Origin of the sequence: Streptomyces camponoticapitis (assembly GCF_014646115.1) — a bacterium.
Classification (GTDB): Bacteria; Actinomycetota; Actinomycetes; order Streptomycetales; family Streptomycetaceae; genus Streptomyces; species Streptomyces camponoticapitis.
In genome coordinates, this window is record NZ_BMMV01000014.1 from 40,469 (window position 1) to 96,609 (window position 56,141).

Consider the following 56,141-nt stretch of genomic DNA (forward strand, 5'->3'; position numbering starts at 1 on the left):
CCCCCACGGCTCTTCTTTGTCCGCCGCCCGCCGGACCCCCGGGGGCTTCAGGGCCTCAAGGCGTCAGGGGCGGGCGGGGGCCGTCCTGGCCGGGATCGCGCGGCGGCCGGGGCTCGTCGTGCTTGATGACCTCGCCCTGGACGACCTTGCCGTCCGGGCGGCCCATCCTGGCCTGCTGAGCCTGCTGGAAGGCGTCGCCGAAGCCACCGGGACCGGCCGCGCGCATCCGGCGCTCCAGCGACCGTTCGACCCGCCGGCTCAGCATCGTGCGCACCGGCGGGATCAGCAGGACGAGGCCGACGGCGTCGGAGACCAGCCCCGGCAGCATGATCAGCAGACCGCCCAGCATCAGGAAGCCGTTGCCCGAGGTGGGTTTCGCGCTCTCGTCGGTGCTCTCGGGGGCGTCGGGGTCCTGCTGCCGGCGCTGCGCCTGCTGAAGGGTCTCGGTGAGATTGCGGAAGGCCCGGCGGCCCGCCCGCTTCACGACGACCGAGCCCAGAAGGCCCGCGCCGATCAGCAGCGCCAGCACGGTGAACCCGTTGGTCGCGCCGGCCACCACGATCAGCAGCCAGATTTCGAGCACCAGCCAGACGGCGATGCCCAGGGGGACAAATTTGCGCGCGCGGGAGCGCTGCGGAGCCGCGGGAGGCGGTGCGCCGGTCGTCATGGTTCCAGTGTGCCTGGCGGCGGCACGCCTTGTCGTACGAGGGGCGGACCGGATCAGAGAGGCTTGCGGCCGAGCACGCGGTTGGCCCGTGTCCCGACACCCCACGCGGTCACCCGCCAGAGTGCTTCCACGAGGATGTCCCGGCTCATCTTGGAGTCGCCCAGCTCCCGGTCGACGAAGGTGATCGGCACCTCCACGACATGGCAGCCGGCCTCGACGGCACGGCGCGCGAGGTCGACCTGGAAGCAGTACCCCTGCGAGGCGACCTCGTCCAGGCCGAGCCTGTCGAGCGTCTCCGTACGGAAGGCGCGGAAGCCGCCGGTGATGTCGCGCAGCGGGAGGCCGAGCAGCGCCCGTGAGTACGTGCTGCCGCCGCGGGAGATCATCTCGCGCGTCCTCGGCCAGTTCACCACCCGGCCGCCGGGCACCCAGCGCGAGCCGAGCACGAGGTCGGCGCCCTTGAGGGCGGTCAGCAGCCTGGGCAGTTCCTCGGGCTGGTGGGAGCCGTCGGCGTCCATCTCGACCAGGACGCCGTAGCCGTGCTCCATGCCCCAGTGGAATCCGGCCAGATAGGCCGCGCCAAGTCCTTCCTTGCCCTTGCGGTGCAGGACATGGACCTGGCTGTCGTCGGCGGCGAGTTCGTCCGCGATCTTCCCGGTGCCGTCGGGGCTGTTGTCGTCGGCGACGAGGATGTCGGCCTCCGGGACCGCCGCGCGCAGGCGGGTGACGGTCCGTTTGATGTTCTCCGCCTCGTTGAAGGTCGGGATGATCACCAAGGCTGCGCCGAGCGGGCCGTACTGCCTCTGACCACCGTCGTTCACAACTGCCCCTTAATCGCCGTACGCAGAAGTACCACCTTAGCGAGCACGCGGGGGGTCGCTGTCCACACGGTGGCGGGGTTCCCCACGGGAGGGGGCGCGCGGGCGGCCGGAATCCGCCCGCGCGAGCGCCGGGCGGGCGATCCGGGTCCTGCGGATCGGGTCCCGGCGTCCTTCGGGCCGACCTGGGACCCGCCGGCTGCGAGTCGACCGAGAGCCGTTGTCTACTGAACGCCGGGGCCCTACCCGGGTCGCACCCGCCGACCGGCGGAATCCTTCCCTCGCCCCCGAGGCGCGGGCGCTGAACCTGGCTCCCAGTGGCGTGCGCCGGTGCGGCACACACCCCATGGCCCAGCTGCGTTCGACGACTGCGTGGAAGTTGCCGGTCGGACGTCCTTTGGTGGACCCGGCCGAACCTACCGGCCGGTCAGTGCCTGCTGTCAATACTCCTTTGACCTGCGGCATTTACCCGTTTCAGCAGGTCAGCGGGGAAGATCCGCTGGTCGCGACAGTGGCCGGCGGGCATCTGTCGGCGGTACGGAAACACGGGTACATCACTCGTTCGGTCGCAAGAACACCGTTCGCCCGCCGACCACGGTCCGCAGACAGACGGGCAGGGCCGCGCCCGGTGTGAGATCGGGCAGACCGGGCGTCCCCGAGCGCGGGTCGGTGGACCAGCGGGAGACCCGGTCGTCGGGGGTCTGGACGATCAGTTCCGCGGTGCGCCAGACCGCGTAGTCGGCGGGTGCGCCGGGCACGAGTACGCCGGTGTCGTCCCGTCCGGCGGCGCGCCCCCCGCCGCGCGTGTGGGCGGTGAAGGCGGCGCGTACGGAGACGCGGTGGGCGGGTGTGCGGTGGAAGGCGGCGGCCCTGATGGTGCCCCACGGGTCGAGCGCGGTCACCGGGCTGTCGGAGCCGAGGGCGAGCGGGACGCCGGCGCGCAGGAGGGCGGCGTACGGGTTGAGGGTTCCGGCGCGGGTCACGCCGAGCCGATCGGCGTACATGCCCTCCGTACCGCCCCACGCCGCGTCGAACGCGGGCTGGACGGAGGCGGTGAGGCCGAGTTCGGCGAAGGCGGCGACGGTCTCGGGGGTGAGCATCTCGGCGTGCTCGACCCGGTGGCGGGCGGCCCGGATCCGGGAGAGGCCGAGCGTCTCGGCGGCGGCGCGCGTCCCGGCGACGACCGCCCCGATCGCGGCGTCTCCGATGGCGTGGAAGCCGGCCTGGAGACCGGCTTCGGTGCAGGCGGTGACATGTGCGGCGATGTCGGCCGCGTCGAGGTGCGCGGTGCCGGTGTGGGGCGCGTCCGCGTACGGCTCGTGCAGCCAGGCGGTGTGCGAACCGAGGGAGCCGTCCACGAAGAGATCGCCCGCCGCGCCGACGGCACCGAGTTCACGGATCCGCGCCGCGCCCTTGTCGTCGGCGATCGCTTCGGCCCAGTAGCCGTAAACGCGTGGGCCCGCCTCGTCCTCGGCCAGCCGGAGCAGCCCGGTGAGGTCGTCCTCGCCGGAGATGTCGGGGCCGGCGCACTCGTGGAGCGTGCCGATGCCGAGAGAGGCCGCGCGGGCGCGCGCGGCGCGCTGGGCCCCGGTGCGCTGCGCGGGGGTCACGGCGGCGTGTGCGGCGGCCCGTACGGCGTGGTGCGCGTCGCCGGTCAGCGGGGCGTCGCGGTGGAATCCGGCCAGTTCGGTGACGCCGGGCACCAGATCGAGCAGGGCGGTGGTCACCACGGCCGAATGGACGTCGACGCGCGTCAGATAGAGCGGCCTGCCGTCCGCGGCCTCGTCGAGCTCCCGACGCGTGGGCGCACGGCGCTCGGGCCACCGCGAGGCGTCCCAGCCGTGCCCGAGGAGCACCCGGTCGCCGGGGTGCGCCGTGCGGTGGGCCCGTACGAGCGTGAGGGCGTCACCGAGCGTTCCGGCGCCGGTCAGGTCGAGTCCGGTGAGGGCGAGGCCGGTCGCGGTGGTGTGGACGTGCGCGTCGGTGAACGCGGGGGTGACGAGGGCGCCTTCGAGGTCGACGGTCTCGTCGACACCGGAGGCGAAGGAGTCGGCGGCGCCTTCGGAGCCCACCCAGGCGACATGACCGCGTTCGACGACCATCGCGGTGGCGAAGGGGTCGGCGGGGCTGTGGACTTCTCCACCGCGCAGCAGCACGGTGCGGGGTTCGCTCTGGGGGGCGGCGCGATCGTTCATGGGGCCAGTCTCCCGCTTCGCGGGACCAGGACGGCAGGCAGGGGTGAAGTGGGGCACCCGGCGGGTGAGCCGAGGGGTGACAGCGGCCCAGGGCGCCCCGGAGGCGGACCGGGCCCCTCAGAAGTGCGGCGGCCGTGCTTCGTACGGGGTGGACAGGACGACCGTCGTACGGGTCGAGACCCCCGCCAGTGTGCGGATACGGGTCAGCAGGTTCTCCAGCGCCAGCGGCGTCGCCACCCGCACCTTGAGGATGTAGTTCTCCTCGCCGGCCACGCTGTGGCACGCCTCGATCTCGGGGATCGGGGCGAGCCGTTCCGCGATGTCGTCCGGCGCGCTGGGGTCGAAGGGTTTGACCGAGATGAACGCGGTCATGGGCAGGCCCACGGCTTCCGGGTCCACCACGGCGGCGTAGCCGCGTACCACTCCGCGCTGCTCCAGCCTGCGGACGCGCTGATGCACCGCCGAGGTGGACAGACCGGTGGCCTTGCCCAGGTCGGTGTAGCTCATCCGCCCGTCCTTGACGAGCAACTCCACGATCTGACGATCCAGCTCCTCCATGCGGATCAACCTATTGCCCATGGTCACTTCCGGCACAGTCGGCGGTGTACCGGATCGTCACCTGCGCCGGGCATGTGACGAACACCACAGGTATGTCACGGGGTCCGTCGAGACCTCACGGTTACCTGAGGCGCGCGACGGGAATTGCTTGCTGTGGTCGAGGCCGCACGTGGCTGTCGGCCCACCCGAGGGGGAGTGTCTCCATGCAGAGCCTGAAGCGCACCGGACGTATCGAACCGGAGCCCGTTGATCTCGTCGAGGCCGATGAGTTCGACTTCTACGACACCTTCGAGATGTTCCGGGTCGTGTGCCCGGACTGCTCCCAGCCGATCGCCCTGCTGGCCGACGAGGACAGCCTTCCCGAACACGCGCTGTGCCCCAGCCCGTGGAACCCTTTCGTGCTCACCGTCTGCGCGGGTACGGGCCGTTCGGCCACGGACGCCCGGCCGGCCGACGAGACGCTCGACGCCCAGGAGCAGGACACCGCACTGCTGCTGACGCTCCCTCAAGGACTGGACTGGCGCACGCAGCCGTTCTCCCACGCGGGTGGCCCGGGTTCACGCCCGTTCAAGGTGCCGCATCTGCGTGGCCAGGCCGCCGCCTGACGCCTCGTCGCCGCTGACGTCGTCGCCGCTGACGCCTCGTCGCCGTCCGACGCTCCCTCACATCGAGCGGACCGCTCGTCGGTCCCGCTGTCCCGTCCGCCGGTTGGCGACTCCCGACGGACGGACCAGTACGGACGGACGACGGGGTTCAGCGGGTCTCGGGCCCCGCGAGATGACGGGCGATCACCATGCGCTGGATCTGGTTGGTGCCCTCGACGATCTGGAGCACCTTCGCCTCGCGCATATAGCGCTCGGCGGGGAAATCGGCGGTGTATCCGTAGCCGCCGAGCACCTGAACGGCGTCCGTGGTCACCTGCATCGCCGCGTCCGTGCAGAACAGCTTCGCCATCGCCGCCTGGCGGGAGAACGGCAGACCCGCGTCCCGCAGCCGCGCCGCCGCGAGATACAGGGACCGCCCCGCCTCGATCCGGGTGGCCATGTCGGCGAGCATGAAGCGCAGGCCCTGGAAGTCGGCGATGGGGCGGCCGAACTGCCGTCTCCCGGTGGCGTATTCGACCGCCTCGTCCAGGGCTGCCTGGGCGACGCCCACGGCGCACGCGGCGATTCCGAGCCGGCCCGAGTCGAGCGCGGCGAGGGCGATCGCGAACCCCTGCCCCTCGTCGCCGATCCGTCGGTCGTCGCCGATCCGGACGCCGTCGAAGTGGAGTTGGGCGGTGGGCGAGCCCTTCATGCCCATCTTCTTCTCGGGTACGGCGGCGGCCAGTCCGTCGGCGTCGCCCGGCACCAGGAAGGCGGAGATGCCGCCGGCGCCCTCGCCTCCGGTGCGCGCGAGCACGGTGTAGAAGTCGGCGATGCCGCCGTGGGTGATCCAGGCCTTGGTGCCGGTGATCACCCAGTCCTCGCCGTCCCTGACGGCCTTCGTGCGCAGTGAGGCGGCGTCGGAGCCCGAGGAGGGCTCGGAGAGGCAGTACGCGCCGAGCAGGCCGCCGCCGAGCATGGCGGGGAGGTGCTTGGCCTGCTGGTCGGGGGTGCCGTACGCGGCGAGCGCGTGGCAGGCCAGGGAGTGGACGCTGACGCCGAGCCCGATGGTGAGACGGGCCGCGGCGAGCTCTTCCAGGACCTGGAGGTAGACCTCGTACGGCTGGTCGCCGCCGCCGTGCTCGGAGTCGTAGGGGAGGCCGAGCAGTCCCGATCCGGAGAGGAGGGTGAAGGTCTCCCGGGGGAAGTGGCCCGCCTCCTCCTCGTCGGCCGCCGTGGGGACGATCTCCCGCTCGACGATGTCGCGTACGAGTGCGAGCAGGTCCTTGGACTCCTCGGTGGGCAACTGACGTTCCACCGTTCGCGGGGCGCGGTCGGGCATGGCGGCGCTCTCCTCCCTGTCGGGACGGTACGGCGGCCGCGCACTGGGTGTGGCGGCGGTCACCGGTCGAGGCCCGGGGTGTCCCCCGGGCCGGAATACTGCCCAACCGATGCTGCCTTCCCGGGTTACGGGAGGGGCTGACCAGCGGCTGTGGCGCGTTGAGTATGCCCGATCGGCGGGGTGCAGTCACGGGAGGTCAGCCCCTGTGCGGGTTCCGCTTCGGTTCCGTTTGGCCGCCCTCGGATCTCGGTCGCACTCACCGGGAAGTTGGTCCGCACCATTGACCCACTGGTCTAGTCCTTCTACCGTCCGGGTGAACACACTTCACGTCCGTGCCACGTCGACGGCCCGGACCTCGATCTCCCTCCCCACGAGGAGACCTCATGCTCAGACCGCACCGTCCCCGCGCCCGTTTCCGGGCGCTCGTCGCGGCCGCCTGTACGGCCGTTCTCGGCGTGTCCCTGCTCGCCGGCGCCGGTACCGCGGCGGCGGACCAGGAGAAGGCCCCGGCGGCCCCCACAGCCGCCGGTGAGAAGGTCATCGGATACTTCGCCAACTGGGGTGTCTACGACCGGAATTACCACGTCAAGAACATCCAGACCTCCGGCTCCGCCGACAAGCTGACGCACATCAACTACGCGTTCGGCAACGTCCAGGGCGGCAAGTGCACCATCGGTGACTCCTTCGCCGACTACGAGAAGGCCTACACCGCCGACCAGAGCGTCGACGGTGTCGCCGACACCTGGGACCAGCCGCTGCGCGGCAACTTCAACCAGCTGCGCAAGCTCAAGGCGCTCCACCCTGACCTCAAGGTGATCTGGTCGTTCGGCGGCTGGTCCTGGTCGGGCGGGTTCGGAGAGGCGGCCCAGAACCCGGCCGCGTTCGCCGAGTCCTGCCACGACCTGGTCGAGGACCCGCGCTGGGCCGATGTCTTCGACGGCATCGACATCGACTGGGAGTACCCGAACGCCTGCGGTCTGACCTGTGACACCAGCGGGCCCGACGCCTTCACCAACATGGTCTCCGCGCTCCGTACGGAGTTCGGCGGGGACAGCCTCGTCACGGCGGCCATCACCGCCGACGCGTCCGAGGGCGGCAAGATCGACGCCACCGACTACGGCGCGGCCGCCCAGTACCTCGACTGGTACCTGCCGATGACGTACGACTTCTTCGGCGCGTTCGCGGCGCAGGGCCCCACGGCTCCGCACTCGCCGCTCACGTCGTACGAGGGCATCCCGCAGGAGGGCTTCAACTCCGACGCGGCGATCACCAAGCTGAAGGCCAAGGGCGTACCGGCGGAGAAGCTGCTGCTGGGCATCGGCTTCTACGGGCGCGGCTGGACCGGGGTCACCCAGTCCGAGCCGGGCGGCAGCGCGACAGGCGCGGCGGCAGGCACGTACGAGGCGGGCATCGAGGACTACAAGGTCCTGAAGAACACCTGCCCGGCCAACGGCACGGTGGCCGGTACGGCGTACGCGCACTGCGGCACCGACTGGTGGAGCTACGACACACCCGCCACCATCGGCACCAAGATGGACTACAAGAACGAGCAGGGCCTGGGAGGCACCTTCTTCTGGGAACTCAGCGGCGACACGGCCGACGGCGAGCTGATCAAGGCGATCGACTAGCACGGCCGCGGGCGCCGGACGGGCCGGTCGGGCCCGTCCGGCGCCCGCGTCGTACCGCTCAGCGCCTCAGAGACCGGTGTACGGGCGGAAGTCCGGGTCCGCCGGCGGCGCCGGGCAGTCCGGCGCGAACTCCTCGATCGTGTTGAGCGTGTGACGCAGCATCCGCACCAGCAGATCGCGCGGGATCTCCCGGGTCAGCTCCTCGCGGTGCTCCAGCCATTCGAGGGTCAGCCACTCCACGCTGCTGAGCCAGCCCAGCAGGGCGAGTCTGGCGATCGGCGGGATGTCCCGGCGGCCGTACGCGGCCTCGGCGACGGTGGAGACCAGTCCCGTACGCACGGCGTCGCGGATCGCCTGCACCTGGGTGTCGAAGCCGACGCCGCCGGTGATGATCGTGCGGTAGGCGGCCTCGTTGAACTCGGCGAACCGGAGATAGGCCTCGACGGTGCGCTGCACGCGCTGTGTGTTGGGCAGATCGCCGCCGCCCGACGCGAGCGAGACGAGATCCATCACCGAGTCCTCGATGATGGCGAGGTAGTAGCCGCGCTTGTTCTTGAAGTAGTAGTAGATCAGCCCTTTCGCGACACCCGCGTGCTCGGCGATGTCGTCCATGGACAGGGCGTCGTACGACGTGTCGGCGAACAACTTACGGCCGGTGGCGATGAGTTCGGAGCGGCGCGTCTGCGCCCGCTCGCTCTCGCCACGCTGCTGCCTGTTGTTCAAGTCCGCGCTTCCCAGTCTCGGCCGTCACAGGAGATCCGCAGTATTGCAGACCCGCTGACAAGGGCCGGGACCGGCGTCGACGACGCCCTGCCGGACCGCCGGGGCGTGTCTCCTAGCGCACGCCGACGGCCTCCAGGGCCTTGCGCTGGGCGGCGGTGGGCTCCGTGGGCCAGTAGAGGTAGCAGACGCCGCCCGTGCCCGAGGTCACGGTGCCCGCGGCGTTGTACCGCTTCGTACGGAGCCAGATGTTCTCCCACTCGCGCCGCTTGTAGACCCGGCGTACGGCGGTGTTGCTCGGTGAGGCCGGGTCGTTGGCGATCACGTCGCCGGCGGCCGTGAAGCCGATCACGGTCATCAGATGGCCGGAGGTGCCGTAGCCCGCGCCGGTCAGCTCCTTCTCCAGGAAGGACTGCGAGGTGATGACGGGGATGCCCGCGCGGATCAGCCGCTCGACGTCGGTGAGCGAGCCGAGCCGGGTGACGACGGCGTTCATGTCCTTGTAGCTGGTCGCGTAGGCCGCGTTGAACGGCCAGTTGCCGCAGCCGTCGTACTGGTAGTCGAAGGTGAACCGGGCCGCGTGGCAGACCTGCGGGTCGGCGAAGTCCGGGTTCACCCAGGCCAGGTCGGCCGCGGTGGGCTTACGGCCCCAGTACTCGATGATCATCTGCGAGGAGGTGGGGCTGCACCAGGCCTCCCCGCCGTTGTCGTACTCCGGGTACTGGCCGATGTGCGTGTTCTGCGAGTAGCGCGGCACGGTCAGCTCGCGCGTCACCCCGTGCGCGGCGGCCGGGACGGTGAAGCGGTCGGGGATGTCCGAGGCCATCGCGCCGACCCGGCGGACCGTGGGGGTGAGGGTGGTGCCCGGCTTGCGGTAGAGCGTGAGACGGAGCTGGTACGACGCCAGCCGCAGGCCGCTCGCCGGGTCGTCGATGGCGAAGGTGTCGGTCCAGACGGTGCTGCGGTCGTCCGTCTGGTCGTCGACGGACGTACGGCGGATGTCGCCGTCCCCCGACGCCCAGCGGCCCATCACGTACCAGGGGGTCGCCACGCCGTCCGAGTAGGTGCCGCGCAGCTCGGTCTGGATCCAGGTGCCCGCGGGGGTCTCCGCGTTCCAGGAGGCGATCGCCTCGGTGGCCGGGACCGTGGAGCGGTGGACGGGCGAGGTCCAGGTCGCGTACTCCCAGGTGCTGGTCGTGCCGGTGTGCGGGTCGGCGTAGTCCCTGCTGCCCGCGGGGGTGGCGACGACGAGGCCCGACCGGCTGCCGGTCAGAACCTTCGTGCCGTTGCCGGTGCCGCCGCGCCAGTCGGTGGACGAACTCCAGAAGCGGTTGTCCACGGGAGTGCCTGCGCGACGGTGGGCGGCCGACGGGCCGGGGCGGGCGGACGGTGCGGAAGGGGCGGCGGAAGCGGCCGCCACGGCGGGCGCGGCCGCGGAGAGCGCGCCCGCGCCGGCCGCGGCGAGGGCGGTGGCGAGCACCGTGCGGCGCGACGCCGAGCTGCTCGGGGAAGGAGCTGGGTTGTTCATCGGACCCCCGGGTCACTGGTCTGGTGCACGACAATCCGTCAACTATCTCGGGTCCCGGACGGCTTCTGCCAGCGATTCGCCTCGCGTCGCCCGACCAATATTGGTCTCCACCAGTGACGTGACCCGCCTCGGGGGCGCCCGCCTGCCGAGCGGCGCCGGTCCCCGGGCGCCCGCGCATAGGGTGGCCGGGTGGACGACCTCACCGAAGCCGCCATGACCCTGCGCGCGCTGCCGCCCTCCTGCGGGCCGGTACGGCTGGTCGCGGTCGACGGCCACGCCGGTTCCGGCAAGAGCACCTTCGCCACGCGGCTCGCCGCCGCGCTCGGCGGGGCGCCCGTGCTGCGACTGGACGACCTGGCCACGCACGAAGCGTTCTTCGACTGGACCGAACGGCTCGCCGAGGATGTGCTCGGACCGCTCTCGCGCGGGGCTTCCGCGCGGTACGCGCCGTACGACTGGACCCTGCGGCGCTTCCGTACGCCCCGCCCACTGCTCCCCGCGCCGGTCGTGCTGATCGAGGGGGTGGGCGCGGGCCGGGCGGCGGTACGGCCGTGGCTGGCGAGGCTGTTGTGGATGGACCGGGGCGCCGAGGAGTCCTGGCAACGGGGCCGTGAGCGCGACGGACCGGACCTCTCGGCCTTCTGGGACGCCTGGACGCGTGCCGAGACCCGCCATTTCGCGGCTGATCCGTCGCGTCCGTACGCCGATGCGCTGGTACGTGAGTGGCAGGAGGGGTACAAGTGGCTGCCCGGAACTCCTGCGACCGCACCGCAGGACCGCCCTGTCACCCACGGTGAGCAACCCTTTCCTCCGTACTGAGCAGTCGGAAATCAGCCCCGAAGGGGCCTCAACTCGGCTTGACCAAGGGGTGGGACAGGTCTTACGTTCTCAATGTGCGGCTTTTCGGAGCTGCCCAGACGCGAAGCCCCCGGTTGTTCCCCCGTGATCGGGGGCTTCGTTCTGCCCTCTTCGCCACCTCCCCGACGCCGCCTCCCACCCAGCGATCACCCTGGGTCACCGGCGCGGGCGGGCCGGCTGCGCCCTTAGTCGCGCACCCTCTGCGCAGGTACGATGCATCCCGGTGGGGTCAATTCCCGTCCACGACAAGGTGGTTCAGCACGCTCTGCCGACGGGCGCCCGCCCGGCGGGACATCACGGGGTCATGGTTGGTGGGGGGCCTGATGGACATCGGCACGCAGGGCGCGGGGGCCCCGGCCGATCTCGCGTGGGTGCGTGGTGTGGATGCCTACACGATGGGGGCGTATCCACAGGCGGAGGAGGAGTTCCGGGAGGCCGTACGGCACGATCCCGGTATGGCGGACGGCTGGCTCGGGCTGCACGCGCTGCGGGTCGACACCACGACCGCGCTGCTGCACATGTACCGCCACCGTGACCGCTTCGGGGAGCAGCGCTCCCGCCACCGCCGCACGCTCAACTCCTGGTACTGGCTCGGCTGGTGGGTGCAGCCCGTGCTGGAGAGCCGGCGCGATCTGCTGCTCGCGCACGCCTCGCACTGGCTCGACGGCCGGCATGTGCCCGAGCTGGACCGGGCGCTCGCCGGACTGCCGCCCGTGGACGCCGATGCGCATGTGCGCTTCCTGCACGCCTGCCGGGCCTATCTGGTCAAGGACTGGGACCAGTTGGTGCGCCACACCGAATCCCTCGTCAACGACCCCCTGCTGGGCATCGAGGCGGGGCTCTTCGGCGGGATGGCACGCGTCCGGCTGGAGATGTACGGACAGGCCGAACCGCTCCTCTCGACCTCGCTGATGCGCTGCCGCAGCGAGCAGCCGCAGCGCAAGGAGCTGCGCTACTGGCTGGCCCGCGCACACGAGGGGACCGGCCGCAGCGCCGCGGCGCTGCCGCTGTACCGGGCCGTGCACCGTATCGACCCCACCTTCATGGACACCGCCGCCCGGCTCGCCGCGATCACGGACTCCGACGGGTACGACGGGGCGGACGACTCGGCCGGCCTCGCGTCGGTCGCGCTGGCCGGCTTCGGCCAGGACTCGGTGGACGCGCAGGCCGACGGTGAGTATCCGGGGGGCTCCGACCCGCGGCCGGGCGTCGACGCGCAGTCCCCGTACGGGGTGGGTGTGCCGCCGGACCCGGTGGACCCGGTTGACGTGATCCGGGAGAAGGCGCGCGGACCGGCGCAGCCCGCTCCCCCGCAGTTCCCCGACCGTCCGACGGATCCGGTGCTGCTCGCCGAGGCGCTGGCCGAGCTGGAGCGGATGGTCGGTCTGGAGCCGGTCAAGCGGCAGGTCAAGGCGTTGTCCGCGCAGCTCAACATGGCGCGGTTACGGGCCGGTCAGGGGCTGCCCGTGCAGCCGCCCAAACGGCACTTCGTCTTCTCCGGCCCCTCGGGCACCGGGAAGACGACCGTCGCGCGCATCCTCGGCCGGGTCTTCTACGCGCTGGGACTACTGGGCGGGGACCATCTGGTCGAGGCCCAACGGGCCGATCTGGTGGGCGAGTTCCTGGGTCAGACGGCGGTGAAGGCGAACGAGCTGATCGACTCGGCGATCGGCGGTGTGCTCTTCGTCGACGAGGCGTACAGCCTCGCCAACTCCGGGTACAGCAAGGGCGACGCGTACGGCGACGAGGCCCTTCAGGTGCTGCTGAAGCGCGCCGAGGACAACCGGAACCATCTCGTGGTCATACTCGCCGGCTATCCGGAGGGCATGGACCGGCTGCTCGCCACCAACCCCGGGCTCTCGTCCCGCTTCACGACGCGCGTCGACTTCCCCAGCTACCGCCCCCTCGAACTCACCGCGATCGGCGAGGTGCTGGCCGCCGAGAACGACGACGTGTGGGACGAGGAGGCGCTGGACGAGTTGCGCAGCATCAGCGGCCATGTGGTCGACCAGGGCTGGATCGACGAGCTGGGCAACGGCCGCTTCCTGCGCACGCTGTACGAGAAGAGCTGCGCGTACCGCGATCTGCGGCTCTCCGGCTACAGCGGCACACCGGGCCGCGACGATCTGGCCACGCTGCGGCTGCCGGATCTGATGCAGGCGTACGGCGAGGTGCTGTCGGGCCGGGGACCGGTGAACCGGGGCCCCCAGGACCCCCCGGGGCTGTAGGAGCGCCCCGCGGGGCGCCCGGCGCGGTCCCGGTACCCAACCGGGACGTGTGCCCCGGGAACCCGGGACCTGGGCGGATCTACTGTGCGCATCTACCGTCGCGACCGGCGACGTTCCCCCGCGTTCGGGGAGGGCACCGGGGGTGACCGGAAGTAATGGGGAACACAGTGGAATTCGGCACAGTGGAATTCAGCGTGCTCGGTCCGGTGCGGGTGGTCTCGAAGGGGCGTGAGATCCCCGTCCCCGGCCGGAAACAGCGGACGATGCTCGCCGCCCTGCTGCTGGCCGGCGGGCGGCCGCTCTCCGACGACCGCCTCACGGCGGTGATGTGGGGAGGGCGCGCCCCGGCCACGGTCGGCGCGCAGCTCTGCACGTACGCCTCCCTGGCTGCGCACCCGGCTCGGGCCCGCCGCCGAACTGCGCAGGGTGGATAGCAGCTACCGGCTCGGTGTCACCGACGGGCTCGTCGACGCGGCCGAGTTCGACCGGCTCGCCCGCGCCGGGCACGAGGCGCTGCGCGCCGGCCGGCCGGGGGTGGCGGCGCCGCTGCTGCGGTCGGCCCTGGGGCTCTGGCGCGGGCCCGCTCTCGACGGCGTCACCCAGCAGCTGCGGGATGCGGAGGTCCCGCAGCTCGACGAGGCGCGGACCTCGGCCCTGGAGAGCCGGATCGAGGCCGAGCTGGCCCTCGGTGAGCACCACGGGCTCGTCCCCGAACTCACCGGCCTGGTGGCCAGGTACCCCTTGCGGGAGCGGCTGCGCGCCCAGTGGATGACGGCCCTCTACCGGTGCGAGCGGCAGGCGGAGGCGCTGGCCGCCTACCAGGAGGGCCGCCGGATCCTCGTCGAGGAGCTGGGGGTCGATCCGGGGCCCGCGCTGACCACCGCCCACCACGCCGTGCTTCAGGGGCGCCTCGGCCTGGAGGCTGTCTGACCGGACTCGGGCGGCCACTCCGGGTAGGGGAAGGACTGGAAGTCCACGTCGAGCCGGGCGGGGCCGCGCGGGAGCCAGTGCGCGGCCAGCTTCCGCACGGTCGACCTGGGCACGGGCGGGTTGACGTTCTGCTGGTCGGGATCGGCGGTGAGCTGGACCGCGCACCCGAAGGCGTTGAGCGGGGCGATCTCGGCCCAGCGCCCCGGTGAGATACCGAGGAACATCATCGCGCGGAGGGTGACGTGCCAGACGGGGTAGCCGCCGGGCGGACTGCCGGTCATCACATGGAGTTTGCCGGTGCGCGGGTCGTAGAGGACGCCCTGGCCGAACCAGCCGAAGGCCTGGGCCAGCCGGTGGTCGTGCCGGTGGTAGACGCTGTCGATCACTTCGAGCTGGACACGGGACATCACGGACAGGGGTTCCTTCAGAGGTTTCGCCCAGTCGGTGAAGTCGCGTGGATAGTCGGGCGAGTTGACCATGTCGAGCCAGGTGCGCAGCAGGGTGACGTCCCAGCCGGTGCCGAGGGCCGCGATCAGTGCCAGGAAGGCGTCCGTGAACTCCTGCGTCGGATGGTGGAGGGTGGCCTCGTCGAGCAGGTACCAGAACTCGTTCGCCCGCCGGTCGCCGAGCATCCCCGGGACCGGAGGAAGGTCCTCGCCCTCCCGGTCCGTCTTCCGGTCCGTCTTCCGGTCCGTCTTCCGGTCCGTCTTCCGGTCCGTCTTCCGGTCCGCGGTGGTGGCCCGGCCCGCCGCCGCGGCGGGGAGGGCACCCGCCGCACCCAGCGCCCCGGCCAGTCCCCCGGCCGCGGAGACGGCGAGCGCCGTCCGCAGTATCTGCCCTCGCCCACGGGCCGGCATCAGCTCATCCCCTCCGGCAGCCAGAACGACTGGAAGTCCCGGTCGAGACGCTCGATGCTCCGGGGCAGCCAGGAGGCGGCCAGCCGCGCCACGGTGGCGGGCGGCAGCGGCGGGTTGACCTTGTCCTGGGCCGGTTTGGCGACCGTCTGCAGGGCCCAGGCCCAGCCGAGGGCGCGTGCGGACAGCTCCCAGCGGCGCGGTTCGATGCCCAGCAGCATCATGGCCCGCAGGACCACGTACCAGGTGTGGTAGGCGCGCGAGGGCTCCTCCCCGACAGTGTTCATGGTGTGCACGAGGTACGGGGCGTGTCCGCGCGGGTCGAAGAGCACCCCTTCGCCGAACCAGCCGTAGGCCCTGACCAGTTCGTGGTGGCGCTGACCGTAGTAGGTGTCGGCGACGTCGAGCTGGACGCGCGAGAGCAACTCCAGCGGCTCTCTGATCGGCTCGGCGTACGCGGTGAAGTTGGCCGGGTACTCGGGCGGTTCGACGAGCTCCCACCACTTCTCGCGCAGGGTGCGTTCGAAGGGCGGGCCGGCGTAGGCGCTGATGGCCGCGTAGGCGTCCGTCACCTCCTGCCAGGCGTTGTAGTAGGTCTTCTCGTCGTAGACGTGCCAGAACTCGTTGGCCCTGCGGTCGCCCCGCATGCCGGGCACGTCGGGGAGTGCGGGGTCTCCGCGGCCGGGCGGGGCCGCGGTGGCGGACGGGGCGCCTGCCGCCACCAGCCCGAGGGCGGCCGCGCCGCCCAGTGAGCCCCGGAGGAGCAGTCGTCGGTTGACCTCTGTCGGCACAGTGGGCCGCCCTTCTCCTGAAGACACGCTTTTCCGTCGTGGTCAGGAGCGTAGGGAGGGCGGCTATACGCCTTCCGATCGTTCTTCTGTGCGTTCTTCTATACGTTCTTCCCTCAGGTCGGCCTCGGGGGGCCGGAGTTCACCGGCTCAGCCTTCGACAGGCCGGCGCGGCGCCGCCGACACCAGCCCCGTCTCGTAGGCGGCGATGACCAGTTGGGCACGGTCACGGCTGCTGAGCTTGGTCAGCAGATGGCTCACATGGGTCTTCACGGTGGCCACGCTCAGCCGCAGCCGCGCGGAGATCTCCGCGTTCGACAGCCCCCGCGCGACGAGGGTGAGGACCTCGCGCTCCCGGTCGGTGACACCCTCAAGCCGTCGCGGCGGCCGGTGGACGGGCTCGGGGCCGCGGACGAACTCGGTGATCAGCCGCCGGGTGACGGACGGTGCCAGGAGCCCTTCGCCGGCGGCGACCACCCTGATGCCGGTGAGCAGGTCGGCGGGGGGGTACGTCCTTCAGCAGGAATCCGCTGGCCCCGGCGCGCAGCGCGGCCTAGACGTACGAGTCGAGGTCGAACATGGTCAGCATGAGGACGCGTACGCCCGCGGTCCCGGTCGCCCCGCAGATCCGCCGGGTCGCCTCGATGCCGTCCATCTCCGGCATCCGGACATCCATGAGGACGACATCGGGGAGTTTCTCGTGGGCGAGGTCGACCGCCTGCGCGCCCGTGGCCGCCTCGCCGACCACGGTGAAGCCTGGCTCGTTGTCGACCAGGACCCGGAAGCTGCCGCGCAGCAGTGCCTGGTCGTCGGCCACCAGTACCCGGACCGCCTCGCTCATACCGTCACACCGCCCGGTCTCGGGGACGGTTCACGGGGAATCCTGGCCGAGACGGCGAAGCCGCCGTCGGTACGCGCCCCGGCGCTGAACGCGCCGCCGTACACGGCGACCCGCTCGCGCATGCCGATCAGGCCGTGCCCGCCGCCGGGCGTGGGTCCCGGCGGCACCGGTCCGCCCCGGCCGGCGCGTCCGTCGTCGGTCACCTCGATCCGTACCTCGCGCGCGGTCGTCTCGACGAGGACCCGGCAGTGTGCCGGGGCCGCGTGGCGGGCCGCGTTGGTCAGTGCCTCCTGCACGATGCGGTAGACGGTGAGTCCCATCGCCTCGGCAGCCGGTCCGTGCCCCGTACGTCCATGTCCATGCGCAGCCCGGCCAGTTCGGCGCGTTCGGCGAGGGTGGACAGTCCTTCGGGACCGGGGGTCTCCACGGCCCCAGCTCACCGGCGGGTGGAAGCGGGGCGGCTGCGGAGCGTCGAGCTGCCGGGCCGCCAGGTCCAGCGAGTGCGCGAACGAGGTGCGGTCGGCGACGCTGCGGAACGTCGTGGCCAGGCTCCACCGGTTGACCGCACCGAACCGGTGGGCCATCCGGATGCCGAGCAGCGGATTCCGGCGGATCAGCGACCAGGCGAACAACGGCGCCACGCCGAACAGTTCGTCGCCGCCGAGCCCGATGAGATGGACCGAGGCGCCGTCGCCGGCCGCGTCCCGCGCCAGCCGCTCCATGTGCGCCCGGTTGCGGCTGAACAGCAGCGGGCCGGAGTTGACGCGTTGATGGGGGCCGAAAACCGGCCGTCGCTCCCTGCCGGAGGGACCGGTTTCGGCCCCTCCGGTAGTGGGTGGGCTCAGCGCGCCAGGGCCTGCCCGGCCTGGTCGGCGCGCTGGTGCGCCGGCCGCGTCGCCTGCCGGTGGGACGGGTCACGTACCTCGCCGACGAGCATTTCCAGTACGTCCTCCAGGGCGACGAGGCCCAGCACCCGGCCGGTGGGGTCGGCGACCTGCGCGAGGTGGGTGGCGGCCCGGCGCATCACGGTGAGGGCGTCGTCCAGCGGCAGTTCGGCCCGCAGGGTCGTCATCGGCCGCCAGACGCGCTGAGGTACGGCGCGCTCCCTCTCCTCCAGGTCGAGGACGTCCTTGACGTGCACGTACCCCATGAAGACCCCCGCGTTGTCGGCGCAGACCGGGAAGCGGGAGAAGCCGGTGCGCACCGTCAGCTCCTCGATCTCGCGGGGCGTGACGGCGGGTGTCACGGTCACCAGCCCGGCCCGGGTGAGCAGGACGTCGGTGACCGGCCGGGAGCCCAGCTCCAGGGCGTCCCCCAGCCGTTCCCGCTCCTCCGGTTCGAGGAGGCCGGCCTGGCCGGAGTCCTCCACGAGGCGGTTGAGCTGTTCGCTGGTGAAGGCGGCCTCCACCTCGTCCTTGGGCTCGACGCCGAAGGCCCGCAGGACCAGCGCCGCGCAGGCGCCGAGGGCGGCGGTGACGGGACGGCAGAGACGGGCGAAGCCGACGAGGCCGGGGCTGAGCCAGATCGCGGTCTTCTCCGGCGCCGCCATGGCGAGGTTCTTCGGCACCATCTCCCCGATGACGAGGTGCAGGAAGACGACCAGGGCGAGGGCGATGACGAAGCCCAGCGGATGGATCAGCCCCTCGGGCACATGGGCCGCGTGGAAAAGCGGTTCGAGGAGATGGGCCACGGTGGGCTCGGCTACCGCGCCGAGCGTCAGGGAGCAGATGGTGATGCCGAACTGCGCGGCGGCCATCATCTGCGGAAGATTCTCCAGACCGTGCAGCACCCGTCTGGCGCGGGCCGATCCCTCGGCGGCCAGGGGTTCGATCTGGCTGCGTCGTACGGAGACGAGTGCGAACTCGGCTCCTACGAAGAATCCGTTGGCGAGGACGAGCAGGACGGCGAAGAAGAGTTGAAGAACGCTCACCGGGCCGCCTCCGCCCTGGCCGTGGCGGACGCGGGCGTCGACGTCTGCTGTGGTGCCGGTGCCGGTGCCGTGACCGGTGCGGGCGCCGTGGCCCGGACGGTGATCCTGGCGGGCGCCGGCCGTGCGGCCCCTACGGCGGCCGGGGCGGGCACGTCGCCGGTGCGCACCAGCCGGACACGCTCGGCCCGGTAGCGCCCGACCTGCCGCACGGAGAGCCGCCAGCCGGGCAGCTCCGCGCGGTCGCCCGGGGCGGGGATACGGCCCAGCAGATCGGCGACCAGCCCCGCCACCGTCTCGTACGGTCCGTCCGGGACTTCGAGCCCTATCCGCCGGAGGGTGAGGACCCGGCAGCTGCCCTCGGCGTCCCAGGTGGGGCGCCCGTCGTCGGCGGCGACGGAGACGAGTTCGGGCCGCCCGTCGCCCTCGCTGTCGTGCTCGTCCAGGACCTCGCCGACCAGTTCCTCGACGATGTCCTCAAGGGTGACGACCCCGGCCGTACCGCCGTACTCGTCGACGACCACGGCGATGGGCTGCTCGCTGCGCAGCCGCTCCAGGAGCTGCCGCACCGGCAGCGTCTCGGGCACCAGCTGGGCCTGCACGGAGATCCGGCCGACCGGCGCGCGTCCCCGCTCGTGCGCCGGGACGGCGAGCGCGTCCTTGAGATGGGCCATGCCGACGATCTCGTCGATGCGCTCCCGGTAGACGGGGAAGCGCGAGAGGCCGGTGGCCCGGGTCAGATTGAGTACGTCTGCCGCGGTGGCATCCGACTGGAGGGCTATGACCTTCACCCGCGGGGTCATCACGTGCTGGGCGGTGAGGTGTCCGAGGGACAGGGTCCGTACGAACAGGTCGGCGGTGTCCTGTTCGAGGGCGCCGGCCAGCGCGGAGTGCCTGGCCAGCGAGACCAGCTCACCGGGCGTACGGGCCGAGGCCAGCTCGTCGGTCGGCTCGACCCCGAGCAGCCGCACCAGCCGGTTGGCCACCGCGTTGAGCAGGGTGATGACGGGCCGGAAGACGGTGGCGAACAGATGCTGGGGCCCCGCGACGAAGCGCGCGACCTGCAACGGCCGGGAGACCGCCCAGTTCTTCGGTACGAGTTCCCCGATGACCATCTGGACGGCGGAGGCGAGGAGCACGCCGATCACCACGGCGACCCCGGACACGGCCCCTTCGGGAAGACCGGTGGCGGTGAGGGGGCCGTCGAGCAGCTGGGCGAGCGCCGGTTCGGCGAGCATGCCGACGACAAGTGAGGTGATGGTGATGCCGAGCTGGGTCCCGGAGAGCTGGAAGGACAGCTCCCGCAGGGCCCGGACGACGGCACGGGCGCGGCGGTCGCCCGCCGCGGCGGCGCGTTCGGCGTCCGGCCTGTCCACGGTCACGAGACCGAACTCGGCCGCCACGAAGAAGCCGTTGGCGAGGATGAGAAGGAATGCCGCGGTGAGCAGCAGCAGGGGGATGGTCATGCCGCCGCCTCTTCGAAGGCGGCGGCGCATGTACTACCGGATGATCCGTCCATTGCTGGAGGGAGTCACTCCTCGGGTCGCAGGATGCCCCGCGGGCCGGTACTCACGGCCGTCGGATGCGGGGCGGGGCGCACCTGGCGCCGCCGACCCCAGCGTAGCCACTGGGACCGGCACCGCAATGTTCACGCCGGACCGGTGTCCGTGGCCGTGTTCGTACCGGTGCCCGTGGCCGTGTCCGTACCGGCGTCGGTCGCGGTGTCCGTACCGGCGGATCCGGCGGCACCGGTCGCGGTGTCCGTGCCGGTGCCGTGCGACTCCGCGAGGGCGCGCAGGGTCCGCGCGTCGCGTACGGCCTTCTGCCTGGCGACACCGGGCTGGATGCCGAGTACGGGCATGCTGGTGCCGTCGCTCAGGTCGAGGAAGACCCACGGGTCGCCGACCCGGAGGTTGACGCGCAGGATCTCCGCCCACTCCAGCCGCCGGACCCGGGTGAGATTGACGACGGTGACGCCCGTGTCGTCGGCGACGACCTTGGGGCGGCTCAGCAGGCACAGCACGCCGAAGAAGAGCAGTCCGACGAAGACGAAGCTGACGCGCTCGGCGGAGTTCAGCTTCTCCAGCAGCAGGGACATCGCCGTGATGACGATGAGCATGAGTGTCCCGACCGACAGCAGGACGGCCCGGGTGACGTTCGGGCGGAACGTCACGGGCAGCGCGGGCAGGTCGGGGGGCGTGGGGCGGGTGGCCGGCACGGGCATCAGAGGTGAGTCCTTCACAGGCGGCAGGCGTGGATGGCCGTGGTGAGGATGGCGCGGGCGCCCAGCTCGTACAGATCGTCCATGATCCGCTGTGCCTCGGCGGCCGGGACCATGGCGCGGACCGCGACCCAGCCCTCGTTGTGCAGCGGGGAGACGGTGGGCGACTCCAGGCCGGGCGTGAGGGCGACGGCGCGCTCCAGGTGTTCGGCGCGGCAGTCGTAGTCCATCATCACGTAACTGCGGGCGACCAGGACGCCCTGGAGGCGGCGGAGGAACTGCTGGACCTTCGGGTCGGCGGCGTCCGCGCCGTTGCGGCGGATGACGATCGCCTCGGACTTCATGATCGGCTCGCCGATGACTTCGAGGCCGGCGTTCCGCATGGATGTGCCGGTCTCCACCACGTCCGCGATGATCTGCGCGACGCCCAGCTCGATTGCGGTCTCGACGGCCCCGTCGAGGTGGACGACGGAGGCGTCCACGCCCTTGTCGGCGAGGTACTTGACGACGACGCCTTCGTAGGAGGTGGCGATCGTCAGCCCGCCGAAGTCGGCGACGGACGCGGCCGCGCCGGGCTTGGCGGCGAAGCGGAAGGTGGAGCGGGCGAAGCCCAGGGGCAGGATCTCCTCGGCGCCCGCGCCCGAGTCGAGCAGCAGGTCACGTCCGGTGATGCCGATGTCGAGCCGGCCCGAACTCACATAGATCGCGATGTCACGGGGGCGCAGGTAGAAGAACTCGACCTCGTTGCCGGGGTCGACCAGGACGAGTTCCTTGGACTCCTTGCGCTGCTGGTAGCCCGCCTCATGGAGCATCTCGGACGCTGCCGCGGAGAGTGAACCCTTGTTGGGGACGGCGATACGCAGCATGGGACGGCTTCCTTACGTATGCGTGACTGCGGCGAACGGGGAGCATGAGGGGAACGGCGAGCGGGGCCGGATCCGGGCGCGACGGTGCGCCCGGCGCCGTGGAGTCGTGGGGAGTCGTACGTCGATGAGGGTGGTGCTCAGAGATGGGCGTAGACGTCGTCGAGGGAGATCCCGCGCGCGACCATCATCACCTGGACGTGGTACAGCAGCTGCGAGATCTCCTCGGCGGTGGCTTCGGGCCCCTCGTACTCGGCCGCCATCCACACCTCGGCGGCCTCTTCGACGACCTTCTTACCGATGGCATGCACTCCCTTGTCCACCAGTTCGGCGGTGCGGGAGGTGCTGGGGTCGCCCGTGGCGGCCTTCTGCTGAAGCTCGGCGAAGAGCTCCTCGAACGTCTTCTTCGGCATGGTGACGTCTAGCCTACGCGCTCCGCCGAGGCCGTCAGCGCCAGGGTTCGGCGAGGGCGCGCAGGGTGGCCGCCGTGGCGACCGCGGCGGTGGCGGCCTCGTGCCCCTTGGACTCCCGGGAGGCCTCGAGTCCCGCCCTGTCCAGCGCCTGCGCCTCGGTGTCGCAGGTCAGAACGCCGAAGCCGACCGGTACGCCGGTGTCGATCGAGACCTGGGTCAGGCCCTGGGTGACTCCCTGGCACACGTAGTCGAAGTGCGGGGTCCCGCCCCGGATGACGACGCCGAGGGCGACGACCGCGTCGTAACCGCGGTCGGCGAGGACCTTGGCGGCGACGGGCAGCTCGAAGCTCCCGGGGACCCTGATCAGGGTCGGCTCGTCGATGCCCAGTTCACGCAGGGCGCCCAGGGCGCCGTCCACGAGTCCGTCCATGACCTTCTCGTGCCACAGGGCCGCGATGACCGCCACCCGCAGGTCGCCGCAGTTGCTGACGGTCAGTTCGGGTGCACCCTTGCCGCTCATGTCTCTCCTGTTGTTCCGATGCGCAGTAAGTACTGCCGTGTCGCTGACGAGTACTGATGTACCGGTGCCGACGGACGTGCCGACGGACGTGCCGGGTGTTACTGGTTGCCGCAGGCCGAGGTGGCCGCCGGGTCGAGCCAGGGCAGTTCGTGCCCCATCCGGTCCCGCTTGGTGCGCAGATACCGGAGATTGTGCTCCCCCGCCTGGACGGGCATGGGCTCGCGGGCGGTCACATCGAGACCGTGGCGCACCAACGCGTCGACCTTGTCGGGGTTGTTGGTCATCAGCCGCAGGCTGCGTACCCCGAGGTCTTCGAGGATCTGCGCCCCGGCCGCGTAGTCCCGCGCGTCGGCGGGCAGGCCGAGTTCCAGGTTGGCGTCGAGGGTGTCGCGCCCGCGCTCCTGGAGCTCGTACGCGCGCAGCTTGGACAGCAGGCCGATACCGCGCCCCTCGTGACCGCGCAGATAGACGACGACACCCCGTCCGGCCTCGGTGACGCGTCGCATCGAGGCCTGGAGCTGGGGGCCGCAGTCGCAGCGCTGCGAGGAGAAGATGTCGCCGGTCAGGCACTCGGAGTGGACCCTGACGAGGACGTCCGTGCCGTCGCCGATGTCACCGTGGACGAGGGCGACATGCTCGACGCCGTCGACGGTGGACCGGTAGCCGTACGCGGTGAACTCACCGAAGGACGTGGGCAGTCGGACCTCGGCCTCACGGCGGACGGTGGGCTCGGCGGCGAGCCGGTAGGCGATCAGGTCCTCGATGGAGATGATCGTCAGGCCGTGCTTGCGCGCGAACGGGATCAGCTCCGGCAGCCGGAGCATCACCCCGTCCTCGCCCGCGATCTCGACGATCGCCCCGGCCGGACGCAGCCCCGCGAGCCGGGCCAGGTCGACCGCCGCCTCGGTGTGACCGTTGCGTACGAGCACCCCGCCCGGCTTCGCGCGCAGGGGGAAGACATGGCCGGGCCGTACGAAGTCGGCGGGCTCGGCCGCGGCGCCGGCGGCGAGCAGCCGGAGCGTGGTGGCACGGTCGGCGGCCGAGATGCCGGTGGTGACCCCGTGGGCCGGTCCCGCGTCGACGGAGACGGTGAAAGCGGTGCGCATCGACTCGGTGTTGTGGTCGACCATCTGCGGCAGTTCGAGCCGGTCCAGCTCCTCGCCCTCCATGGGGGCGCAGATCAGTCCGCGGCACTCGCTCATCATGAAGGCGACAATCTCGGGGGTCGCCTTCTCGGCGGCGATCACGAGATCGCCCTCGTTCTCGCGGTCCTCGTCGTCCACGACCACGACGGGCCGGCCCGCCGCGATGTCCATGACGGCCCGCTCGACCGGGTCGAGGGCGAAGTCCTCGATGTTGTCGGTGGAGTACCAGGTGGGCTGTGCGGTCATGCTGCCGCTCCTTCCAGAGCCGGGGCGGCCGCGCGGGTGCGCAGCCACCAGTCCCGCAGCCCCCACACGACGAGGCCGAGGTAGACGACGTACACGAAGCCGGAGAAGGCCAGCCCGCTGTTGAAGGCGAGCGGTACTCCGACGAGGTCCACCAGGAGCCAGGCGAACCAGAACTCGACCAGACCGCGCGCCTGCGCGACCATCGCGGCGAGGGTGCCGACGAAGATGTACGCGTCGGGCCACGGGTTCCAGGACAGGTCGGGTACGGCGGTGAAGAGGCCGCCGACGGCGAGGGTGCCCAGCGCCGTCCCGCCGAGGAGCAGCCGGCGCTCGGACCAGGTGGCGAACCGTACGGCGATCGTGCCGTCCCCCGCCTGCTGACGGCCGCGCTGCCACATCCGCCAGCCCCACAACGCCACGCCGATCACGAGGAGTTGCTTGCCGACGCCGCCGCTGAGGTGCGCCGAGGCGTACGCGGCGACGAGGATGACGCCGGACAGCAACTGCGCGGGCCAGGTCAGGATCGAACGTCGCCAGCCGAGCACGAGGGCGACCAGACCCATCGAGTTGCCGACCATGTCGGACCAGATGATGTGCTGGCCGAAGGCGGTGAACGCCTCCGCGTTCAGCCACGTCATGTCCGGCCAGGAAGGCAGGCCGCTCACCGGACCGGTCCCCCGGACTCGTGGGCGCCGGACGTCAGCAGGCGCTCCACGTATTTCGCGATGACGTCGACCTCCAGGTTGACCGGGTCGCCGGGCTGCTTGATGCCGAGGGTGGTCAGCGCGAGCGTGGTGGGGATGAGGCTGATGGTGAAGTAGTCGGGTCCGGCGTCGACCACGGTGAGGCTCACACCGTCGACGGTGATGGAGCCCTTCTCGACGACATAGCGGGTGAGGTCGGCGGGGAGCGAGACCTTGACGATCTCCCAGTTCTCGGACGTCTTGCGGTCCACAATCGTGCCGGTGCCGTCGACATGCCCCTGGACGATGTGTCCGCCGAGCCGGTCGCCGACCGCCATGGGCCGCTCCAGGTTGACCCGCGAGCCGGGTACGAGCGCGCCGAGGCTGGAGCGGTCGAGTGTCTCGGCCATGACGTCGGCGGTGAACTCGCCCTCGTCGAGGTCGACAACGGTGAGACAGACACCGTTGACGGCGATCGAGTCGCCGTGTTTGGCGCCTTCGGTGACGGCGGGGCCGCGCAGACGGAAGCGGGAGGAGTCACCGAGATCCTCGACGGCGGTGACCTGACCCAGCTCTTCGACGATTCCGGTGAACACTCAGCGCTCCTTGGGGGTGGCGACAGCACTGGCGGTGCTGACGGGTGTGGCGGGTTCGTATCCGCGTGCGGTCGTGGTGCGTTCGGGCGTCGCGGTGACGCGGAGGTCGGGGCCGACGCGTACCGTCTCGGTCATCCGCAGTCGCAACGCCCGCGCGAGGGTGGTGATTCCGGCGTCGCCCAGAGCGGCGGGGCCGGCGCCCAGCAGGACGGGCGCGAGATACCCGACGACCTTGTCGACGGCCCCGGCCGCGACGAAGGCCCCGGCCAGTGTCGGGCCGCCTTCGAGGAGTACGGAGCGCACGCCGCGCGCGTGCAGATCGGCGAGCAGCGCGGGGACGGAGAGGCCCCGTCCGGCGCGCGGCAGCCGTGCGACGTCCACCGGTTCCCCGCCCGGCCCCGCGGCCTTGAGGTGGGTGGTGTCGGCGTCCTCGGCGACGGCGATCAGCGTGGGCGCGGCACCGTCCAGGACGCGTGCTCCCGGCCGTACGGCGGTGGCCCCGGTGTCGACGACGACCCGCAGCGGCTGGACCGCGCCGGCGATGTCGCGGACCGCGAGGTGCGGGTCGTCGGCGCGCACGGTGCCCGAGCCGACGACGACGGCGTCGGCCTCGGCGCGGAGCCGGTGGACGTCGGCGCGGGACTCGGCGGAGGTGATCCAGCGGCTGGTGGCGTCGGCCGCCGCGATCCGGCCGTCGAGCGTGGCGGCGTACTTCCACAGGACGTAGGGACGGCCGAGCCGTACGGAGGTGAGCCAGGCCGCGTTGCCCGCCTCGGCCTCTTCGGCGAGCAGCCCCCGCTCGACGCGGACACTGGCCGCCCGCAGGGTGTCGGCGCCGCCGGTGGCCTGCGGGTTCGGGTCGCCGACCGCGAACACGACGCGGGCGACGCCGGCCTTGATGAGCGCCTGGGCGCACGGGCCGGTGCGGCCCGTGTGGTTGCACGGTTCGAGGGTGACGTAGGCGGTGCCGCCCGCGGCCCGGTCGCCGGCCTCGCGCAGGGCGTGGATCTCGGCGTGCGGACCGCCGGCCCGCTGGTGGTGTCCCTCGCCGGCGAGCTCTCCGGCGGCATCGAGGATCACGCATCCGACGACCGGATTGGGGCTGGTGGCGCCGAGAGCGCGGGCGGCGAGCGTGATGGCTCGACGCATGGCGTCCGTGTCGGCCGTGGTGGTGGCCACCGGGTCCTCCTGCCTCTGGGGCACGGACTCCGGGGCCTGTCGATGACGACAGAGAAACGGGAAACGCACACGGGAACGCCGGGACCGAGGATACGAATCGTCCGAGGACGATCCGCCGACGGCGGCATACCTGTGACGGCCCGCCGCGCACTGCCTCCCATCCGGACTTTCACCGTCGGTCCAGGAGTTTCACCTGGTCAACCGGCCGCTGGAAGCGGTCGGGTCGCGGACTGTAACCGCCGGTTCGGAATTGCACCGACCCCGGAGTGCGCTGCTGCTGGTACGGAACCAGTGTGCCACGCCTGATCGCCGGCCATCGGGGGGTGGTGTGTGCGGTGGCTCACAGAGGGTGGCGGACGGCAGAGCCGGCGCCTGTTCCGGATACGGTCCGGGCGCCGGGCGGTCACGGGTTCGCACCCTGTCGTCTCCCGGTGTGTCACACGCTGGCAGGCTTGGGCCATGGCAACAATCCTCGTGACCGGTGGTACGGGAACTCTCGGCAGACAGGTCGTGGACCGGCTGCGCACGGACGAGCACAACGTCCGGGTGCTGAGCCGCAGTTCACAGCCGTACGCCGTCGATCTGCGCGACGACGACAGCAGGGGGCTGGACGAGGCTCTGAAGGGTGTGGACGTGATCGTCCACTGCGCGTCCTCACCGCGCGGTGGTGACGACAGGGCGGCGGCGCATCTGGTGGAGGCGGCCGTCCGGGCGCGGATTCCGCATCTCGTGCACATCTCGATCGTCGGGGTCGACCGATTGCCGCTCAATTACCACCGGACGAAGCGGATCGTCGAGCGGGTGGTCGAGGATTCAGGGCTCGGCTGGACGATTCTGCGTACGACCCAGTTCCACGATCATGTCCTGCGGATGCTGGAGGGCGCGACGAAGCTGCCGGTCGCCGCGCTGCTGCCCGCGCAGGTGAGCCTCCAGCCGATCGGCTCGGCGGAGGTCGCTTCCTGGGTGGCAGACCTGGCCACGCGCCCGCCGGCGGGGCGGGTTCCCGATCTCGGCGGTCCCGAGATCCGGACCGTGCGGGAGCTGGCCGACGCCTATCTGCGGGCGACGGGTCACAAGCGGCGGGTGGTGGCGATGCCGCTGTTCGGAAAGGCGTACGCGGGGTACCGCCAGGGACATCAGCTGACGCCCGAACGGGCCGTGGGCAAGGAGACGTTCGAGGATTTCCTCGCGACGCGGAAGTTATGAGTGCGCGGGCCCGGGGCAGTTCGGGCGACCGGCGGACATGTGTGGTGCCGCCGAGGCGCCCTGACGGCTCGTCAGATCGGTGGACTCGGTGGGTCCAGCAGGTGGCGGGGTCGTCAGACCGGTGGCGCGAACAAGTCGTTCTGGGCAGCGTCCCGCGCCGTCAGCAGCGCTCCTCGCAGCACGGCCGCGCCGCCCAGGGACGTCGCCACGACCTCCGTACGGAGGGGGGACATCTCCGCCAGGCGGTCCTCGACACGTGAGGCCAGCGCCGCACCGCCCGCCTGGCCGACCTCGCCCGCCAGGACCACCCTGCCGGGGTCGAGTACGGCGCTGATGGCCGCGGCGCCGACCGCGAGCCGCGCGGCGAGGGCGTCGAGGAAGGCGTCCCCGGCCGGACCCGCCGTGAGGGCGGCTCGTACGACCGCGGCCGCCGGCGGCTCCTGGGGGCCGGCGTCGGCGAACAGGCCGTGCCGCTCGGCGAGTTCGCAGACGGCCGCCGAGCCGGCCAGCGAGTGGAACCCCCCGTCGCAGCCGGTGGACGAGGGCAGCCCGGACGTCCCCGGCACCGGGAGGAAACCGATCTCACCGGCGCCGCCGGACGCGCCCCGCCGGACCCTGCCGTCCAGGACGAGCGCCGCGCCCACGCCGAAGCCCAGCCACAGCAGTACGAAGGTGCCCGCGCCCTGGTCGCGGGCGGCCCCGACCCGCAGTTCGGCGACGGCGGCGAGATTGGTCTCGTTCTCGACGAGGACGGTCGCGGGCAGCCGCTCCTGAAGAGCGGCGACGAGTCTTCGGTGCCAGGCGGGCACGCCGCTGGTCTCGCGGAGTTCGCCGGTCACCGGGTCGATCAGGCCGGGCGCGCCGATGCCGACGCTGTGCAGCCGTACGGCGCCCGCCTCGCGGGCCGTACGTTCCAGCAGGGCCGCCGCGCCCTCGACGGCCGGTTCGATGCCGGTGTCACTTCCTATGGGCAGTACGGCCTCGGCGAGGGTCACCCCGAGGAGATCGCTGACCACGACGGCGACGCTCTGCGTGCGTACGTCGAGCGCGGCGAGATGCGCCCGGTCGGCGACGAGCCCGTACAGCCGCGCGTTGGGGCCGCGGCGCGCGCCGCCCGTCTCACCGACGATCCTGACCAGGCCGGAGCCTTGCAGCCGCTCCACGAGGTCGGCGACCGTGGGCCGGGAGAGCCCGGTGAGTGTTTTGAGCTGTCCCGCCGTCAACGGGCCTTCTTCCTGGAGCAGTTCCAGGGCGAGGCGGTCGTTGATGGCCCGTGCCGTGCTCGGAGATGCGGCCATACCTGGATCCTTCCAGACGTCCGTGGGGTTCTTGCGACCGGTGTCGTCTATTTATCTAGCAGGGTTCCTGATAGTTTACTGCCGCACTGTTGGACAGGCGTCGCCGCGCCGCAGGGGGAGGACGAGACGGAATGACGACTGGACCACCGGTCTTCGACAAGCGACGGCTGCGACAGGCACGGTTCGCCGTGGCCGCCGTCTTCCTCGTGCACGGATCCGTCGCCGGCAGTTTCGCGACCCGTATCCCCTGGATCCAGGACCACGCGTCCCTGAGCGCCGGGCAGTTGGGCCTCGCGCTCGCCTTCCCTGCCATCGGCGCGTCGGTGGCGATGCCGCTGGCCGGCACGGTGAGCCACCGGTTCGGCGCGCGTACGGCGCTGCGCGGACTGCTCGCGCTCTGGACGCTCTCCCTCACCCTGCCCGCGCTCGCCCCCAATCTGGTGACGCTCTGTCTGGCGCTCTTCGTCTACGGCGCCACCTCGGGCATGTCGGACGTGGCGATGAACGCCCTCGGTGTGGAGATCGAGAACCGCCTCGACAAGTCGATCATGTCCAGCCTGCACGGCATGTGGAGCTCGGGCGCGCTGCTCGGCTCCGCCGGCGGCACGCTCGCCGCCCATATGGACAGCGACGCGCGCGTGCACCATCTGATCGCGGCCACCGTGCTCACCATCGCGGGCCTGATCGCCTGCCGGTGGGTGCTCGATCTGCGCAGCGAGCCGGACGCCGAGCCGCCGCCGCGCTTCGCCCTGCCCCCGAAGTCCGCGCTGCTCATCGGCGCGGTCGGATTCTGCGCGGTCTTCGCCGAGGGAGCGAGCCTCGACTGGTCGGCGGTCTATCTGGAGGACGTCCTGGACACCTCCCCCGGCCTCGCCGCCGCCTCCACGACGGCCTTCGCGCTCACCATGGCCATCGCACGGCTGCTCGGCGACCGGGTCATCGACCGCTTCGGCGCCGTACCCTGCGTCAGGGTCGGCGGTGTCTCCGCCACCCTCGGCGGTCTGCTGGTGGTCGTCGCGCCCGATCCGCTGGTCGCCATGGGCGGGTTCGCCCTCGTGGGGCTGGGTGTGGCGGTGGTCGTACCGCTGGCCTTCGCCGCCGCCGGGCGCAGCGGCCCCAATCCGAGCCAGGCCATCGCGGGCGTAGCGACCATCACGTACACCTCGGGCCTGATCGCCCCCTCGGCGATCGGCGCGGTGGCCGACGCGTCGTCCCTGGTCGTCTCGTTCGGTCTGGTGACCGTGCTGGCCTTCGGTCTGGTGCTGGGGGCAAGTGTGCTGAAGACCGGGGACCGGCGTACGGCTCCGGAGGCCGGGGCACCGGCGCCCGCGCCCTCCATACAGAAGGACTGACGCGGCGCGGGCAGCGTCGCGCCACGCGCGCCTTCGCCGGACGGGCTCCCGGCCCGTCCGGCGAATCCGTCGGCTCAGGGCGCGATCGAGTCGAGCTGCTCGGCGGCGGGCCGCAGCGCCCAGAGGTCGCCCAGGGGCGGCTCCTCCAGCCGGGGCACGGCCGCCCGCGCCTTCCGGTTTCCGGCGTCGGCCGCCGCCTGGACGATGTCGCTCGCCGCGTACCGGTAGAACTCCAGCTCCGGATGGGGCCACGGGGTGCTCGCGGTCGCGGCCGGCAGCAGATACTCGACGGCCTTGAACAGGCTCTGGCCCTCCGGCCCCCGGTGGTCCCAGAGGTTCACCCCGACGTGCCTGCCGATGTCGGCGAGCCGGGTGTAGGCGACGAGCGAGAACGTCGAGTAGTGCCAGCTGCGCGTACGGGCCAGCTCCTGCGGCTGGGTGCCGTCGCCCTCGATCTGGGCGTCGACCCGCTTGGCCCGCGCCTCCTCGACCACCTGGCGGGCGAGTGCCCTGTCACCGGTGGCGAGGGCGAGACCGGCGACCTGCATGTCCATGAAGGTGCCGTGGTTGTTCTCGGCGGCCGACTCCTCCTTGCCGAAGGGGGAGTCGACGAGCCAGTCGAGGAAGTCCTCGTTCCAGGCGCGCATTCCGGCGCGGTCGGCCTTGGTCCAGCCGGGGGCGCCCGTCTCCAGGATCGCGAGCGCGTCGAGCACGCTCGTGTACTGCTGGGAGAAGTCGATGATACCGATCGCGCGCCCGTCGTACTTGCACGGGATGAACTGCCCGTGGTTGAGATTCGGGTTCATCCGCGTCGCCGGGTCGACGAACCAGGTGCGCAGGATGTCGGCGGCGTGCGTCGCGTACTTCTTCTCGCCCGTGTAGTACCAGGCGAGGCTCAGGGCGGTGGTGGAGTTGAAGACCTTCCCGATGTCGGGGCGGTCGGTGCCCGTGTCGACCTCGGGGTTGCGCTCGCCGTCACGCTGGACGTACGGGCAGCCCCAGGGGTTCTCCTCGGTCTTGGGCTGGGACGGCCACCAGTAAGGGGCCTGGCTGAGGTAGTCGTGGGGGTCGCCGCTGGGCGCGGGCTTCGGTTTGTCGGTGACGGTCCAGGGGCCCTGTTTCAGCCAGGTGTCGGCGGTGGCGGTGAGTTGGCTCACCGTACGGCGCAACTCCCGGTCCCCGGCGTCCAGTCGGGCCTTGGCCTGGCGCATCCGCGACCCGTCGATGACGACGGTCGCCGGGACCCGGCCCTTCCCGGCCTGTGCCGCTCCGGCCTGGGCCTCTCCGGCCTGGGCCTCTCCGGCCTGGGCGGCGGGGCCGGGATCCACGGCGGAGGAGGACGATACGGGTACGAGGACCGCGGCCAGGGCCGCCGAGGCGGTGAGCAGGGCGCCGAGACGCCGTCGGGTTCTGCTCCTCATCGAGCACTCCCATCATGTATGTGAATATCGTTCACGAACAAGACCGTGCGCGCTGTGAGCGTAGAGGTACCCGGCTCCAACGAACAATGCCTCGGACAGAATTCAGCGGACGGAACCTGTGGGTCCACACCCGGCCAACAGGTGGTGACAGCGGGCCCTACCATGACCTGATCTTTTCGGCGCCGGATTCGGAAGTGGAGCACCCTCATGAAGCTCGGTGTGCGCTGGACCCTGCACGGCGACGGGCGAACGCCCGCGCCCGGCGCCGTGGTCCGACCGGACGAACGGCTCTCCTGGCCGCGTACGGCGGGACTTGGCGCCCAGCACGTGGTGGCGATGTTCGGCGCGTCGTTCGTCGCGCCCGTCCTGATGGGCCTCGACCCCAACCTCGCGATCATGATGTCCGGTGTCGCGACGGTCCTCTTCCTGCTCGCCACCCGCGGCCAGGTGCCCAGCTATCTCGGCTGCTCGCTCTCCTTCGTCGGAGTCGCCGCCACGATCCGGGCGTCGGGAGGCGACAGCGCCACCGTGACCGGCGCGGTCTTCGTCGTCGCCGTCGCGCTCTTCCTCTCGGGTCTGGCGGTACGGCGCTTCGGCGCCCGGATCATCCACGCCGCGATGCCGCCGGTCGTGACGGGCGCGGTCGTGATGCTCATCGGCTTCAATCTCGCGCCGGTCTCCGCCAAGACGTACTGGCCGCAGGACCAGTGGACCGCGCTGCTGGTGATGGTGGTCACCGCGCTGGCCGTGGTCTGCCTGCGCGGCTTCTGGTCGCGTATCGCGATCTTCCTCGGGCTGCTCTTCGGCTACGCCGTCTCCTGGTTCTTCGACCGAATATTCGGCAAAATCCACTCCCCCGCGGGCGGCGCCGAGTCCGTGGACCACTGGCGCCTGGATCTCTCACTGGTCGGCAAGGCCGACTGGGTGGGGCTGCCGGACTTCCACGCGCCGAGCTTCGAGTGGTCGGCGATCCTGGTCGCCCTGCCGGTCGTGATCGCGCTGATCGCGGAGAACGCCGGGCATGTGAAGGCCGTCGGCGAGATGACCGGCGATTCGCTCGACGGCAAGCTGGGCACGGCGATCGCCGCCGACGGCGCCGCGTCGATGCTCTCCACCGCCGTCGGCGGGCCGCCCAACACCACGTACTCCGAGAACATCGGCGTGATGGCCGCCACCCGCGTGTACTCCACCGCGGCCTACTGGGCCGCCGCCGGTTTCGCCCTGCTCTTCGGGCTCTGCCCCAAGTTCGGCGCCGTCGTGGCCGCGATCCCCGGCGGGGTGCTGGGCGGGATCACCGTCATCCTCTACGGGATGATCGGCCTGCTCGGCGCGCAGATCTGGATCAACGCCGGGGTGGATCTGCGCAATCCGCTGAATCTGGTGCCGGCGGCCGCGGGCATCATCATCGGCGTCGGCGGGGTCACGCTGAAGTTCACCGACAGCTTCGAACTCGGCGGCATCGCCCTCGGCACGCTCGTCGTCATCGTCGGCCACCACGTGCTGCGCGCCTTCGCCCCGCCGCATCTGAAGGGTGACGGACCGCTCCTCGACTCCGGCACATCGACGTACGACAGCGGGGACGAAGGACGGGACCGTCCCTCGTTCTGACGAAGTCCCGCTCCCCCGGCCCCTCGCGGGCTCCCGGGCTGGGACGCTCCCCCCATGGCGGAGATCCAACTGCTCGCGGCCCCACCCGATGACGACCGGCGCCCATCCGACGACCGGCGCCCACCCGATTCCGCGTGGCAGCGCATGCACGCGCTGCGTTCGGCCTGGCCGGAGGGTGACGGCGTGGCCGTGTTCAACGGGCTCTGTCTGTCGGGCGCGGGGGACATCACGGCGTCGTACGGGGGCGGTTACCCGACGACGGCCGCCACGCGGGACGCGGCCGCGCTGCGTTCGTCGCTCGCCGAGCGGTATCTGGCGGCGGTCGACGCGGTGGACGTGGGCGGGCGGGCGCCGGCCGCCTGGCGGCCGCTCTTCCAGCACCGGCGTCATCCGGGCGTACGGCCGGCGCAGTTCGCGCTCGCGGGCGTCAACGCGCACGTGGGGCACGATCTGGCGCTCGCGGTGGTGGACCTGTGCCGGGCTCGTGGCTGCGAACCGCCCGCGCTGGAAACGGCGTTCGCACGGGTCGGCGACGCGCTCACGCTGCTCGTGGATCGCGTCGGCGAGCAGGCACCGGCCGGTCCGGACGCGGGGCGCGGGCCCGGGGTCGAGGATCCGGTGACGCACCTGCTCGGGGCCTGGAACGTGGAACGGGCCCTGGAGGCGGCCTGGTCGTCGGCGCTGGTGCTCTGGGGACTGCGTGAAGTGCCGCCGCTGGCCGAGGAGTTCAGGGAGCGGATGGACGCGGGGGTGGGGCTGGTGGGACGGTGCCTGCTCACACCGTACGGCTGAGCACTCCGGGCCCCGGGCCCTTCGCGGCGCCGGAACCGCTCACCCGCGCCGTACCGCTCAGTCCTCGGGCAGCTCCACCGGGGCGATCTCGTCGTAGACGTCCCCCGGCCCCGGATTCGCCGGGTCCGTGGCGCCGCCGAAGTGGGTCATCACGCCCCACACGGCGTTGAGCGCGGTCTGTACGGCGCCCTCCGCCCACCCCGCGGTCCACGAGATGTCGTCGCCCGCCAGGAAGATGCCTCGCTTGTCCGCGGGCAGCCGGTCCTGCATGAAGTGGGTGAACAGGCGGCGCTGGTAGCGGTAGTGGCCGGGCAGGTTCGCCTTGAACGCGCCCATGAAGTACGGCTCGTTCTCCCACGAGACCGTCACCGGGCTGCCGATGATGTGCTCGCGGATGTCGACCTTCGGATAGATCTCGCCGAGCGACTTCAGCATGACCTCCATCCGCTCGTTCGCCGACAGCGGCAGCCACTTCAGGCTGTCGTCGCACCAGGTGTAGGAGAGGCAGATGACGGCCGGCCGGTCGGGCCCGTTGTCCAGGAGGTACGTGCCGCGCGTCATACGGTCGGTGAGCGTCATCGACATCGTGTCGCGGCCGGTCGGATTTCCCTGGTCGTCGACGGCCTTGTCCAGCCAGAACGGCCGGTCCACCGGCACGAACAGCTTCGACGACTCCATGTAGTGGGTGCGCTCCATCGCTGTCCAGTGGTCGATCGGGAAGAGCGAGTCGGAGCAGTCGATCTTCGAGAGCAGCATCCAGGACTGTGCGGTGAAGACGGCGGCGCGATAGGTGCGGATGTCCCCCGAGGCGTCCGTGACGGTGATCCGGTCGCCCGCCGTGCGGTGCAGCCGGGTCACGGCGCCGCGCGGTTCGCCGCCGTGCAGGGCGGAGAGCGAGGTGCCGAGCGGCCAGTGCGTGATCTTGGCGGGCTCGCGTTCCCAGAGCCGCAGCGGGAGCTGCCGGCTGCCGCCGACGATGCCGCGGTGGTGGTCGTCGGCCTCGGAGTAGACGACGCGCAGGATCTCCAGGATGGAGTTGGGGAAATCGGTGTCCCAGCCGCCCGTGCCGAAGCCGACCTGGCCGAAGATCTCGCGGTGCCGGAAGGACCTGAAGGCCTCGGAGTCGCAGAGGAAGCCGTAGAAGGTCTGGTTGTCGAGCTTCTCGACCAGTCGCGCCCAGATCTCCCGGATACGCGGCACGTCGCGCTCGCGCATCGCGCGGTTCATGTCGGAGAAGTCGGCGCCCTCCTCCAGACAGGTGTTCCAGGCGGCCATCACATCGCGGTAGACCTGCGGCAGGTCGTCGATCGTCTCGGCGTAGTGCGACTCGCCCTTGAGGTCCACGACGGTCGAAGGGGTGCCGGGGGCGAGGGGGTTGGGGAACGGCTCGGTGACCAGGCCCACCAGGTCGATGTAGTGCTGGAGCGCGGTGGAGGACGGCGGGAAGCGCATCGCGCCCATCTCGGCGGTGAGGTCCGGGTCGCAGCCGTCGAAGCCGACGGTACGGAGCCGGCCGCCGATCCGGTCGGCCTCGTAGACGACCGGCCGCAGGCCCATCTTCATCAGCTCGTACGCGGCGACGATGCCGGAGAGACCGCCGCCGATGACCGCGACCTCGGCGCCGTGCTCGGTCGCCGGCACCTGGCCGACGCCCGCGGGGTGGGCGAGGAAGTCGTCGTAGGCGTACGGGAAGTCCGGACCGAACATGGTGACCGGAGGCAGGCCGGTGTCCGGCTGTGCCTCGGGGTGCTGGGCGGCGGTGGGCACCGTGGACGTCATGGGGTACGGGCTCCTTGCGGGGGTGGGGCGGGGGTGCGGGCGGTAAGAGGCGCGGGCGGTCGCGGTCAGCCGAGGGAGCCGTAGAGGCCGGGGCGGCGGTCGCGCAGATAGGGGTTGGCGGCGCGGGAGGCCCGTAGCAGTTCGGGGTCGACGTCGCCGAAGAGCAGTTCTTCGCCGCGTCCCGCCCTCGCGCGGGTGATGCCGTCGGGACCGGCCAGACAGCTCAGCCCGACGAACTCGAAGGCGGGCCCGGTCTCGCCCTCGCCCTCAGGACCGGTCCGGTTCACGTACGCCACGTACATCTGGTTCTCGAAGGCACGCACCGGCACGACCGATTCGGCGACGAACTCGAAGGGATGCATCTGGGCGGTCGGCACCAGCAGCAGGTCGGTCCCGGCGAGCGCGTGGGCGCGTACGTTCTCCGGGAACTCGACGTCGTAGCAGATCATGATCCCGATCCGCAGGCCGCCGAGATCGGCCTGTACGACCGGGGTGTCGCCCGGGGTGAACCACTCCTGCTCGAAGCCGCCGTAGAGATGGGTCTTGCGGTAGTCGGCGAGGGACGAGCCGTCCGGGCCGATGAGCCGCGCGGCGTTGTGGACGCGCGTGCCCTCGCCGTCGCCGGCCCGCTCCGGGTAGCCGTACAGGACCGCTATTCCGTACTCGTCGGCGATCCGGGCCACGGCCTCGGCGGACGGACCGTCGGCGGGCTCGGCCAGCCGGGAGACATCGGCGCCGATCGCGTAGCCGGTGAGGAACATCTCGGGGCAGACCAGCAGGGCCGCGCCGCCGGCCGCCGCCTCACGCGCCGCGCCCGCGACGTACTCAAGATTCCTCACGGTGTCGCCGGGCCTGCCGGAGCTCTGGAGCAGGGCGATACGCGACGACGGCATGGCAGACCTCGGGACGTCATGGTGTTCGGGGGGAGACATTCAGACGGTACGGCTCCGACTTCCGCGGCGGCAAGGCGCCTCTGTTGCGTGTGAGCAGGGCATTCGTTGCGTCTTCGGGCCTCTGGACGGCGATTCGTTGCGTCGCTGGTCGCATCCCGTTCTCCGCCGTGCGGCGGAGTGGATGGGGACCGTGGCCCGACGCCCCGGAGTGCCCCGGCGCGGGACGGTGATCAGGCCCGGGAAGAGCCGGGCGCAGCCGATCGGTACCGGGAGAACCGGTACTCCGTGGAAGGGGTTTCCCATGAGCCTTGCCGCACCGTCGTCCCGCCGCCGCACCCGCGCCGCCGCGCTGGGAGCCGCGCTGCTGGTCGCCGCCGCCGTCGCCACCACCGGCGGACCGGCCGTCGCGTCGGACGGCGACGGCACCGGGGCGGGTGACCGGAGCACGACACGAGAGGCGGCGGCCCTCACCGGCACCGCCAAGCTGTACCGCTCGCTCGGGGACGACATCACCTTCAGCTTCGACGCCCACCTCGCCGCCAAGGACACGGGAGACCCGTCCAAGGCCACCGGGACCTTCCGTTTCAGCCACTATCTGGACGGCTTCGGCGCCTCGGCCGAGGTGAAGGTCGACTGCCTGGTGACCGGCGGGAAGGTGGCCGTCGTCAGCGGTGTCATCACCAAGTCCGACCTGGAGGGCGCCGAGGGCAGGCGGGTCGGCGTCACGGTGCACGATCTGGGGCGCGAGGACCGGCTCGGCTACAGCTGGGCCTCCACCGGCAGTCCGGTCGAGCAGGGTCCGATGCCGAAGTGTGTGAGCTCCGCGCCGTTCGAGAGGGTCAAGGCGGGCACCGGTGACTTCAAGGTGCTGCCCTGGGAGCCGAAGCTCTGACCCGCCCTGCCGAGCGTCACGCCGTGGCGGCCGGGGCTCCCGCACAGGGGACGGGAGCCCCGGCACCTCATGGGTCCGGGTCAGCCCGGCGCGCCCGACGAGAATCGTCTGAGCAGCGGTGAGAGCACCAGGACCGACTTCGTGCGTTCCACGTACGGCTCCCCCGCGATCTGTTCGAGCACCCGCTCGAAGTGGCGCATGTCGGAGGCGAAGACCTGGACCAGCGCGTCGGCGTCGCCCGTGACGGTCGACGCCGACACCACCTCGGGGTAGCGCGACAGACCGCGCCGGATGTCCTCGGGCGAGGTCTTGTGACGGCAGTAGATCTCGACGAATCCCTCGGTCTCCCAGCCGAGCGCCGCCGGGTCCACCCGGACGGTGAAACCCGTGATCGCGCCTTCGGCGCGCAACCGGTCCACCCGCCGCTTCACGGCGGGCGCCGACAGACCGACCTCGGAGCCGATGTCCGCGAAGGAGCGGCGGGCGTCCTCGGCGAGGGCGTGCACGATGCGTTCGTCGAGCTTGTTCAGTCGCACTGCGGGTGGATCACTTCTCTGCGGGTGGTGGTCGCCGTGGCCGGCCGGAGGCGGGGCGCGCCCCGCCTCCGAAGTAGACCATGAGGCGGACGGTCTCACCCATGATCATGCGGCCGCTCCCCGCCGTGGCCGGACGGCGGAACATTTCGGGCCTTCGACGGGGCACCTATGACGTCGGGGGCGAACCCGCCCTCCGGGGGGACGACCAGGACCGAGGAGCACGATGAGCTGGCTGGATCCCGCACCCTTCCTGCGTGGCGTGGGCTGGATGGACGGCGACCGGGTGGTGCGCGCGGACCCCTCCGACATGTCGCAGCTGTCGTGGGACATCGCCCAGCGCGCGGTGCTGCCGATCGGTGTGCGGCTGGAGTTCGTCTCCCACGGCGCGGACGCGGTGGACATCCGGTACCGCGCCGCTGTCCCGGAGCCCGGGGACCCGCTGGCCGAACTCGCCCACTGCTTCTCCCTCTGGGAGGGCACCCGCTTCCTCGGCGAGACGTTCACCGAGCCCGCGCACGAGCAGGTGGCACGGATCGAACTGCCCGCGTCCCCCGGCCCGTTCACCGTCCATCTCCCCGAGGGGCACGCCCCCGAGATCCTGGGCGTACGGCCGGTCGGCGGTTCCCTGGCCCCCGGGCCGGCGCGCCCGCGCTGGGTGGTCCACGGCGACTCCATCACCGAGGGCTGGTCGTCGACGCGCCCGGCGCGCTCCTGGCCGGCGGTCGCCGGGCGGGCGCTCGGCCTGGACACGGTCAACCTCGGTTACGCGGGCGCCGCCCGGGGTGAACTCGCCACCGCCTCCCACATCGCGGCGCTCCCCGCCCATCTGATCACCCTCGCCTTCGGCACCAACTGCTGGTTCGGTGTGCCGTACTCGGCGCCGCTGCTGTACGAGACGGTGCGCGCGTTCCTCGCCGTCGTACGGGAAGGGCACCCGGCCACGCCGCTGCTGGTTCTCTCGCCCGTGCTGCGGCCCGACGCGGAGGAGACCGGCAACGCGCCCGGCGCGACGCTCACGGAGCTCCGTGCCGCCATGGAGGAGGCCGTACGGGACGGCGTCGCGGCGGGCGACGAGCGGCTTCTGCTGCTGCCGGGCCGGGGCCTGCTCCGGGCGGAGCATCTGGTGGACGGAGTGCATCCGGACGACAGGGGGCATGTACTCATCGCGGAGGCGGTCGTGACCGCACTGCGCGAGGCGGCATGTGTGCCGTCATCCGTGGTATCCGCCGGGTAGCAGGTTTTCCGGACGGGCGGCTCCCTGGGTGGGTCTCATGGATGCCCGAGATCGGGGTAGGTGGGTGATCGAGATGACTGAAGAGCCGCAAACGGTGATCGTCGAATCACCTCACCTGGACACGGCGTCCGCACGCGGGGCCGCCGCCGAGTTCCTGACGCAGCACTGCCCGTGGGCCGACCTCGACGCCGTGCTCCTGGTCGTCTCCGAACTCGTCTCGAACGCGGTCCGGCACACCTCGGGCTGGTGGCGGCTCCATCTCACGGCGGGGCGCGAGTCGTTGGTGGTGGAGATCGACGATTCGAGCCCCCAGCCGCCGGTTCCGCGCGACCCCGACTTCGGCGGGGGCGGCGGCTTCGGGTGGCACATGGTGCAGAGGCTGGCGTCCCGGGTGGAGATCCGGCCGCTGCCCGAGGGCAAGCGGGTACAGGCGGTCTGGGACCGGCCGCCGACGCCGGCGACGGCCGGCTGAGCGCGGCCGCTTAGACCGGCGGTCCCTGACGGCCCGTACGAACGGCGGCAGGACGAGCAGTGACGAACAGTGGAGGGGATGTCCCAGGTCCTGGGACATCCCCTCCACTGTTCGTCCGTGGTCGTCGGCTGGCGTGACCGGCCGGACGCGGGACGGTCATTCGACCGCCAGCAAGCCTTCCCTCAGCCGTTCGGTGATCCGCGACAGCAGTCGTGACACATGCATCTGGGAGACGCCGAGCTCCTGCCCGATCTCCGACTGCGTCATCTCCGCGCCGAAGCGCATCTGGAGAATCCACTTCTCGCGGTCGTCCAGCTCGTCGATCAGGGGCTTGAGCGCCTGCACGTTCTCCGCCGCCTCCAACTGCGCGTCGGGCGCGCCGAGTCGGTCGGAGAGAGGTGAGGACGACTCAGCGGTGTCGTCAGCGGGCATGTCGATCGAACCGGCCGTGTAGCCGTTGCTCGCGACGACGCCTTCGATGATCTCGTTCTCGTCGAGGTTGAGGTGCTCGGCGAGTTCGGCCGTCGTGGGGGCCCGGTCGAGCCGCTGCGACAGTTCGTCCGTCGCCTTGGCCAGGTCGATCCGAAGCTCCTGGAGCCGGCGCGGCACATGGACGGCCCAGCTCGTGTCACGGAAGAAGCGCTTGATCTCACCCACGATGTAGGGGACGGCGAACGTCGCGAACTCCACCTCGCGGCTGAGCTCGAAGCGGTCGATCGCCTTGATGAGACCGATGGTGCCGACCTGGACGATGTCCTCCATCTGGTCGGAGCGGTTCCGGAAGCGCGTCGCCGCGTACCGCACCAGGGCCAGATTGAGTTCGATCAGGGTGTTACGGACGTACTGGTGCTCATGGGTGCCTTCCTCCAGCTCAGCGAGCCGGACGAAGAAGACCCGTGAGATCTCTCGTGCGTCCTTGGGTGCCACGTCTCCCGGGCATTCCACATACGGAAGCCCCAATTCCGCTATGTCCGCCTGGTGGGTTCCGTACCGAGTGGTGTCGGTCGGGACTGCGCTCGCCGTGGCCACTGTGTCCTCCCCTTGCTCTGTTGGACAGTGCACAGCCCGTGTACCCAGACCCAACCCGGTCATGTCCAGGAAATCGTGACCGGGATATGCCAATCCCCTCGACACGGCTTCGACGGGCCGGTCCCCGGCGTGTGTACGACGGGGAATTGCCTGGTCAGAGGGGTGCGAGCGGCCCGGCCCAAGCCGACGGGAGACGGTGACACGAGCTGGAAAACGCGGAACCGGCCCGTCCGGCGCGGGATCCGGGCCGGACGGGGCCCTAACTCCAGCTCGCGTGGAGCGGCTTGCCCTCCGCGTAACCCGCCGCGCTCTGCACACCGACGATCGACTTCTCCGCGAACTCCTCCAGCGAGTTCGCTCCGGCGTAGGTGCACGCGGACCGGACCCCGGCGGTGATCGAGTCGATCAGGTCCTCGACACCCGGCCGCGCCGGGTCGAGGAACATCCGCGAGGTCGAGATGCCCTCCTCGAAGATCGCCTTGCGGGCCCGCTCGTACGCCGACTCCTCGCTCGTGCGGTTCCGCACGGCGCGCGCGGACGCCATGCCGAAGGATTCCTTGTAGAGCCGTCCGTCGGCGGCCTGCTGGAGGTCGCCGGGCGATTCGTACGTACCGGCGAACCAGGAACCGATCATGACGTTCGACGCGCCGGCGGCCAACGCCATCGCGACATCCCGCGGGTGGCGGACCCCGCCGTCGGCCCAGACGTGCTTGCCGTACTTCTTCGCCTCGGCGGCGCACTCCAGTACGGCGGAGAACTGCGGCCGGCCCACACCGGTCATCATGCGGGTGGTGCACATGGCGCCGGGGCCGACACCGACCTTGATGATGTCCGCGCCCGCCTCGACGAGATCGCGTACGCCCTCGGCGGCCACGATGTTGCCGGCGACGAGCGGCACCTTCGGATCGAGCGCCCGGACGGCCCTGATCGCCGTGAGCATCGACTCCTGGTGGCCGTGCGCGGTGTCGACCACGAGCGTGTCGACGCCCGCGTCCAGGAGCTGCCGGGCCTTGCCGGCGACATCGCCGTTGATGCCGACGGCAGCGGCGATTCGGAGCCGGCCGTTCGCGTCGGTGGCCGGGGTGTAGAGCGTGGCGCGCAGGGCGGCCTTACGGGTGAGGATGCCGACCAGCCTGCCCTCGGCGTCCACGGCCGGGGCCAGCTTGCGGTTGGCGCCGTCGAGCCTGTTGAACGCCTCGCTCGGGTCGATGTCCGCGTCGATGAGGAGCAGGTCCTTCGACATGACCTCGGAGAGCTGGGTGAAACGGTCGACCCCGGTCAGGTCGTGCTCGGTGACGACCCCGACGGGACGCCGGTCGTCGTCCACCACGACCCCGGCACCGTGCGCCCGCTTGGGCAGCAGGGACAGGGCGTCGCCCACGGTCTGCGCCGGCGCGAGGACGATCGGGGTGTCGAGCACGAGGTGCCGGGTCTTGACCCAGGAGACGACGTCGGTGACGACCTCGATCGGGATGTCCTGCGGGATGACGACCAGACCGCCGCGCCGGGCGACGGTCTCCGCCATCCGGCGGCCCGCGATCGCCGTCATGTTGGCGACGACGAGCGGGATGGTGGTGCCGGTGCCGTCGGGGGCGGCGAGGTCGACGCCCTGCCGGGAGCCCACGGCCGAGCGGCTCGGCACCATGAAAACGTCGTCGTACGTCAGGTCGTACGGGGGCTTCAGATCATTGAGGAAACGCATACCGACTCTCTCACCTGCGGTTGTACGGAAGGGCGGGTGGGGAGTCAGCTCCGACCGGCGACGGTCCCGGCTGCGGCTCCTACGTCATCATCACCGATGGCACGCGTTTCTGGCGAACCGGCGGTGTGCTTTCCGTACCATCGCCCGACCAGCGCCGGAGGCGTTCGTAGCTTCGGCCGAGGACGCCGCGAGCCGGTGCCGGGGCAGGACGCCCCGGCCGCGTGCTCACTCGCCGTCCGGGTCAGCGCGGTCCAGGGCCGGGCGCGGGCCGGGCTCGAAGTCGTTCAGCAGGAAATCGGCGGCCGCGGTGTCGGTGACCAGGCTCGTGACGAGCCCGGATCTCAGAACCGAGCCGATGGCCGCGCCCTTGCGCTGACCGCCGGCGATCGCGACGACCTCCGGGATACGCCGCAGCCGGTCGGCCTCGACGGTGATGCACCGCTCACCCAGGTCGCGCCCGACCCGCCGGCCCTCGGCGTCGAAGAGGTGCGCGGACATCTCGGCCTCGACGCCCAGGGACGCGTAGTGCGAGCGCTCCTCGTCGGTGAGCATGTCGTGGACCGTGGAGATCCCCGCCTCCCAGGAGCCGATGGAGACGGCCGCGACGGTGACCTTGTCGAAGTACTCGAAGGCGCGGGCGATACCGGGCTGGCTGCGCAGCGCGGCCGCCGTGGCCGGGTCGGGCAGCAGCATCGGGGCGTAGATCGGGTGCGCCTCGCCGCCGGAGACCTGGGCGGCGCGCCGTACGGCCTCGACCGAGCCGCGCTCGGCGGTGCCCGCGTCGTACACACCGGTCAGCTGGACGACGGTGCAGGGCGGCAGCCGGTCGAGGGCAGCGGCCATGTGGATGGTGGAGCGGCCCCAGGCGAGACCGAGGATGTCGCCCTCGACGACCAGTTCGCCCAGGAGGTCGGCGGCGACCTCGCCGAGGTTCTCCGGGTCGGGCGACTCGTCCGCCGTCTCGGCGGGAGACTCCACGACGACGGCGTGCCGCAGTCCGTAGCGGGCCCGCAGGGCGTCGGAGCGCTCGGCGTCCAGTTCGGCGGGGACGCGGATCTCGATCCTCACGAGGTCGCGTTCGAGCGCCGTCTCCAGGACCCTGGCCACCTTGAAGCGGCTGACGCCGAACTCCTCGGCGATCTGGATCTTGGACTTGCCCTCCAGATAGAAGCGCCGGGCCATGGCCGCCGCCTGCACCAATTCCGCGGGTCCCATGCGCAGGGCCGGCCGACCCGCCGACATACCAGGCACCGCGATCTCCTCACTGCTGTTCACACTGGACGCGCTCTCATCCTGTCAGATTCGGCGGTCCTTGATCAGCCCGGTTGGGCGGCGTTCATTTAGCTGTGGCCAGGTGGCCGCGTGCGGTTGTGGCTCAGTGGGCGCAGGCCCAGCCCGCCGAGGCGGTGGCCTCGTCGGCCTGGTGACGCAGCATTCGTACGGCCGCGGCGGGGTCGTCCGTCCCGTACACCGCGGAACCGGCGACGAAGACGTCGGCGCCCGCGTCGGCGCACCGTTCGATGGTCTCGGCGGAGACACCGCCGTCGACCTGGAGCCAGAGCTCCAGACCGTGCTTGGAGATCAGCTCCCTGGTACGGCGGATCTTCGGCAGCATGATGTCCAGGAAGGCCTGGCCGCCGAAGCCCGGCTCAACGGTCATGATCAGCAGCATGTCGAGCTCGGGGAGCAGGTCCTCGTACGGCTCGATCGGCGTCGCGGGCTTCAGCGCCATCGACGCCCGTGCGCCCTTGGCGCGGATCTCGCGCGCCAGCCGTACGGGGGCGGCGGCGGCCTCCACGTGGAAGGTGACCGAACCGGCTCCCGCCTCGACGTACCGGGGCGCCCAGCGGTCGGGCTCCTCGATCATCAGATGGCAGTCGATCGGGGTCTCCGTCGCCCGCGCGAGCGCTTCGACCACCGGCACACCGAGAGTCAGATTGGGCACGAAGTGGTTGTCCATGACATCGACGTGGAGCCAGTCGGCGCCCTCGACTGCTCGTGCCTCTTCGGCCAGTCGTGCGAAATCGGCGGACAGGATGCTGGGGTTGATCTGGGCCATGTGCCAAGCCTGCCATGCTCCGGCCGACTTCCTCGCCTCGATGTGCGGCATCGGGCCAAGGGGACGGGCACACTCGGTGCAATCCTCGCGATTCAGCGGGACGGGCGGGGCGGATGCGGCCGGGGAGAGCGCGGCGGGAGGCTCCGCCCGGCCGGCTCCTTGGCCCGAAGACCCGTTGACTCTCCCTCTGTGGGAGACCTGAGGGTGGCCGTATGCACAACGACACCGCGCCCGAACCGCCGGAATTCAGCATCGGCGAGCTCGCCGCCCGCACCGGTCTGTCGGTCAAACTCGTCCGCCACTGGTCGGACCTCGGCATCACGCCTCCCGCCGGCCGCTCCGCGTCCGGATACCGCCGGTACGGCCCCGAGGCCGTGGCCCGGCTCGACCTCGCCCGCACACTCCGCGACCTCGGGCTGGGGCTGCCCGAGATCCGGGCCGTGCTCGACCGGGAGCGGGGCCTCGCCGAGACGGCAGCCGTCCACGCCGACGCGCTGGAGGCCCAGATCCGTACGCTCCGGCTCCAGCAGGCGGTGCTGCGCTCGGCGGGACGGCGCGAGTCGACCGCCGAGGAGCTGAGGGTGCTGACGGAGCTGGCCCGGATGTCGGCGGCCGAGCGCGAGGAGACCGTCCGCGCCTTCGTGACCGGCGCGCTGGACGGGATCGACGCCCCCGGCTACCGCGGAGCCCTGCTCGCCGCCCTGCCCGACCTGCCGGGCGATCCCACCGCCGAGCAGGTCGACGCCTGGTTCGAGCTCAGTGCCCTGGTCCGCGATCCGGCCGTGTCGGCCGGGCTGCGCAGGATGGCGGCGTACGCGGCTGAGCACTCCCCCTCCGTGCACGAGGAGGACCATGCGCGGGAGGCCGAGCGCCTGACGGACTTCTGGGTACGACGGGTGTCGTCCGCCATGGCGGACGGCCTCGCGCCGGACTCACCGTCGGCGGACGGGGTGGTCGCCACGGTCGTCGCCGAGTGGCTTCCCGCCCAGGAGGGCCCGGCGGCCGACGGCGCGGAGGCGCGGGGCCTGCTGCTGGCGCAGCTGGAGATGGCGGCCGATCCCGCGGTCGAGCGGTACTGGCAGCTGATCTGCCTCATCAACGGCCTGCCGGTACGGCCAGATCTGGCGGCCCCCGGCGAGTGGCTGATGACCGCGCTGCGCGCGAATCCCGCGCCGGGGGCGCTCGCCGCCCGGCACGAGGCCCTGTACGCGAGTGGTCCTCCCGAGGAGGCGGACGGCTCTGAGGCGCTGCGGCCGGACCGGATCGTGGAGACCTTCGCCTCGGTGCTGGCCGGGGTCGGGAAGCTGGTGGCGGGGGTCGGCGCGGACCGGTTCGGCGATCCCACGCCCTGCGCCGACTGGGACGTACGCGCGCTGCTGGAGCACCTGGTGTGGGAGAACCTGATGTGGGCCGGCCTGGCGGCGGGCGCCCCGCCGCACCACGCCCGGGACGCGGACCACCTGGGCGCGGACCACGTCGCCGCGTTCCGGGAGGCCGCGGCCAGGACGCTGACCGCGTTCCGCAGGCCGGGCCTGCCCGAGGAGCGCTTCGGCCCCGCTCCCGGCCGGCGGATGGTGGAGCAGCTGCTCATCGAGATGCTGGTCCACGGCTGGGACCTGGCGCGAGCCACGGGACAGCCGACCGGCTTCGCACCCGAGGTCGCCGCCGCCGTACTGCCGTCGGTGCGGGAGATCTACGGCTCACTGCCGAGGACGGCGGGCGGCTCGTTCGCACCCGAGCGGCCCGCGCCGGAGCACGCCGACGGGAACGACCGTCTCGCGGCCTATCTGGGCCGCGCGGTCTGACGGCCCGCGGGGCGGCCGTCCTCCCCGGTGGATCGGCGCACGGCGTCGGATGCGGTGCGCCGCGAGGCGAAGGGTCGGCCGCATATCCGGGCGTATCCGGGTGTATCCGGGCGGTCCGACGACGCGGCGGGGTGCCGCAGCCGCCGTCGCGCGCCCGCCGGGGTGACGGGCCGGCCCCCGGACACCCGCGTTCCGCCGTGCGCCTCTCAGGCGGTACGGCGCAGCAGTGCCAGATACATCGCGTCCGTGCCGTGCACATGCGGCCACAGCTGGACGTCGGGTCCGTCCCCCAGCGCCGCGACACCGGGCATCAGCGGCCGGGCGTCGACCCAGTCGGCCTCGACCGCGGGACCGCCCCGGCCCTTCAGGACGTCCTCCACGACGGCACGTGTCTCCGCGGGGTGCGGGGAGCAGGTGGCGTATCCGACGACTCCGCCCACGCGTACGGCGTTCAGGGCCTCGCGCAGCAGTGACCGCTGGAGCGGCGCGAAGCCCTCCAGGTCCTCGGGGCGGCGCCGCCAGCGGGCCTCGGGGCGGCGGCGCAGGGCGCCGAGTCCGGTGCACGGGACGTCGACCAGGACACGGTCGAAGACCCCGGGCCGCCACGGCGGGCGGGTGCCGTCGGCGCTGATCACCTGGTACGGGCCGGGGTTGCCCGCGAGCGCGCGCTCGACGAGTCGCGCCCGGTGCGGCTGCTTCTCGGAGGCGAGCAGCAGCGCGCCGCGCTCGGCGGCCAGTGCGCCGAGCAGCGCCGCCTTCCCGCCGGGGCCCGCGCAGCCGTCGAGCCACCGCGCGTCGGTGCCTTCCACCGGGGCGTTGGCGAGGGCGACGGCGACGAGCTGGCTGCCCTCGTCCTGGACTCCGGCCCGTCCCTCGCGTACGGCGTCGATGGCGCCCGGCTCGCCGCCCTCGGTGAGCCGGACCGCGTAGGGCGACCAGCGTCCGGGCAGGCCGGAGTCCTCGCCCAGGGTGTCGAGCAGTTCGCCGGCCGAGATCCGGCCGGGGCGCGCGACGAGCGTCACCTCGGGCCGCTCGTTGTCCGCCTCCAGCAGGTCCTCGATCCCCGCCCGGCCGCCGCCGAGGGCGTCCCAGAGCGCCGAGACGACCCAGCGGGGGTGCGAGTGGACGACGGCGAGATGGTCCTCGGCGTCCTCGTCGTACGGCGGCGCCACGCGCTCCAGCCAGGCGTCGAGGTCGTCCTTGGCGATCTTCCGCAGGACGGCGTTGACGAACTTGGCGCGTCCGTCGCCGAGCACCACGCGGGCCAGCTCCACGCTCGCCGACACGGCGGCGTGGGTGGGGATGCGGGTGCCGAGCAACTGGTGCGCGCCGAGGGCGAGCACGTCGAGCACGGGCGGGTCGACCTGGCGCAGCGGCCGGTCGATGCAGGCGGAGATGATCGCGTCGTAGGTGCCCTGGCGGCGGAGCGTGCCGTAGACCAGCTCGGTGGCGAGCGCCGCGTCGCGGGTGTCGAAGTCGCCCGCCTCCCTGGCCTTCTTGAGAAGGGGCGGCAGGACGAGGTTGGCGTAGGCGGCGCGCTCGTCGACGGCCCGCAGTGCCTCGAAGGCGAGGATCCGAACGGGATCCTTCTTGGGACGGCGGTAGGGCTTGGGGGGACGGCGACGGGCCTGCTCGTTCAAAGGTGCTCCGCTGGTGAAGGTGCCGCGCTTCGGGGCCGGACGGATTCGCCGGACATATTCGCCGGACTGATTCAGCGTACGTCGGGGGCCTCATCCGGTGCGCCGAGCCGTTCACCGGTCGCGATCCGGACGCCACGCGCCCAGTCGGCGGCCCGCATCGGCTTCTTGCCCTGCGGCTGGACCCAGAGCAGTTCGACGGCGTACGAGCCGGTGCCGACGTGCACGGAGTTCTTGCCGACGGCGGGCTCGCCGGGCGCCAGGTCGGTACGGTCGGGCACCGGCGCGAGCTGGATCAGCTTGAGGCGTTCGCCGCGGAAGACCGTCCAGGCACCGGGCGCGGGGGTGCAGCCGCGTACGACGCGGTCGACGCGCAGCGCGGGCGCCGTCCAGTCGACCCGCGCGTCGTCGACGGTGAGCTTGGGGGCCAGGGTGATGCCTTCGGCGGGCTGCGGGACGGCCTTGAGGGTGCCGTCCTCGATACCGTCCATCGTGGCGGCGAGCAGCCCGGCGCCGGCGAAGGCGAGCCGGGTCAGCAGGTCGCCGCTGGTGTCGGTGGGCCGTACGTCCTCGGTGATCACGCCGTACACCGGACCGGAGTCCAGCCCCTCCTCGATGAGGAAGGTGGCGGCGCCGGTCGTCTCGTCGCCGGCCATGACCGCGTGCTGCACGGGGGCGGCGCCGCGCCACGCGGGCAGCAGCGAGAAGTGCAGATTCACCCAACCGTGGACGGGGACGTCGAGCGCGACGCGGGGCAGCAGCGCCCCGTAGGCGACGACGGGGCAGCAGTCGGGCGCGATCTCACGCAGCCGGGTCAGGAAGGCCTCGTCGCGAGGCCGGCCGGGCCGCAGGATCTCGATACCCGCCTCTTCGGCGCGCTCCGCGACGGGGCTGGCGACGAGCCTGCGGCCGCGTCCCGAGGGCGCGTCCGGGCGGGTCACCACGGCGGCGACCTCGTGCCGGTCCGAGGCGATCAGTGCGTCCAGGGCTGGTACGGCGACCTCGGGGGTGCCTGCGAAGACGAGCTTCACTGCGGGACTTCCTCGCTCTCTCGTGCGGCTCAGAGCCCGACAGGCTCTCGTGTCCGTCGCGCGCGCGGGCGGTGAGCGCCGGGCGCGGTCGACGACGGACAGCGCACCAGTCTATGGGCCTGTCGGCCACCGGAAGGATGGGGGCGTACGGGAGCCCGCGCGCCCCGCGCTTGTGCGCATACGCCCCCGCAGCGTGACCACAACGGCGGGTGGCGCGTTGTCAAGGGAGATTGACCACAACGGGCCGCCCGGTGCGACCCGATCCGTTTCAACGCCGGTTCGAGAGGCTTGTTCATGGCCGACCACGCAACCCACGACGCACAAGCCCGGGCAAATCTGCACCTGTTGGTGCGGGACATCGAGCGCGTCCGCCGGCAGGTGGACGCATTGCGCACTCTCACAGCCCAGTTGGGCAACGTCTACCGCCCGCGCCGCTCAGGCCCTTCCACGGGCTTCGTCGTCTACGGCCGGGCGCCAGCGCCGACCGTCCGTCTCGCGCAGGAACTGCGGGACAGCGTCGAGAGCCTGGTGACGGCCGCCGTGGACTTCGATCGCTCGCTGGGCTTCTCGTGGGACGCGGTCGGCTCGGCGCTCGGCGTCACCAAGCAGGCGGTGCACCGACGTTACGGTACGAGGCGGGCGGCCCAGCAGGCCGCCGCCGAGGGGGACCGTCCGCAGGACGCCGCGCCGCCGGTGGGCCCCGCCGCGCAGGGCCCGGTCCCGGCCGTGCCGGCGGCCCGGTCGATGCCACCGCAGCCGTCGGTGGCCGCCGCGCAGCCACTGCGCGAGGAGGCCCGCCCGGGGGCGTTCCCGGGTCCTCGCAACGGCTGACGCCGAGCGCCTGGGTGGTCCGCGGGCACCGGACCCGGCGTACGGGCGGCGGGTCCGGTGTACGGGCGGCGGGTCCGGCGTTCGAGAACGGATCCCCCGCCCCGGGTCCTGTCCGTCAGCCGATGTCCGGGGGATCGATCCGGATCCGCACCGGGTCGCCGCCACCGCGTGCCATGCGGCTCGCCTGGGCCGACTTCAGGGCGGCCGCGAGCGCGGCGCCGCTGCCCGGGGGCACCCGCAGCAGCGCGCGCTCCCACACCTCACCGGGCGGCGGATCACCGGTCCTCCGGTGCCGGGCCGGGTCCGTGACCGGCAGCGGTACGGGCCCCAGGACCTCGGCGTCGGGCGGCAGTTCGGCGAGGTGAAGGAACGCGGCGACCGCGTCGGGCCGCCCCGACACCGCCGCCATCCGGGACACCGGGGGGAAGCCCAGCTCAGCCCGCTCCGCCAGCTCGCGCTGGGCGTGGCCCACCGGATCCCAGCGCACGAGCGCCTGTACGGGCCGCAGCGTCGGCTCGGCCACCACCACGACCGTGCCGCCGTCGCCCTGGCCCCGGACCAGCGACGCGGCGTGCAGCCAGCGGCGCAGCGCCTCCTCCCCCGCCCTCAGGTCCGGCCGGCCCAGCATCGCCCAGCCGTCGAGGAGCAGCGCCGCCGCGTAGCCGTCCTCGGCGACGGGCTCGGCGCCGGGCGTGCTCACCACCAGAGCGGGGCGGCCGGGCACGGTGTCGAGGATGTGGTCGCGCCCCGACGTACGCACCGGCACGGCGGGGAAGGCCCGGCCCAGCTCCTCAGCCGTACGCCGCGCCCCGACCACGCTGGCGCGCAGCCGCGTCCCGCCGCACTCCGTACAGCGCCAGCCGGGCTCGCCCCGCCCGCACCAGGCGCAGTGCAACTCCCGCTGTTCGGGCGCCTCCAGGGGGCCCGCGCAGTGGCGGCAGCGGGCCGGCGCGCGGCAGCGCTCGCAGCCGAGCCGGGGCACATAGCCGCGCCGGGGGACCTGCACCAGGACCGGACCGGTTCTGAGCCCGTCCCTGACGGCCTGCCAGGCGAGGCTCGGGAGCCGGGCCGCGCGCGCGGCCTCGTCGCGCGCCAGCTCGCCGTCCCCGACTGTCCGCACCAGGGGCGCGGCCGTACGGAAACGCTCCCGGTCGGCCGTCATGGGCAACGCCCAGCCCGTCTCGACCAGTTGGGCCGCCTCCACGGTGCACCCCGTACTGCCCAGGAGGAAGGCGCATCTGTCGTGGGCGGCGCGCAGCAGCAGGACCTCCCGGGCGTGCGGCTGCGGGGCGTGGAGCTCGCTGTGGCTGGAGTCGCCGTCGTCCCAGATGGCGACGAGTCCGAGGTTCTGCACGGGGGCGAACATGGCCGCGCGGGTCCCCACCACGGCCCGGACCGAGCCGCGCCGGACGGCGAGCCACTGGCCGTACCGCTTCTGCGGGCCCGCCTCGGCGGTGAGCAGCGCGTGGTGTCCCTCGCCGAGCAGCTCCGTGAGGGCGGTGTCGACGCGGGCCGCGACCCGGCCGTCCGGTACGACGACGAGGGCCCCTCGCCCGGATGCGAGCGTCGCCGCGACGGCCCTCGCCAGCTCGTCCGCCCAGTGGGGCCCGGGCAGCGCGGTCCACACCGCTCGTGGGGCGCCGCCGTCGGCGAGCGCGTCAAGGAAGGCCGGGCCCTTCGCGTACCGCTCCCAGGTGCCCGTCTCCGGCCGCCCCGGCGCCGGCAAGGGGTCGGGGGACCGCTTGGCCTCCGCGCGCGCGTTCCTCGGCGGCACGGCCAGTTGCAGTACGTCGGCGAGGCTGCCCGCGTAACGGTCCGCGACCGCCCGCGCGAGCCCGAGCAGCTCGGGGCTGAGCACCGGCTCCGGCGACACCACACCAGCCAGCGCCGCGAGCGGCCCCGCGTAGTCGGACTCGGCCCGCCGCTCGACGATGAAGCCGTCGATCAGCCGCCCGCCCTCACGCCGCCCGCCCCGCACCTGATGCGCCCCGGCCCCGAACCGCACCCGCACCCGCACCCCCGGCTGGGCGGCCTCGTCCAGCTCCTCGGGCACGGCGTAGTCGAAGAGCTGATCGAGATGCAGCACGCCCTTGTTGACGACGACCCGCGCGACGGGGCGCTCCCCCGCCAACGGCGCCCCCCGCCATGTCCGCGGCTTGGCCCTCGGCACCTTGGCGGCCCGCACGGTCTCCCGGATGAGCGCGAGCTGCTCCGGACCGCCGTCCCCTGCGGACTCCTTCTCGGTCCGCTCGTCGGGGTGCTCGTCGTCGCTGCTCACAGCCAAATTCTTACCAGACACCACCGACAACGGGGCTGGTCACGGGGTATCTCCCCGGCGCACGACGACGGGCCCCCGAACACCAGTGGTGTCGGGGGCCCGTCCCGTCGACGTGACGGGGAATGCCTCAGAGACCGACCGCCGCGCGCAGGGCGTCGACGCGGTCCCTGCGCTCCCAGGTGAAGTCGGGCTCCTCGCGGCCGAAGTGACCGTAGGCCGCCGTCTGGGCGTAGATCGGGCGGAGCAGGTCGAGGTCGCGGATGATCGCGGCCGGGCGCAGGTCGAAGACCGTGGCGATGGCCTGCTCGATCTTCTCGACGTCGACCGTGGCGGTGCCGAAGGTCTCGATGAACAGGCCCACCGGCTCGGCCTTGCCGATCGCGTACGCGACCTGGACCTCGCAGCGCGCGGCGAGACCGGCGGCGACCACGTTCTTCGCCACCCAGCGCATCGCGTACGCGGCGCTGCGGTCCACCTTGGACGGGTCCTTGCCGGAGAAGGCGCCGCCGCCGTGGCGGGCCATGCCGCCGTAGGTGTCGATGATGATCTTGCGGCCGGTGAGCCCGGCGTCGCCCATCGGGCCGCCGATCTCGAAGCGGCCCGTGGGGTTGACCAGCAGGCGGTAGCCCTCGGTCTCCAGCTTGATGCCGTCCTCGAGGAGCTGGCTGATCACGTGCTCCACGACGAACTCGCGGATGTCGGGCGCGAGGAGCGAGTCCAGGTCGATGTCCGAGGCGTGCTGCGAGGAGACGACCACGGTGTCGAGGCGCGTCGCCTTGTCGCCCTCGTACTCGATGGTGACCTGGGTCTTGCCGTCGGGGCGCAGGTAGGGGATGGTCCCGTTCTTGCGGACCTCCGACAGCCGGTGCGAGAGCCGGTGGGCGAGGTGGATCGGGAGCGGCATCAGCTCGGGCGTCTCGTCGCAGGCGTACCCGAACATCAGGCCCTGGTCGCCGGCGCCCTGCTCGTCGAGCTCGTCCTCCACGCCGTCGACCCGCTTCTCGTACGCGGTGTCGACGCCCTGCGCGATGTCGGGGGACTGCGCGCCGATGGACACCGAGACGCCGCAGGAGGCGCCGTCGAAGCCCTTCTTCGAGGAGTCGTAGCCGATCTCCAGCACCTTGTCGCGTACGAGCTTCGCGATGGGCGCGTACGCCTTGGTGGTGACCTCACCGGCCACATGGACCAGACCCGTGGTGATCAACGTCTCCACAGCGACCCGGGAGGAGGGGTCCTCACGCAGAAGAGCGTCGAGAATCGTGTCGCTGATCTGGTCAGCGATCTTGTCAGGGTGACCTTCGGTCACGGACTCCGAAGTGAACAGACGGCGCGACACATCGCTCCCTGGGGTTGCAGCGGCTGCTGGCTAGATCCTTGTCGGAGCGACCGGGGAGCTGCGCCCCGCGTCGTTCCTCGGCCAGTTTATCCGGCCGACGGCTCAGAAGGTCCAGGCGTCTCGGACTCTGGGAGTCGAGTTGGGGCGTTCACTCCGTCCTGCGATACGCCGATCGCCCCCCATCCCGACCTGGAAGCCCCGGTTTGGGCCGTTTTTGGCCACCCGAAAGGGGGAACCAAGAATTAACTCGCCGTTCGCCTAGTCAGACCCGAGTGAGGGTACGACCAGGTCCCAGATCGTGTCGGCGAGCGCCTCCTTGGGACCGTGCGGCACCGGCGTCTCGCCGCCGTCCGCTCCCAGGATCACCGCCTCGTTCTCGTCGGCGCCGAAGGTCTTGCGCTCCCCCACCTCGTTGACGACCAGCAGATCGCAGCCCTTGCGACGCAGCTTCGCGCGCCCGTTGGCGAGCACGTCGTCCGTCTCGGCGGCGAATCCGACGATCACCTGACCCGGCCTGGGCCGCTCCGCGCCGATCTCCGCGAGGATGTCGGGGTTGCGGACCAGCACGATCGGCGCGGGCTCCTCGCCGTCCTTCTTCTTGATCTTCCCGGCCGCGTACTCGGCGGGGCGGAAATCGGCCACGGCCGCCGCCATCACCACGGCGTCGGCGTCGGCGGCCGCCTTCAGGACGGCCTCGCGCAGTTGTACGGCGGTGCCGACGCGCACGATGTCGACGCCGGCCGGGTCGGGCAGCCCGGTGTTGGCCTCGACGAGGGTGACGCGGGCGCCGCGGGCCGCCGCCGTACGGGCCAGCGCGTACCCCTGCTTCCCGGAGGAGCGGTTGCCGAGGAAGCGCACGGGGTCGAGCGGCTCACGTGTGCCGCCGGCGGAGACGACGACATGGCGGCCCGCCAGGTCGGGCACGACCGCACCGCGCGCCAGGACCCGTCGGCAGACCTCGAAGATCGCGTCGGGGTCGGGCAGCCGCCCCTTGCCGGTGTCGACGCCGGTGAGACGGCCGACGGCGGGCTCGATGACGACGGCACCACGCTCGCGCAGGGTCGCGACGTTCGCCTGGGTGGCGGGGTGCTCCCACATCTCGGTGTGCATGGCCGGGGCGAAGACCACCGGGCAGCGCGCGGTCAGGAGCGTGTTGGTCAGCAGGTCGTCCGCCAGGCCCTGGGCGGCCTTGGCCAGCATGTCGGCGGTGGCGGGGGCGACGACGACGAGATCGGCGGACTGGCCGATGCGTACGTGCGGCACCTCGTGGGCGTCCGACCAGACCTCCGTGGAGACGGGGTGTCCGGAGAGCGCGGACCAGGTCGCGGCGCCCACGAAGTGCAGGGCGGACGCGGTCGGGACGACCCGTACGTCATGGCCCGACTCGGTGAGGCGGCGCAGCAGCTCGCACGCCTTGTAGGCGGCGATCCCGCCGCTCACCCCGAGAACGACCTTCGGCCTGCCGCCCGAGCGCTCCGCCTGGTCCACCGTGTCTCCCCGCATTCGGTTGGATTCGTCTTCCCCCATGACACACCACAGGCCCGGCAGTCGCGCTGCCGGGCCTGTGGTGAAAGGAATCTGTCGCCGTTACTGCGCCGGGCCGTCGATGGCCTCGGACGTCAGCAGACCCGCGTTGATCTCACGCAGGGCGATCGAGAGCGGCTTCTCGTGGACGTGCGTGTCCACCAGCGGACCGACGTACTCGAGCAGGCCCTCGCCGAGCTGCGAGTAGTACGCGTTGATCTGGCGCGCGCGCTTGGCCGCGTAGATCACGAGGCTGTACTTCGAGTCCGTGGCCTCGAGAAGCTCGTCGATCGGCGGGTTGATGATGCCCTCGGGCGTGGAAATGGAAGAGGACACTCTCTTGCCTTCCGAAGATAAATCAGGGAAATACAGGAAATGCGGGGTGCTACCGACGGCTGCGCGAAAGCAGACAGAGGTCAGGCAACTGCCATCAAGGCTAGCAGCTCGCGGGCGACGTCCTCGACGGAGGTGTTCACCAGGCTGGTGTCGAACTCCGACTCGGCCGCCAGCTCCACCTTCGCGGCCTCCAGCCGGCGCTCGATCACCTCGGGCGACTCGGTGCCCCGGCCGGTCAGCCGGCGGACCAGCTCGTCCCAGCTCGGCGGCGCCAGGAAGACCAGCTGTGAGTCCGGCATCGAGTCCTTGACCTGCCGCGCGCCCTGGAGGTCGATCTCCAGGAGCACGGGCTCGCCCGCCTCCAGGCGTTCGAGCACCGCGCGACGCGGCGTGCCGTAGCGGTTGCCCGCGAACTCCGCCCACTCCAGCAGCTCACCGTTGGCGACCAGCTTGTCGAACTCCTCGTCGCCGACGAAGAAGTACTGGACCCCGTGACGTTCGCCGGGGCGCGGTTTTCTGGTGGTGGCCGACACCGAGAGCCATACCTCGGGGTGGACCTTGCGCATATGGGCGACGACCGTGCTCTTGCCGACCCCCGAGGGGCCGGAGAGCACGGTCAGCCGCGGACGTACCTCTGGTGCCATGCAGCGATTATCCAGGTTCCCGGGAGTGCCCGAGAACGTCAGGCGGGACCGCCGCCGAACTCGCGTTCCAGCGACGCGATCTGGTTGGAGCCGAGACCCCGCACACGGCGGCTC

Annotated in this window: 51 protein-coding genes, 2 pseudogenes and 1 riboswitch (1 of these 54 cut by a window edge); of the genes and pseudogenes, 15 read left to right on the plus strand and 38 right to left on the minus strand. The window is 71.9% G+C overall.

The annotated features are described in order from the left end of the window. Positions 1–55: 55 nt before the first annotated feature. The 4 genes from fxsA to IEY79_RS21335 form a co-directional block, all read right to left on the minus strand. Entirely contained in the window at positions 56–667 is a 612-nt protein-coding gene (gene fxsA, locus IEY79_RS21320) for an FxsA family membrane protein (protein ID WP_189109162.1), read from the minus strand. A 53-nt stretch (positions 668–720) separates the two neighbouring features. Beyond that, positions 721–1,488, minus strand: coding sequence for a polyprenol monophosphomannose synthase (locus tag IEY79_RS21325; RefSeq protein WP_189109163.1), 768 nt, complete (start codon positions 1,486–1,488; stop codon positions 721–723). Positions 1,489–2,039: 551 nt separating this feature from the next. Beyond that, positions 2,040–3,680 (minus strand): amidohydrolase, encoded by a 1,641-nt coding sequence (locus IEY79_RS21330; protein ID WP_189109164.1) that lies wholly within the window; start codon positions 3,678–3,680, stop codon positions 2,040–2,042. A gap of 117 nt (positions 3,681–3,797) precedes the next feature. Further along, a complete protein-coding gene (locus tag IEY79_RS21335; RefSeq protein WP_189109165.1) occupies positions 3,798–4,238 on the minus strand; it encodes an Lrp/AsnC family transcriptional regulator in 441 nt (146 codons plus the stop codon). A 203-nt stretch (positions 4,239–4,441) separates the two neighbouring features. On the opposite strand from IEY79_RS21335, the gene IEY79_RS21340 reads away from it, so the two are divergent. Continuing rightward, positions 4,442–4,843 (plus strand): hypothetical protein, encoded by a 402-nt coding sequence (locus IEY79_RS21340; RefSeq protein WP_189109166.1) that lies wholly within the window; start codon positions 4,442–4,444, stop codon positions 4,841–4,843. Between the two features lie 148 nt (positions 4,844–4,991). Here the strand turns inward: IEY79_RS21340 and IEY79_RS21345 are convergent, their stop codons facing one another. Continuing rightward, positions 4,992–6,164, minus strand: coding sequence for an acyl-CoA dehydrogenase family protein (locus IEY79_RS21345; protein WP_189109167.1), 1,173 nt, complete (start codon positions 6,162–6,164; stop codon positions 4,992–4,994). A gap of 383 nt (positions 6,165–6,547) precedes the next feature. On the opposite strand from IEY79_RS21345, the gene IEY79_RS21350 reads away from it, so the two are divergent. Next, positions 6,548–7,792 (plus strand): glycoside hydrolase family 18 protein, encoded by a 1,245-nt coding sequence (locus tag IEY79_RS21350; protein ID WP_189109168.1) that lies wholly within the window; start codon positions 6,548–6,550, stop codon positions 7,790–7,792. A 66-nt stretch (positions 7,793–7,858) separates the two neighbouring features. Here IEY79_RS21350 and IEY79_RS21355 read toward each other — a convergent pair whose 3' ends face one another. After that, on the minus strand, positions 7,859–8,515 hold the full coding sequence (locus tag IEY79_RS21355) for a TetR/AcrR family transcriptional regulator (RefSeq protein WP_189109169.1): 657 nt from the start codon (positions 8,513–8,515) through the stop codon (positions 7,859–7,861). Between the two features lie 112 nt (positions 8,516–8,627). Then, positions 8,628–10,040 (minus strand): C39 family peptidase, encoded by a 1,413-nt coding sequence (locus IEY79_RS21360; protein ID WP_189109170.1) that lies wholly within the window; start codon positions 10,038–10,040, stop codon positions 8,628–8,630. A 189-nt stretch (positions 10,041–10,229) separates the two neighbouring features. Here IEY79_RS21360 and IEY79_RS21365 point away from each other — a divergent pair, with 189 nt between their 5' ends. The 4 genes from IEY79_RS21365 (at position 10,230) to IEY79_RS21375 (ending at position 14,056) form a co-directional block, all read left to right on the plus strand. Next, a complete protein-coding gene (locus tag IEY79_RS21365) occupies positions 10,230–10,859 on the plus strand; it encodes a uridine kinase family protein (protein WP_189109171.1) in 630 nt (209 codons plus the stop codon). Positions 10,860–11,221: 362 nt separating this feature from the next. Then, positions 11,222–13,126 carry an AAA family ATPase gene (locus IEY79_RS21370; RefSeq protein WP_189109172.1) on the plus strand — a complete coding sequence of 635 codons (1,905 nt, stop codon included), beginning with the start codon at positions 11,222–11,224 and terminating at the stop codon, positions 13,124–13,126. 167 nt (positions 13,127–13,293) lie between these two features. Continuing rightward, positions 13,294–13,560, plus strand: coding sequence for an AfsR/SARP family transcriptional regulator (locus tag IEY79_RS37435; protein ID WP_229701011.1), 267 nt, complete (start codon positions 13,294–13,296; stop codon positions 13,558–13,560). Beyond that, complete coding sequence (locus tag IEY79_RS21375; protein ID WP_229701012.1) at positions 13,553–14,056, plus strand: AfsR/SARP family transcriptional regulator; 504 nt, start codon at positions 13,553–13,555, stop codon at positions 14,054–14,056. Before IEY79_RS37435 ends, IEY79_RS21375 begins: the two co-directional genes overlap by 8 nt. On the opposite strand, the gene IEY79_RS21380 is transcribed toward IEY79_RS21375, so the two are convergent. From IEY79_RS21380 to ribD, 14 genes and pseudogenes are all read right to left on the minus strand, one after another. After that, complete coding sequence (locus tag IEY79_RS21380; protein WP_189109173.1) at positions 14,026–14,913, minus strand: hypothetical protein; 888 nt, start codon at positions 14,911–14,913, stop codon at positions 14,026–14,028. The genes IEY79_RS21375 and IEY79_RS21380 overlap by 31 nt on opposite strands. Continuing rightward, a complete protein-coding gene (locus IEY79_RS21385; protein WP_189109174.1) occupies positions 14,913–15,701 on the minus strand; it encodes a hypothetical protein in 789 nt (262 codons plus the stop codon). Before IEY79_RS21385 ends, IEY79_RS21380 begins: the two co-directional genes overlap by 1 nt. A 147-nt stretch (positions 15,702–15,848) precedes the next feature. Further along, positions 15,849–16,539: pseudogene (locus IEY79_RS21390) on the minus strand (response regulator). Beyond that, positions 16,536–17,261 (minus strand): ATP-binding protein, encoded by a 726-nt coding sequence (locus tag IEY79_RS21395; protein ID WP_189109175.1) that lies wholly within the window; start codon positions 17,259–17,261, stop codon positions 16,536–16,538. Before IEY79_RS21395 ends, IEY79_RS21390 begins: the two are co-directional and overlap by 4 nt. A 119-nt stretch (positions 17,262–17,380) precedes the next feature. Then, on the minus strand, positions 17,381–18,469 hold the full coding sequence (locus IEY79_RS21400) for a hemolysin family protein (protein ID WP_189109176.1): 1,089 nt from the start codon (positions 18,467–18,469) through the stop codon (positions 17,381–17,383). Further along, the gene (locus IEY79_RS21405; RefSeq protein WP_189109177.1) at positions 18,466–19,932 is read right to left on the minus strand and encodes a hemolysin family protein; all 1,467 of its coding nucleotides are present in this window, start codon (positions 19,930–19,932) and stop codon (positions 18,466–18,468) included. Before IEY79_RS21405 ends, IEY79_RS21400 begins: the two co-directional genes overlap by 4 nt. A 287-nt stretch (positions 19,933–20,219) precedes the next feature. Then, positions 20,220–20,690 (minus strand): annotated as a pseudogene (locus IEY79_RS21410) (PH domain-containing protein); the annotation flags it as partial. Between the two features lie 14 nt (positions 20,691–20,704). After that, on the minus strand, positions 20,705–21,553 hold the full coding sequence (hisG, locus tag IEY79_RS21415) for an ATP phosphoribosyltransferase (RefSeq protein ID WP_189109179.1): 849 nt from the start codon (positions 21,551–21,553) through the stop codon (positions 20,705–20,707). Positions 21,554–21,690: 137 nt separating this feature from the next. Further along, entirely contained in the window at positions 21,691–21,963 is a 273-nt protein-coding gene (locus IEY79_RS21420) for a phosphoribosyl-ATP diphosphatase (RefSeq protein ID WP_023543014.1), read from the minus strand. Positions 21,964–21,997: 34 nt separating this feature from the next. Beyond that, entirely contained in the window at positions 21,998–22,483 is a 486-nt protein-coding gene (gene ribH / locus IEY79_RS21425) for a 6,7-dimethyl-8-ribityllumazine synthase (RefSeq protein ID WP_189109180.1), read from the minus strand. 98 nt (positions 22,484–22,581) lie between these two features. Further along, complete coding sequence (locus IEY79_RS21430; RefSeq protein ID WP_189109181.1) at positions 22,582–23,874, minus strand: bifunctional 3,4-dihydroxy-2-butanone-4-phosphate synthase/GTP cyclohydrolase II; 1,293 nt, start codon at positions 23,872–23,874, stop codon at positions 22,582–22,584. After that, positions 23,871–24,512 (minus strand): nicotinamide mononucleotide transporter family protein, encoded by a 642-nt coding sequence (locus IEY79_RS21435; RefSeq protein WP_189109306.1) that lies wholly within the window; start codon positions 24,510–24,512, stop codon positions 23,871–23,873. The genes IEY79_RS21430 and IEY79_RS21435 overlap by 4 nt, the downstream gene beginning before the upstream one ends. Before the next feature lie 23 nt (positions 24,513–24,535). Continuing rightward, positions 24,536–25,153, minus strand: coding sequence for a riboflavin synthase (locus IEY79_RS21440; RefSeq protein ID WP_189109182.1), 618 nt, complete (start codon positions 25,151–25,153; stop codon positions 24,536–24,538). Beyond that, positions 25,154–26,302 carry a bifunctional diaminohydroxyphosphoribosylaminopyrimidine deaminase/5-amino-6-(5-phosphoribosylamino)uracil reductase RibD gene (gene ribD, locus IEY79_RS21445; protein ID WP_189109307.1) on the minus strand — a complete coding sequence of 383 codons (1,149 nt, stop codon included), beginning with the start codon at positions 26,300–26,302 and terminating at the stop codon, positions 25,154–25,156. A 173-nt stretch (positions 26,303–26,475) separates the two neighbouring features. Next, positions 26,476–26,606, minus strand: a riboswitch (FMN riboswitch). Between the two features lie 185 nt (positions 26,607–26,791). Between ribD and IEY79_RS21450 the strand changes: the two genes are divergently transcribed. Next, a complete protein-coding gene (locus tag IEY79_RS21450; RefSeq protein ID WP_189109183.1) occupies positions 26,792–27,538 on the plus strand; it encodes an SDR family oxidoreductase in 747 nt (248 codons plus the stop codon). A gap of 113 nt (positions 27,539–27,651) precedes the next feature. Here the strand turns inward: IEY79_RS21450 and IEY79_RS21455 are convergent, their stop codons facing one another. Next, positions 27,652–28,836: an ROK family transcriptional regulator gene (locus IEY79_RS21455; protein WP_189109184.1), complete on the minus strand. Its 1,185-nt coding sequence runs from the start codon at positions 28,834–28,836 to the stop codon at positions 27,652–27,654. A gap of 131 nt (positions 28,837–28,967) precedes the next feature. Here IEY79_RS21455 and IEY79_RS21460 point away from each other — a divergent pair, with 131 nt between their 5' ends. Then, positions 28,968–30,188 (plus strand): MFS transporter, encoded by a 1,221-nt coding sequence (locus IEY79_RS21460; protein ID WP_189109185.1) that lies wholly within the window; start codon positions 28,968–28,970, stop codon positions 30,186–30,188. Between the two features lie 74 nt (positions 30,189–30,262). Here IEY79_RS21460 and IEY79_RS21465 read toward each other — a convergent pair whose 3' ends face one another. Further along, positions 30,263–31,609: an alginate lyase family protein gene (locus IEY79_RS21465; RefSeq protein ID WP_189109186.1), complete on the minus strand. Its 1,347-nt coding sequence runs from the start codon at positions 31,607–31,609 to the stop codon at positions 30,263–30,265. Between the two features lie 207 nt (positions 31,610–31,816). Between IEY79_RS21465 and IEY79_RS21470 the strand changes: the two genes are divergently transcribed. Both IEY79_RS21470 and IEY79_RS21475 read left to right on the plus strand, forming a co-directional pair. Then, the gene (locus IEY79_RS21470; protein ID WP_189109187.1) at positions 31,817–33,217 is read left to right on the plus strand and encodes a uracil-xanthine permease family protein; all 1,401 of its coding nucleotides are present in this window, start codon (positions 31,817–31,819) and stop codon (positions 33,215–33,217) included. Between the two features lie 54 nt (positions 33,218–33,271). Beyond that, positions 33,272–34,009 carry a DUF5995 family protein gene (locus IEY79_RS21475; protein WP_308426684.1) on the plus strand — a complete coding sequence of 246 codons (738 nt, stop codon included), beginning with the start codon at positions 33,272–33,274 and terminating at the stop codon, positions 34,007–34,009. 57 nt (positions 34,010–34,066) lie between these two features. On the opposite strand, the gene IEY79_RS21480 is transcribed toward IEY79_RS21475, so the two are convergent. Both IEY79_RS21480 and IEY79_RS21485 read right to left on the minus strand, forming a co-directional pair. Next, a complete protein-coding gene (locus IEY79_RS21480) occupies positions 34,067–35,788 on the minus strand; it encodes a flavin monoamine oxidase family protein (RefSeq protein ID WP_189109188.1) in 1,722 nt (573 codons plus the stop codon). Positions 35,789–35,853: 65 nt separating this feature from the next. After that, positions 35,854–36,681 carry a carbon-nitrogen hydrolase family protein gene (locus IEY79_RS21485; RefSeq protein WP_189109189.1) on the minus strand — a complete coding sequence of 276 codons (828 nt, stop codon included), beginning with the start codon at positions 36,679–36,681 and terminating at the stop codon, positions 35,854–35,856. A 301-nt stretch (positions 36,682–36,982) separates the two neighbouring features. On the opposite strand from IEY79_RS21485, the gene IEY79_RS21490 reads away from it, so the two are divergent. Further along, a complete protein-coding gene (locus IEY79_RS21490; protein WP_189109190.1) occupies positions 36,983–37,573 on the plus strand; it encodes a Repetin in 591 nt (196 codons plus the stop codon). 80 nt (positions 37,574–37,653) lie between these two features. On the opposite strand, the gene IEY79_RS21495 is transcribed toward IEY79_RS21490, so the two are convergent. Next, positions 37,654–38,109 carry an Lrp/AsnC family transcriptional regulator gene (locus tag IEY79_RS21495; protein ID WP_189109191.1) on the minus strand — a complete coding sequence of 152 codons (456 nt, stop codon included), beginning with the start codon at positions 38,107–38,109 and terminating at the stop codon, positions 37,654–37,656. 223 nt (positions 38,110–38,332) lie between these two features. Here IEY79_RS21495 and IEY79_RS21500 point away from each other — a divergent pair, with 223 nt between their 5' ends. Both IEY79_RS21500 and IEY79_RS21505 read left to right on the plus strand, forming a co-directional pair. Beyond that, positions 38,333–39,343 (plus strand): GDSL-type esterase/lipase family protein, encoded by a 1,011-nt coding sequence (locus IEY79_RS21500; RefSeq protein WP_189109192.1) that lies wholly within the window; start codon positions 38,333–38,335, stop codon positions 39,341–39,343. A 73-nt stretch (positions 39,344–39,416) separates the two neighbouring features. Further along, on the plus strand, positions 39,417–39,815 hold the full coding sequence (locus IEY79_RS21505; protein WP_189109193.1) for an ATP-binding protein: 399 nt from the start codon (positions 39,417–39,419) through the stop codon (positions 39,813–39,815). A gap of 156 nt (positions 39,816–39,971) precedes the next feature. Here IEY79_RS21505 and IEY79_RS21510 read toward each other — a convergent pair whose 3' ends face one another. The 4 genes from IEY79_RS21510 to rpe form a co-directional block, all read right to left on the minus strand. Then, positions 39,972–40,844 (minus strand): RNA polymerase sigma factor SigF, encoded by an 873-nt coding sequence (locus IEY79_RS21510; protein WP_229701013.1) that lies wholly within the window; start codon positions 40,842–40,844, stop codon positions 39,972–39,974. A 259-nt stretch (positions 40,845–41,103) separates the two neighbouring features. After that, positions 41,104–42,546, minus strand: a complete 1,443-nt coding sequence (locus IEY79_RS21515) for a GuaB1 family IMP dehydrogenase-related protein (protein ID WP_189109195.1) — start codon at positions 42,544–42,546, stop codon at positions 41,104–41,106. Positions 42,547–42,771: 225 nt separating this feature from the next. Beyond that, the gene (locus IEY79_RS21520; RefSeq protein ID WP_189109196.1) at positions 42,772–43,821 is read right to left on the minus strand and encodes a sugar-binding transcriptional regulator; all 1,050 of its coding nucleotides are present in this window, start codon (positions 43,819–43,821) and stop codon (positions 42,772–42,774) included. Between the two features lie 100 nt (positions 43,822–43,921). Beyond that, positions 43,922–44,605 (minus strand): ribulose-phosphate 3-epimerase, encoded by a 684-nt coding sequence (gene rpe / locus IEY79_RS21525; protein WP_189109197.1) that lies wholly within the window; start codon positions 44,603–44,605, stop codon positions 43,922–43,924. Positions 44,606–44,817: 212 nt separating this feature from the next. Between rpe and IEY79_RS21530 the strand changes: the two genes are divergently transcribed. Beyond that, complete coding sequence (locus tag IEY79_RS21530) at positions 44,818–46,410, plus strand: TIGR03086 family metal-binding protein (protein WP_189109198.1); 1,593 nt, start codon at positions 44,818–44,820, stop codon at positions 46,408–46,410. 206 nt (positions 46,411–46,616) lie between these two features. On the opposite strand, the gene IEY79_RS21535 is transcribed toward IEY79_RS21530, so the two are convergent. Continuing rightward, on the minus strand, positions 46,617–48,050 hold the full coding sequence (locus tag IEY79_RS21535; protein ID WP_189109199.1) for an RsmB/NOP family class I SAM-dependent RNA methyltransferase: 1,434 nt from the start codon (positions 48,048–48,050) through the stop codon (positions 46,617–46,619). A gap of 71 nt (positions 48,051–48,121) precedes the next feature. Next, positions 48,122–49,078 (minus strand): methionyl-tRNA formyltransferase, encoded by a 957-nt coding sequence (fmt, locus tag IEY79_RS21540; protein ID WP_189109200.1) that lies wholly within the window; start codon positions 49,076–49,078, stop codon positions 48,122–48,124. A 294-nt stretch (positions 49,079–49,372) separates the two neighbouring features. On the opposite strand from fmt, the gene IEY79_RS21545 reads away from it, so the two are divergent. Continuing rightward, positions 49,373–49,909, plus strand: coding sequence for a hypothetical protein (locus IEY79_RS21545; RefSeq protein ID WP_189109201.1), 537 nt, complete (start codon positions 49,373–49,375; stop codon positions 49,907–49,909). A 115-nt stretch (positions 49,910–50,024) separates the two neighbouring features. Here the strand turns inward: IEY79_RS21545 and IEY79_RS21550 are convergent, their stop codons facing one another. The 6 genes from IEY79_RS21550 to IEY79_RS21575 form a co-directional block, all read right to left on the minus strand. After that, positions 50,025–52,187, minus strand: coding sequence for a primosomal protein N' (locus IEY79_RS21550; RefSeq protein WP_189109202.1), 2,163 nt, complete (start codon positions 52,185–52,187; stop codon positions 50,025–50,027). A 127-nt stretch (positions 52,188–52,314) separates the two neighbouring features. Continuing rightward, complete coding sequence (gene metK / locus IEY79_RS21555; protein WP_189109203.1) at positions 52,315–53,523, minus strand: methionine adenosyltransferase; 1,209 nt, start codon at positions 53,521–53,523, stop codon at positions 52,315–52,317. 258 nt (positions 53,524–53,781) lie between these two features. Next, positions 53,782–55,026, minus strand: a complete 1,245-nt coding sequence (gene coaBC, locus IEY79_RS21560) for a bifunctional phosphopantothenoylcysteine decarboxylase/phosphopantothenate--cysteine ligase CoaBC (RefSeq protein WP_189109309.1) — start codon at positions 55,024–55,026, stop codon at positions 53,782–53,784. 84 nt (positions 55,027–55,110) lie between these two features. Next, the gene (gene rpoZ, locus IEY79_RS21565) at positions 55,111–55,383 is read right to left on the minus strand and encodes a DNA-directed RNA polymerase subunit omega (RefSeq protein ID WP_023542989.1); all 273 of its coding nucleotides are present in this window, start codon (positions 55,381–55,383) and stop codon (positions 55,111–55,113) included. Positions 55,384–55,463: 80 nt separating this feature from the next. Next, entirely contained in the window at positions 55,464–56,027 is a 564-nt protein-coding gene (gmk, locus tag IEY79_RS21570) for a guanylate kinase (protein WP_189109204.1), read from the minus strand. Between the two features lie 38 nt (positions 56,028–56,065). Next, positions 56,066–56,141: the 3' end of an integration host factor gene (locus tag IEY79_RS21575; protein WP_003956414.1), read on the minus strand. It continues 248 nt past the right edge of the window; only the last 76 of its 324 coding nucleotides appear in the window; its start codon lies beyond the right edge, outside the window — the gene reads right to left on this strand; it ends in the stop codon at positions 56,066–56,068.

Bases quoted from the DNA above. Each gene is read 5' to 3' on its own strand.
- fxsA (WP_189109162.1), bottom strand. From the start codon at position 667: ATGACGACCGGCGCACCGCCTCCCGCGGCTCCGCAGCGCTCCCGCGCG.
- IEY79_RS21330 (WP_189109164.1), bottom strand. From the start codon at position 3,680: ATGAACGATCGCGCCGCCCCCCAGAGCGAACCCCGCACCGTGCTGCTG.
- IEY79_RS21335 (WP_189109165.1), bottom strand. From the start codon at position 4,238: ATGGAGGAGCTGGATCGTCAGATCGTGGAGTTGCTCGTCAAGGACGGG.
- IEY79_RS21340 (WP_189109166.1), top strand. From the start codon at position 4,442: ATGCAGAGCCTGAAGCGCACCGGACGTATCGAACCGGAGCCCGTTGAT.
- IEY79_RS21345 (WP_189109167.1), bottom strand. From the start codon at position 6,164: ATGCCCGACCGCGCCCCGCGAACGGTGGAACGTCAGTTGCCCACCGAG.
- IEY79_RS21350 (WP_189109168.1), top strand. From the start codon at position 6,548: ATGCTCAGACCGCACCGTCCCCGCGCCCGTTTCCGGGCGCTCGTCGCG.
- IEY79_RS21360 (WP_189109170.1), bottom strand. From the start codon at position 10,040: ATGAACAACCCAGCTCCTTCCCCGAGCAGCTCGGCGTCGCGCCGCACG.
- IEY79_RS21370 (WP_189109172.1), top strand. From the start codon at position 11,222: ATGGACATCGGCACGCAGGGCGCGGGGGCCCCGGCCGATCTCGCGTGG.
- IEY79_RS21380 (WP_189109173.1), bottom strand. From the start codon at position 14,913: ATGCCGGCCCGTGGGCGAGGGCAGATACTGCGGACGGCGCTCGCCGTC.
- IEY79_RS21395 (WP_189109175.1), bottom strand. From the start codon at position 17,261: ATGGAGCGGCTGGCGCGGGACGCGGCCGGCGACGGCGCCTCGGTCCAT.
- IEY79_RS21405 (WP_189109177.1), bottom strand. From the start codon at position 19,932: ATGACCATCCCCCTGCTGCTGCTCACCGCGGCATTCCTTCTCATCCTC.
- hisG (WP_189109179.1), bottom strand. From the start codon at position 21,553: ATGCTGCGTATCGCCGTCCCCAACAAGGGTTCACTCTCCGCGGCAGCG.
- IEY79_RS21420 (WP_023543014.1), bottom strand. From the start codon at position 21,963: ATGCCGAAGAAGACGTTCGAGGAGCTCTTCGCCGAGCTTCAGCAGAAG.
- ribH (WP_189109180.1), bottom strand. From the start codon at position 22,483: ATGAGCGGCAAGGGTGCACCCGAACTGACCGTCAGCAACTGCGGCGAC.
- IEY79_RS21430 (WP_189109181.1), bottom strand. From the start codon at position 23,874: ATGACCGCACAGCCCACCTGGTACTCCACCGACAACATCGAGGACTTC.
- IEY79_RS21435 (WP_189109306.1), bottom strand. From the start codon at position 24,512: ATGACGTGGCTGAACGCGGAGGCGTTCACCGCCTTCGGCCAGCACATC.
- ribD (WP_189109307.1), bottom strand. From the start codon at position 26,302: ATGCGTCGAGCCATCACGCTCGCCGCCCGCGCTCTCGGCGCCACCAGC.
- IEY79_RS21450 (WP_189109183.1), top strand. From the start codon at position 26,792: ATGGCAACAATCCTCGTGACCGGTGGTACGGGAACTCTCGGCAGACAG.
- IEY79_RS21455 (WP_189109184.1), bottom strand. From the start codon at position 28,836: ATGGCCGCATCTCCGAGCACGGCACGGGCCATCAACGACCGCCTCGCC.
- IEY79_RS21460 (WP_189109185.1), top strand. From the start codon at position 28,968: ATGACGACTGGACCACCGGTCTTCGACAAGCGACGGCTGCGACAGGCA.
- IEY79_RS21465 (WP_189109186.1), bottom strand. From the start codon at position 31,609: ATGAGGAGCAGAACCCGACGGCGTCTCGGCGCCCTGCTCACCGCCTCG.
- IEY79_RS21470 (WP_189109187.1), top strand. From the start codon at position 31,817: ATGAAGCTCGGTGTGCGCTGGACCCTGCACGGCGACGGGCGAACGCCC.
- IEY79_RS21475 (WP_308426684.1), top strand. From the start codon at position 33,272: ATGGCGGAGATCCAACTGCTCGCGGCCCCACCCGATGACGACCGGCGC.
- IEY79_RS21480 (WP_189109188.1), bottom strand. From the start codon at position 35,788: ATGACGTCCACGGTGCCCACCGCCGCCCAGCACCCCGAGGCACAGCCG.
- IEY79_RS21485 (WP_189109189.1), bottom strand. From the start codon at position 36,681: ATGCCGTCGTCGCGTATCGCCCTGCTCCAGAGCTCCGGCAGGCCCGGC.
- IEY79_RS21490 (WP_189109190.1), top strand. From the start codon at position 36,983: ATGAGCCTTGCCGCACCGTCGTCCCGCCGCCGCACCCGCGCCGCCGCG.
- IEY79_RS21500 (WP_189109192.1), top strand. From the start codon at position 38,333: ATGAGCTGGCTGGATCCCGCACCCTTCCTGCGTGGCGTGGGCTGGATG.
- IEY79_RS21505 (WP_189109193.1), top strand. From the start codon at position 39,417: ATGACTGAAGAGCCGCAAACGGTGATCGTCGAATCACCTCACCTGGAC.
- IEY79_RS21515 (WP_189109195.1), bottom strand. From the start codon at position 42,546: ATGCGTTTCCTCAATGATCTGAAGCCCCCGTACGACCTGACGTACGAC.
- rpe (WP_189109197.1), bottom strand. From the start codon at position 44,605: ATGGCCCAGATCAACCCCAGCATCCTGTCCGCCGATTTCGCACGACTG.
- IEY79_RS21530 (WP_189109198.1), top strand. From the start codon at position 44,818: ATGCACAACGACACCGCGCCCGAACCGCCGGAATTCAGCATCGGCGAG.
- IEY79_RS21545 (WP_189109201.1), top strand. From the start codon at position 49,373: ATGGCCGACCACGCAACCCACGACGCACAAGCCCGGGCAAATCTGCAC.
- coaBC (WP_189109309.1), bottom strand. From the start codon at position 55,026: ATGCGGGGAGACACGGTGGACCAGGCGGAGCGCTCGGGCGGCAGGCCG.
- gmk (WP_189109204.1), bottom strand. From the start codon at position 56,027: ATGGCACCAGAGGTACGTCCGCGGCTGACCGTGCTCTCCGGCCCCTCG.